The organism is Legionella feeleii (assembly GCF_001467625.1).
Taxonomy (GTDB): domain Bacteria; phylum Pseudomonadota; class Gammaproteobacteria; order Legionellales; family Legionellaceae; genus Tatlockia; species Tatlockia feeleii.
In genome coordinates, this window is record NZ_LNYB01000049.1 from 1 (window position 1) to 57,671 (window position 57,671).

The following is a 57,671-nucleotide window of genomic DNA, read 5'->3' on the forward strand; positions in this document are numbered from 1 at the left end:
GAAGACTATAGGGCTCTCTTGCCCTTTAACCTAAACCCTCTAAATTAATTTTCTCTTTCAATGCAACCCGTATTTGCCCGAACGAATACGTAGAATCATATCTATTGGAGCGAGAAACTAAAAAAGACTGTTGTACAACGCCAGAGCCGGCGATACCGTCATTATAGTTGGGGTTATCTTGAGGACGATGAAAAGCATTATGCGCGTATAAATAAGCCTCTTCTGCACTGGGGAAAACCATGAAGCCGTCCTCGGGGATTTTGGCAAATGATTGTTCTATTTCTGTTGCGAGAGGGGTGTGCCATTCTCTTTCTTTCGTTTGCACCAATACTGGGGAGCCAAGGATAAACAGGCGCTGTACAGGAGGAATTGAGTTACGCCAGTGGCGGCAGACAGCTCCTGCCAAAACCTTTGCTCGCGTATCGAAGAAAGAGCTCAGATGATCAACTACCTCAGCAGGAGCTGTAGCAGCGGTTAATTTACCCATATGTACACCCTTATTTAAATCATTGATAATCAAGAACGCAAAAGCATAAAGTTGTTCATTAAGTTGACAGTCAGAGGTTACCATAAACGCTTAGGCTGGTCCAAGGATTATACAGTATGATTGTAATTTATCTCTTTGTCGGTATGTTTACAGGCTTACTAGCCATGTTGTTTGGCTTTGGTGGTGGCTTTGTGGTTGTCCCTATCTTATTTTGGCTCTTACCTTTACACGGTGTGGCGATAGACTTGGCTATGCATGTTGCGATTGGTACTTCACTCATGCTGATGTTAATCAACATGGTGTATACCACAGCGTTGCACTTTCGTAGCCAAAATTTAGATATTCCCTTACTCAAGCAAATGCTGCCTTTGTTAATTTTGGGTGCCATTATCGGTGCATCAACTGCAAGTATGATCGATTCGCAATGGTTAAGATATATTTTTATGACTTTAATAGGATTGGTTTTATTACGCACAATTAAACAGGAATTTTTTAAAAAGGGTTCATCTGTAGCAAGAAAACCAAGTAAAACCACGTTAAGACTATTAAGTCTCATAACGGGTACGATTGCCTCACTGTTGGGAATTGGTGGCAGTGTAATTATTGTGCCTTTTTTCAGGTATTACCGTGTCCCGATGAATAAGGTATCCGGGTTAGCGAATGCTCTTGCTATTCCAAGTGGCGTGGTGGGGAGTATTATTTTCGCATTGGCAGGCTCTCAAGAAACCCATCTTCCACCCTATAGTACAGGCTATATCTATTGGCCTGCAGTACTCGGTATTTTTATTGGTAGTACCCTGGGAGTAAGGGTAGGAGGCTATTTAAGTAAAATTATGCCTGATATCTTGTATGGAAAAATTTATGCGTTGTTATTGTTAATAGTATTTATTAGCATGGCCCTTCACTAGGGACCAGCTATATTTCTACTATCTCGGCACTTGTGCCATGATCTTCTGTGCTTCGCTGCTCACATACTTATGGGTATGCTCCGCTGCGATGCTCGAATATCAAGGTATAAGCACTCTAGCTAGCGAAAGGTATAATTATTTTGTTTCTTTCGCTCTGTTGATTGTTCCCAACTTGCGAGCATGGTATAAAATTCTCTCTGTTTGTCACGCTCTAATCTACAAAGGGGGTTTAAAAATGTCACAAAAATTTGGTGAGATAACGAAAGGAATTAGTACGCAGTTGGCTAAAATGCGTAAGGAAATGCCAGAAGTGATGGCAGGCTTTTCTTCGTTGGCACAGGCTGCGACAAAAGATGGGGTTTTGGATAAAAAGACTAAAGAATTAATTGCAATGGCTTTGGCGGTTGCTAATCGTTGCCCAGGATGCATAGGTTTTCATTCCCAGGCGCTAGTGAAATTGCAAACGACTCGCGAAGAGTTGATGGAAACTTTAGGCATGGCTGTTTATATGGGAGGGGGGCCCTCATTAATGTACGCTGCTGAAGCGCTGGAGGCGTTTGAAGAGTTTAGCAATTAGGTATATCAACCAGCTTTCAGTGTTTGAAGGCTGGTATTTAAAGCAAGCATTTCGAAAGTATGGGCAATTCTTCTTTAACTCCGTTGTAAAAATCTATAAGCAATAAGGCGGCTCCCAATAGCGCAAGGGCGATCCCGGTAGCAAGAATGAACTGGTTGGCTGGCAGGCTTAACGGCAAGAGTACGGCGAGCATGACCAAACCATATCCTGCCCCTTTTTCCCAAGAGAATTGGTAACTCGTTTCAACCGGGGTTGGGATTACTACGTTGCTCGCTTTAGATGGGTTAAAAAAAGTTAATTCTTTCCTTGTTTCAATGAGTCCGCTTAATTCCTTACCGAGATGAGGCGTTTTCGGTTTATATTCAAAGCCCGTAGCAGCAAAAGAGGCTAGATTAGCCAAAGCATATATCCAACAGGCTTTTACTGAAAAAGGCTGCTGTGCGCCCTTTATAAATTGAACGTTAAGATCGTATTGTGAAGCATATTTAGTAATATCTTTTTGGGCGGTGACCCCCTCGCCTGAACTATTGGTTCGGGAGTCCGTAGCAACAATTCTTATAAATGCCCCGCTCTTATCTGTTTCAGCGAATAAGGCATGCCAATGAGCTGCTTCAAGAGTAGAATAATGGCGCATATGACAAATTTTTATATTTGGAGTGCCTCTATACTTCTCGAATTTTTTTATAAATTTGTCATTTTGGTACACGCCTAATTCAGCGAGCGATTCATCAAACGAATCAACACTAAAGATAATTTGGGACGCTGGGTTGTGGAGCGGCGCCAGGGCTTTAACAAGTTTGGTAAAGAGATCTCCCAGGGCTGCTGGTACAGGGAATTTCTCAGTAAAGCCCAGTGGTTGTTGTTCTTGCATCATATGCGATAGAATGCCCATGGTTCCCCCACTTTTTAACTATTATTTAAACGCGAACTCCTTTTTTTCAAAAACTCAAATGAACCACAGTTTTAATGGGCTAAGAGCTCACTCATATGTTGCATTTGATTATCATGGGCAGTTTGAGCAGGGCAAGGATAATTCTTGGTAACTCCTAACCAGGCTACTTGCGAAACAGTCATTTTATCTTTATCACTTTGTTGACTTGAGATTTCACGATACGTTTGCAGAATAATGCCATTGAGGGTAATGGCGTTTAAAGTTGTTCCTGGAGGAAGACAAAACAATGCTCTACCATGGCTTTTCGCTGCTTCGTTCGCTTGAATTAAGGTTTCAGCAATGCTTTCATTGGCAATGATTAGCACATTTCGTGCAGATCTCGCCCATGCCTGGGCTTGCGGATCAGCCTTCATTTCCATTTGCGGGATATTATTAGAGATATTCATGTAATGGTCCATTGTGTCTGCCTGGAGGCAGCAGGAGCAGACAAAAAAGAAGAGGCAAACTAAAAGACGCATGATTATTTCCCTGACAGAGGTTTAGGCCATTGTATCCAGTAAGTAATAATGTTGTGGATTAGATTTACAAACAAAAGGGCCACATTCGATGAATGTACTGATTCCGTTAGCAAGAATCAAGAGCAGGAAAAAGCCCATTAGTAGATAAAGCCAGCGACTGGGAGGCGCGTTGTTTTCTTCTAAAAATTCTTGTTCAAATAATTGAGCAATAGCAATTACAGCGATAATGACAACGAAACCAATCGCAGACCAGGTGTAGAGATACAAGCCAAGTAAGGGAGATCCATAACCTAAATCACCCGGTGCAACATGGAGAAACACTTGACGTAAGGCAATACCAAGTCCCAGAAGCGATGCTAGGGTCATTAACCCATAATGCGAAATTTTAATACCGGTTGTGAGATTCATACACAAGCAAAGACCGATACCTATAAAGCAAGCTCGTTGTAAGAGGCAAAGCGGGCAGGGTAAGTCATGGTTGTATAGTTGATCATAAAAGGCAAACAATAAAACTGCGCAGACCAGAATAAGGCCAAAACAATTACCCCATCGATGAATCTTGTTTTGAGTAATCATAGATGCACCAGGTGGCTGTGATAGTTAAACCAAAACGTAGTCAATAACAAACAAACCAGGAATTGCAATTTTACAAAGCGATTGGGTTTAAAAACAATTTGTAACCCAACAGCAAAATAGCAAAGATACAATAAAGTCATCATGATGGTTAGAGGAGTGAGTTAATATCTATTCTTAGTATACCCAAGGTGAGTAGACAAACCCTAGTCCTAATTAAGATCATCTGGCTAGACTGGCTAGCCAGAGGAAAAAAAGGCCATTCATTTAATCAGCATATCTCATTTACTAATATAAATAGTTTTCATATAAGCGAGTAAACTATCTTTGTTCACCGGTGCTTGTGTTAGCCCTATGTATTTGTCGGGACGAATTAACAATGCTGTTGTTTGTTGGATGGCAAACTGTTGGTGTACTTCTTGATTGTCATCGATTAAGACAGAGTCCAGGTGGAGTGCCTCATTAGAATCTGATAGCACCACATGAACCTGGATGATTTCTTTAAACTGCTGATTGATTAGAGCTGCGGTTTCAAGTAGAGCGGGAAATTGACTCTTAGTTTGCCCGGCGAACAAGAATAAATGATGCATCGTTCCTTGAATCATTTGATGCAATTGTTTTTTTTCTTTACTGTGAATATCGGTGAATGAGAAATTTGGAGCAAATTCACCAATTTTAAATTTCGTGGGAATGCCCAAGGTCTTTACAATGGGGCTATTGGCATAAGAAATGGATAATTCAGCCATATCCCTTGTAAAATAACGCTTAACGAACTTGAAAGAGGTAATAAAACGAACGAGTGTATTACGCGAATAGATAAGGAATGGATTCCTGATAGTAATCAGCTTGGTCAGAAAGTCTGTTTTTTTCAATACTTCTTTGCCGATGGGGTAACGTTCCTTGTGATAACTATCCAATAAACTGTCTTGTGCCAAGCCTTTTTTTACCAAGGCCAATTTCCAAATCAAATTATAAATATCTTGTATTCCTGTATTGAGACCCTGGCCCCCCATCGGGCTATGAATATGCGCGGCATCCCCTGCAAAAAATACCCTGCCATGCCGGTATTGCTGGATTTGTCGGTGATGAATACCGAATTGTGTAATCCAGAGCGGGTTAGATAAGGTGGCACTCTCACTACAACGTTGTATAAAGGCTTGTTCTATATCCTGCATAGTAGGGGTGTCATTTATTGTGGAACCCTCGGGAGCAACCAGGACGAGTCGATAACGTTTATCCCCCATTGGAAATGCTGCCATAGGTCCGTGGTGGGTGACAAAGAGAGCCATTTTGTTTTCTGGTAAATTCCAATCAATAAGAAGATCGGCAAGCCACCAAACTTCTTTATAAGTTGAACCCAGAAAATCGGCATTAACCAAATGCCTTAGCGTACTATGAGAGCCGTCACAGGCAATAATCCAGGCAGCATTAACCTGTTCGTTGCTTCCATCAGCCTGCTTTAAAGTGGCGATGGTATGATTGCTAACGGGTTCAATTCCAGTTAACTCGGTTTGCCATTCCACTTTTAAGCCTTTTGCCATAAGTTCCGCGTATAATATTTGCTCTGTTTTATCCTGGGGCAGGTCGATAAGATAATGGCGATCGCCTTCTACAAGAGAGAAATTTACATCGACCAGCAATCTTCCATGTGCTTTAAGTAAAACCCCGTCGACTTTTAGGCCTTGGGCTAAAAACTCTTCAATAAAACCACAGTCCTCCAGAACGTCCAGGGTGCGGATATGAATCGCCAGCGCTTTGGATTTATCACTGAGTCCCGCTTTTTTATCGATAATTCGGCAACGTATACCATGCCGGGTTAATTCATTAGCACAAAATAAACCCACAGGTCCTGCACCAACCACCAATACATCCAAGATATCCTCAGCCATGATGATGCACTCCATTCATCTTAAGTCAACACGCGTGAAATCAGTAAGTTACATAATAGAGGGATTAGAACTTAAGTAAAACTTTTTTATTCATTTCTCTCATGGGCGATAAAATGAAAAATAATACGTGGGTTAGTAAGGTCGTAGGATACCTGCTTTACAGTTTCACTAAATTGGTTTTTACTAAATTCGCCAATCGTATTGCGCCAGAAATTTAATCCCCTCTCATTTTGCGGAATGACCGCTACTTCCCAGTTTCCTGAAAATTGCTGCCATATTCGTTTGGCGATCTGCTGGCCTACCCCCTGACGTTGAAATTTTGCGATGACAAAAAATTCACCTACGTTCCAGTCAACAGTCGGCGTTGTGCCCACTTTATTAATCAATACAAAACCGGCGAGTTCTTTATCTACGCGAATGAGGAAGGGATAGCGTTCTTTTTCGGTAAAGTATTTCTTGCAATCATAACATTCATAAAGACCATTCTCAGGGCAATCCCAGCCTGGCAAGAACCCACAATATCGCGACATATCGTAGACGTAAAATCGTGCCAGATTCTGTAGCCTTGGGTAATCATTTAAATCGGCGGCAACAAGATGAATTTTTGCTTCAGGTGTTTTTAGCATGGCCAAGCCTTTTTTATAAATATCTGCTTATCGTAATCCCATAAATTGACACAATTTGTTTGTTAGTGGCAACACCATTTCATCCCATGCATGATGGAATACACTTCATTATCACCAACGACTAAGTGATCCAGCAGGCGAGCATCGACTAATTCCAGGGCATGGCATAGACGTTTAGTTACTTCTCTATCCTGCGGACTGGCATCGGATAAACCAGATGGGTGATTGTGGGCCAGGATTAAGGCCGCAGCATTGAGTTTAAGTATGCGTTCAACAATAGGGCGGGGATGAATAGTCGCTGTGTTGATTGTGCCTGAAAATAATTCTTCATAAGCAAGGACTCGATGCTGATTATCTAAAAACAAGGCGACAAAGATTTCATTTTTTTTATCGCGCAATTGCCGTTTCAAATAAGCGTAGGTTTGATAAGAGTCAGTCAGCGAAATGTTTTTTTGTAAGCTGATAAAATCGCTGCGCCGACAGATCTCCTGAATTGCCTGCAATTGCAGATAACGTACCAGCCCCAGCCCTTGGATTTGTTTGAAGCTATGGTGATCGGCGTTGAGTATAGCGCGTAAATCGCCGAGTTGGTGCATTAAGTCAAACGCGAGTTGCAAGCAGCTTTTTTTATTGTTGCCCGAACTGATAAAAACAGCCAGTAATTCGGCATCCGAGAGGCTTTTAACCCCTTGAGTTAATAGTTTTTCACGCAAGCGCAATTGCTGTGCTGGTCGAGAGCCAGTCATTATTGTTATTCCTTTATGGCGAGGTTTGTGGTTTGATCGCAGATATTCTGATTAAAAAATAAAAGCCATGCAAGATTTTGCCAATAAAAAAATTGTTCTTGGGATCTGCGGAGGTATTGCGGCTTATAAGTCGGCCTATCTTGTGCGTGAATTGAGTCGTTTGGGAGCGGAGATTCGTGTCGTTATGACAGAATCCGCGCAGCAATTTATAACACCGCTAACCTTACAAGCCTTGAGTGGTCATGATGTCCGGGTTGATTTATTTGATCAGCAAGCAGAACGCGCCATGGGGCATATTGAGTTAGCGCGCTGGGCTGATTACCTGTTAATCGCCCCCGCTTCTGCCAATTGTCTGGCGAAGATGGCAAACGGCCTTGCTGATGATTTATTAACTACGCTGTATTTGGTTGCAGAAACACCGGTTATTGTTTGTCCAGCCATGAATAAAAGTATGTGGTTACACCCTGCTACGCAAGCTAATTGCGAACTATTGTCTCAACGGGGTGTTATTTTGGTAGGTCCTGAGGAAGGTTCACAGGCCTGTGGCGAACATGGATTTGGGCGTTTGAGCGAAATAGATAATATTATCAATGCATTACGCTTACATCAGGTGAGTCAGCTATTACAAGGTAAACACGTGTTGATTACAGCGGGCCCCACGCGTGAGGCAATTGATCCCGTGCGTTATGTCAGTAACCATAGTTCTGGGAAAATGGGTTATGCCCTTGCACAAGCCGCCTGTTTAGCGGGTGCGCAGGTTACTTTAATCTCCGGACCTACTTCTTTAGTGCCGCCTCCTGGCGTGTTGTGTGATTGCGTTGATTCTGCACAAGCGATGTATGAGTCAGTGATGCACCACTTGCAGACCGGTATGATTTTTATTGCGACGGCTGCTGTAGCGGATTATGGTCTGCAGACACCGGCGCAAGAGAAAATTAAAAGGCAGGATAAAAAAGAACTAACCCTTCACCTCAAGGCGAATCCGGATATTCTTGCGGCAGTTGCAGCAAGTGGTAAGGCATCCTATGTGGTAGGCTTTGCCGCTGAAACGACAGAGGTAGTCAAGCACGCGAAAGACAAATTGTGTGCTAAAAAACTTGATATGATCATTGCGAATCAGGTCGGTGGCGGTTTAGGGTTTGATAGTGATTCCAATCAGGTAACCGTGTTGACTGCAAAAGGACAAACCGAATTGCCGTTGACCCATAAAACCAGACTTGCAGGGCAAATTATTGCAATTCTGGCAGCAAATCTTCAAAATGCTGGCATTAAAAATTAGGGGAATACCATGGAACAAGCCATTCAATTAAAAATTCTCGATCCTCGTGTAGGTAACAGTATCCCGCTGCCCAGCTATGCAACGATGGGTTCGGCAGGGTTAGATTTGCGTGTTTGTATTGATGAGCCCCTGCAGATTGGGCCACAAGAAACGGTTTTGCTGCCCACAGGGCTTGCTATATATATTGCTGATCCCAATTTGGCTGCTGTTATTTTACCGCGTTCAGGCTTGGGGCATAAGCACGGGATTGTTTTGGGTAATTTGGTTGGTTTGATTGATTCTGATTATCAAGGGGAGCTAAAAATTTCCTGTTGGAATCGTAATCAGGAACATTTTACCGTGAATCCAGGAGAGCGTATTGCCCAGCTGGTTTTTTTACCCGTGGTGCGTGCTGGTTTTACTGTGGTTGATTCGTTTACAGAAAGTAGTCGTGGCCAAGGCGGCTTTGGTAGTTCCGGGAGACATTAATGGCTTATAGTCAAAGGCAGGTTGAACGTTCTGTTTTCAGAGCCTACGATATTCGTGGTGTGATTGGTAAGCAACTGGATGAGAATGCTTTTTACAGTATTGGACGTGCAATTAGCTGCCGTTTGCATGCTTTGCAGCGTAGTAAAATTTTTGTTGCCCGCGATGGTCGTTTAACGAGTGCCAATTTAGCGAATGCGTTAAAAGAAGGCCTTCTGGCTAGTGGTATTACGGTAGTCGATTTAGGTGCCGTAGCTACACCAGTCATGTATTACGCAACCTGTACTCATGAGGGTATAGATTGCGGCCTGATGGTAACAGGCAGCCATAATCCATCCGATTACAATGGTATAAAAATGGTATTGGCTGGTAAAACGCTAGTGCAGTCAGATATTGATCAACTTTACGAGTTGGTGACAGCCGGTACGCGTCAGGATGGTGTTGGTAAAGCCGAGTCGTTCGATATCATGAACGATTATACAAACCGTATTATTAGCGATATTAAACTGCAACGCCGTTTAAAAGTAGTGGTCGATTGTGGTAATGGCATTGCCGGCCCCATTATTCCCCAGGTCATCACCGCGTTAGGTTGTGACGTCATTCCCTTGTATTGTGAAGTAGATGGTCGTTTTCCTAACCATCATCCCGATCCAACCATAGAAGCAAATCTGGTTGATCTAAAAGCAATGGTTGCACACCATCAGGCAGATATCGGTTTAGCTTTTGATGGTGATGCGGATCGTTTGGGAGTCATTAGCAATTTGGGTGAAGTCATTTGGCCAGACCGTTTGTTAATGCTCTATGCGCGTGATGTTTTAAGCCGCAATAAAGAGGCAACCATCGTTTATGATGTGAAGTGCTCAAGTCATCTGGCTGAAGTCGTTCGAGCAGCGGGTGGTATTGCCAGGATGTGCCCTACAGGGCACTCCATCGTAAAGGCCGTGATGAAAGAAGAGCAAGCCGCCTTGGCTGGTGAAATGAGTGGACACATTTTCTTTAAAGATCGCTGGTATGGTTTTGATGATGCACTTTATAGCGCTTGCCGTTTATTAGAAATTATCAGTGCAAGCCCGCAAACAGTGAGCGAGCAATTTGATGCTGTTCCTAATAGCGTTAACACCCCTGAAATCAAGATTCCCATCGCTGAAGAAGAGAAATTTACTTTCATGCAACGTTTCAGTGAGCAGGCTAAATTTCCTGAAGCTCAGGTAATTACTATAGATGGTTTACGGGTTGAATTTGCCCATGGTTGGGGGTTATTACGGGCTTCTAATACAACCCCTTGCCTGGTAGCGCGTTTTGAAGCGAAAGATAAGGCTAGTCTTGAGCAAATTCAGAGTCTATTCAAGACTCAGTTGCAGCTAGTGAATAAAAACCTGGTTGTGTCATTCTAATTATCTCGTCTGGCACTGTAGTACATTTATCTACAGTGCTTATAAAAGAATTATCTCTGTCACCTGGATCTTCTTAAGGTTGCCTTAATTTTTCTCCGTTATTGTCATCGCAAATTAATAATAATGGAGTAAGAAATGCCTTTTAACATAGAGTTAGCCAAACCCTCGAGGGGCGTGTCAATTAAAGTTCAAGCGGTGAAAAATACGATAAATGTATATTTTGCGGGTCCCTACGACATTGCCGACACAGTGAGAGATAATTGGCTCGATTTACAAGCACATTTCATCACAACAATGCCTGGTTATATTGCTGAACCGGTAAGAGGTCCAGACGCTCCCCACATCAAGAAAGATCATACCCACGAAAAAGAGACAGAAGTTATGCATTGTCACAGCGAGTTTGCTTCTGAAATTACACCAGATCGTTTTTCTGCATACATCAATAACATGTTTGCCCAGCAGCAAGAAGGGAGCAATGTGATTGAAAAATATCAATTTTTTGTGGATAAAAAGGAAGTTGAGGAAATCGTCCAAAAATTTGCTATTTATTATAGTGGATATAAAAATAGCAGCACAGAAGAGCTCTATGAAGAGGCAACAACGCTAAGTCCAGAAGAACAATCTGCTTATAATAAGGCTGTAGAAGACGAAAGAGAAGCAAGGGAGCAAATGGAAGCAGCAGAAAGACTCTTTAGTCACTTACTTATCGCTACAGTGCTTGCTGATCGCCATCCCTTGTATAGAAGGCCTGAACCTCAAGAAGGTTTACCCACAGAGGAGTCAGAAGACAAGTTTGACTGTATTGTTATGTAGTTTTCCTGCACGATAAACAGCATCAGAGGCAAAGTCTTTTGATGCTGTTGTCGGGGGAATTTAGTTGTCTCGTAAACATGGATCTTAATAAAACAGGGAGAAAGGAATGTCGTTTAATGCCGTCGAATAAAATTTCTAAGGCGACTTACGCACGGCAAACAGCATTACAGCTAAGGCTTCCTGATGCTGCCGTCTGGCGATGACCTTTTCCTGCTGAATGATCTGCAAGTCGAGCTGAGTACATAATTGGCTAATATAATCAACATGATGGCTGAAACGAGCACTGGTTTGTAACTGCCAGGGTTTATCTTCGGAGATTTCGACGGTAAAGATAAAATGGCCTTCGGGCTTGAGTCGGCTGGCGATGGCAGTAAATAATTCATCAAGCTTTCCAAAATAAGGCAGTACATCGGCTGCAACGGCCAAGTCATAATGATGTTTATTCTTTTTCAAAAAGGTCTCTAATTCCGTTTCCACCAGCTTATCGTAAATTCCTTTTTCCCGTGCCTGGGTTAGCATTTTTGCCGCAATATCAACACCCGTTAAATGCTCACTAATTTCGCGCAACACGACCCCTGTTAAACCAGTCCCGCAGCCTAAATCAATCACCTCATTTAATTTATAAAGATTTAAATGATGAAGTAGTTGAGCGATTTGTTGGGGGAGAGAATAGTTTAATTGACCCTGCAAATGCTGATCATAGTACAAGGCGTAATTATTAAATAAATTAGAAGCATATTCCGGGCAGGTTGGTGGGTTTAATTCATCAGTAGCAAGTGCATGAAGCATATGCTGGCTGGCTTTATCGTCTGGATTGGCAGCAACCGCCCTTTCCAGCAAAGTACGGGCATGTTCTTTATCCTCAAGTCGAATATAGATAGCGGCTAAATTATTAAGTGCGGCAAAATGGTCCGGCTTTAATTCTAAAATTTTTTCAAAATGACTGGTTGCTTCACTCAGATGTCCAAGCGCCATTTGTGCAACGCCGGAATTATACAAGTACTCAATATTGTCAGATTCTTCTTTAAGTAACACATCGTAATGCATGAGCGCATTTTCAAAACGATCATGGTGCATAAAAGTTGCTGCTAAATTATTGCGGGCATCCAGATGATTATTATCAATAGCTAACGCATTGGTGAAATAACTTACTGCTAGTTGACCCTGCTCACGTTTGAGTGCGATCACACCCAGGTTAGTTAAGGCTTGAACATGGTGTTTGTCTTGTTCGAGCACGTTCTCAAAAGCCTGTTCTGCTTCTTCCAGTAAATTGGCTTCCAGATACAGTACACCCAGATAAAATTGTGCTTCCAGATGGTCGGGGTGTAGTGCTAAAACATTCTTGAATTGCGTTTTTGCAGCCGCTAATTCATTGTTTTGAAGTAATAGTAAGCCCAAATTAAAATGGGCAGCAGTAAAATCAGGCTCAGCATGGACTGCCAGACGATAATGATGAAGTGCCTTCGTGTATTCATTTTGCAAAGCATAGACGGTAGCCAAATTATGCTGTGCCTGAGCGTAGTCAGGAGCCAGTTGGATTGCCTTCTGGTAATAAAGAATAGCGTTATCCAGTTGATGCGAATTTTTATAAGCATTGGCCAGATTATTGTATAGACTGGCATCCTCAGGTTGCAGGCTCAAGGCTTGCTGTAAAAAATCAATAGCGGTATCCATATCTCCCAGTTGCGCATAGGCAAGGCCAAGAAAACGCAAGGCCTGTCCATGTTTGGGGGTAAGTTGCAGCAGTTTTTCATAAAGCGAAATAGCCTGCGGAAGTTTACCTTCCCGTTGTAATTGATAAGCTTCCAGAAATAAGGTGTCGTTATTCTCGTCCATAGTCTTGTCACATCAAAATTGAGAGTGGAGTTGTTTCAGAGCTTGAGCACGGTGGCTAATCGTATTTTTAATAGTAGTAGGCAATTGCGCTACTGTGCATTGATGGGTAGGTATGTAAAAAACAGGATCATAGCCGAAGCCCTGTTCGCCCGCAGGCGCATTGGCAATCCTGCCAAGTAATTTTCCAGTGGCAATAAGGGGAGTGGGGTCATTAGTGTGTTGCACCAAGGCAATCGCACAATAGAAATAAGCTTCTCGCTCGGTTGTTGCTCCAAGTTTGGTTAATAATAAAGCAATATTGTCCGCATCACTAGCATCAATACCAGCATAACGTGCTGAATAAATTCCCGGCTCGCCGTTTAAGATGGGCACCACCAAACCGGAATCATCTGCCAGAGCGGGTTTATTGCTTAAACGACTGGCATGTCTTGCTTTTAAAATGGCATTTTCGACAAAGCTTAAGCCTGTTTCTTCGGGGCTCTCTATTCCTAAAGTGGATTGGGAAATGCAATGCCAGGGAGCAAGTATAGCCTCTAATTCGGCAATTTTACCTTTATTGCTAGTGGCCAGAATAATTTCTTTCATAGTAACCAAGCGTATTCAAACAGAGGATTAAATGCTACCGATAGAAAGGGGGTTATGCTAGAATTCTTTTCATTTATTTTAGTTCCCCTATAGTTGAGGAGAAATGATATGGTAGGGACACATACCCGTACTGCCTTCCAAACCGAGCTTAAAGCACAAAAAAATGCTGCGACTTGGCAGTCCCAACAGATGAGTATTGCAGAAAGACGCAAAAAATCTCAGATTGCTGTTCATGGTCGGAATTTCATCCAGAGTGTTGAGGAATTAAAGGCTATTGTTAGCGAGACTTATGGTGAGTTGTTTTTTGAACATGGCTTCTGGGATGACCTGGTAGATAAAGCGACAGCCGCTTTAAAAACGCCTAACGAGCAGACACTAGGTCTGTTTGCTGCCAAAGTAACTTATTTAACAGAAACGCTGCAGCAATATCCAGTATCAAATGCAATTAGAGGCGCTATCAATACGATGGGAGGCGCTTTTACGACCCTAGTTGGTGCTCTCATTGCAGTCACAGGTTTATGTATGATGGCTAGTGCTGGATGCTTTGCTGGCTTTATTCTGAGTCTGGGTTTAATGGTTGCAGGTGGGATCACTACCGCAGTAGGAATCACCGAAATGAACCAAAATGCTAGATTTTCCATTGGTAGCCAAATAAGGGAGATCAGCGTTTTTGCTGGAATAGTAGTTCCAGAACTCGCGCAGAAAGCGAAATCTGCTCAGGAATCGACGCTTGCTTTTGTGTTTGTTCAACAACCGCCAGTGTATATGCCACCTACCTATGGAGCGTTTTATCAACCAACACCGCTGTATCCTCAGCCTACAGCGCCTTATCAGCCAACTTCTCAATTTCCTCCTTCCTATGTCACTGAGTCTTCTTTCAGTTAGTAAGTTGGATTGTTGGTATTGAAATAAAAATTAGTTTATCGACTGGATTGCCTGCATGGCAATCCAGCTGGTAATTGAGATCTCTCGTTTTCGTATAAACTACCTGTCTTGACCTCGGTCCAATGGTTTGGCTCTTTGTAAAAACTGAAGTTACTCCTTGGGTTTTAACGCCTTCAGCAACAACTTTCGGGCCTGGTTCATGGCCAATCTGCTACTAGTTAATTTTTCAGTGCTAGGGTATCGAGGCTTGTCTGCAACAATCTTAAGGCAGCTGTTGACCTGGCGATCTTTGCTGTAATTTATTAAAAACAATGATAATTTATTGGGGAAATTGGTTTATTAAGGAGGAAATAATGTTGGGATTTTTTAAGGATGTAAAGTCATCTATCACGTTGAAGAACTTCTGTATTATTTATAATGGCCTTACAGGTTTAGCAGTTTTGTATTCATTGTGGAATGACCCTGAAGCCGATCTTTCTGAGTATGCAATCGATATTTCTATCCACGCCCTGACTGCCGTAACGTTAATGTGTAAACAAGTTCCCGAGACTGTCAAAACAGTTGTTGTAGCGTTAAATACCTACAGAGGATTCGATGCTTTATTTAAGACAATCACTGCGCTTCCCTCTACGATTCCAGGCGCAGCAAATGCTGCAGATGTTCTGAACCATTGGTTTAACTTAAAAGAACTTGAAGAGCCAGAACAAAACAGGCGAGAAACTCAACACAGTATGTAATTTACTAAAACCAGGGTTCAGGCCATAAGCCAGCGGCCTGACCTACACGAAAAAAAATCATGAAGACTAAATTGCATGGTATTCAGCCCATTCGCTAATTGTTTAGGGCACCAAATTTTTTCAGACTGGAATCATAACATCCTTAGGTCGCCTATGGGTATTTCTACTTTATTTGAAGAAAAACCACCAAATATTCCGAACGTGAATAAGTTAGTATTATTTCCATGTGAGAATTGTTGTTGGTTTATGAGAGGAGGGCAACGTATTTTCTGCTGGCCATCCTACAATCATCGGAGCTATTGCTGTCATCCCTTCTGGAATTCCTAATTCGGCTTTCCATTCAGGCAAATTCAAGGCCGAAACGGCAAAGCCAATGACGCATGAAGCAAGGCCAAATGCAAGCGCTGAAAGCATTAAATTTTCCGCAGCTAACCAGCAGTCTGCTGCAATAAAGGGCCCTTCAAAAGTCCCATATATAACGATTAAAGTACTTGCATTATAAAATATGCTGAATTCTTTTTGTGTTGCCACATCAAGGATATGTTTTGTTTGTTGTGATTTGCTATTCTTCGCTTCGTCAGCCAATAAAGCTTTCGCGCTCGCTGACAAACGATCCAAGATATCCTTATTCTGAATCACTGCAAATGCCCTTGGCTCTTCATGAAGCGCGGTAGGTGCATGTACAGCAGCATCCAGTAATTTATGGATAATGCTGGAGTCAACTTTTTTGGGGAGATAATTACGAACAGCGTGTCGTTTATAGATGGCATCCATTATATCTATTGAAATTTTATCTTTAATTGATTCCGAGCTTGCCATAATTACTCCTGGATAATTATTTTTTCCTGTTAAGGGCAGTTCTTTCCTAATAGCTAGAATTATAGGTCTTATTTTTCACTTTATATTTAATAAAAATAATACGTTTTGTCATCGGATTGTCAATCGCTCTTATTTTATTTTAACAATAGCAGGAATTGATTGAGCGTAAGAAAGTGAATAGTTCAAGGCTCCTCTTGATTCGGCATGGATCCGATACAATAGTTGTCCTGGTTCTACATAGGTTCCTATTTTTGCAAAAAACTCAATTCCAGCCGCTGGATCAAAAGGCGCTCCAGCTAATTTTGCCACTTTGGCGAGGTTTCTGTTATCAATTTCGGATACCACCCCGGCCTGTACGGCAACAATATCCTGTGTGAGGGGGGCTGTTGGTGGTTCTTTAAATCCTCCTTGGGCGTTACAAATTGCTAAAAATTTTTTTAGCGCAGAGCCGTTTTCTAATAGCTGTTTTGCTAATTGTTCCCCTTGACTATAAGGCATTCCTTTTCCGAATGCCAAGATAGTTGCAGCCAGTGTAATCGCCTTGTTTTTCAAATCAGTTGGCGCCTCTGTTTTATTTTCTAAAATAGCCAGGATATCTTTTGCTTCTAATGCTGGACCAATTCCTAGCCCCAGGGGTTGGCTTCCATCTGTCTTTACTGGAAAAATATGAAGCCCTATGGCTTTACCTACAATGGAAAAATAGTCTTTAAGTTGTAAAAACGCCGCTTCCGAACGGATTTTTGCTGTGGGGCCAACAGGTATATCAATAAGAACGTGAGTGGCTCCGATAGCTGCTTTTTTTGAAAGCACCGATGCAATCATCTGTCCTTCTGGATCAAGATCTAACATGCGTTCAACTTTGATAATAATATCGTCTGCAGGACTTAAACCCAGGGAACCGCCCCAGACCATACACCCGCCTTCCTGAGCCACTACTTCTTTTATTTTCTTTGCGGTTAAATTTACAGCGGTCATGGTTTCAACCGTATCGGCGGTACCAGCCGGGGAAGTAATTGCGCGTGAAGAGGACTTGGGTATGATGAGTCCTGCTGCGGCTACAATTGCAACCACGATAGGCGTTGTTCTATTACCAGGAATTCCGCCAACACTATGTTTATCCACAACGACAGGAGAATCCCACTTCAATTGTTCCCCTGTTTTCACCATTGCCTGCGTTAAATAAATGATCTCTTTAATACTTAAATTATTGCGGGCGCAGGATGTGATGAAACTGGCTAAATGAATATTCGAATATTTCCCGGAAACAACATCATTAACGATGGCTTCCAATTCAAATGCGGACAGCTCATTGCCGTAGATTTTAGAACGCACAAAACTTAATGAGGTAACAGGCGTGAGATGTGATAAGTCGATATCATCGCCTTCCTTGACGCCTAACCGTTGCCAAGCACTTTCTGACAAACTGGCCTCACAGCTTTTTAGTATATCGGATTGGACAATATGCACCATTGCAACTAGTGAGGTATTGTTAAAGGAAACCACCACTTGAGTTAAGGCATCAAATCCTTCTGATTTACAAATAAAGCAATCCACATGGAGAAAAACAATAAATTCTTGCAGTGAGTCAATTCCTAACCTCACTAATTTGAGCCTGGTCGAGTGATTATCCAACAATGGTTTCCTTGGTTAGATTAATGGACGATCTTTGAAGGTTTATAAATTACACAATCCCATTGCTTAAAAATAGCTGTTAATAGCTAAATATTAATGCTAAGGTCATCGCCACATCAATTTTCTTTGCATCATTACCACTAAATAGTGGTATTAACTATAAACATATCTGAAAATTCAATAAAAGCACTCTATGTATACACTATAATTTAATAATTCAAAAACAAAGGGTTGGCAAATGCAGCTTACTTTCCTAGGTGCTACAGGGACCGTGACTGGTTCAAAGTATTTACTTGAGCTAGAGAATAAAAAAGTACTTGTTGATTGTGGTTTGTTTCAAGGATTAAAAGATCTTCGGTTAAGAAACTGGAGTCCTTTACCTTTGCATCCTTCTTCTTTAGATGCTGTGGTTATTACGCACGCCCACATTGATCACAGTGGCTACTTACCGCTACTCGTAAAAAACGGATTTACAGGGCCTATCTATGCTACAAAAGCTACGAGGGAGTTATGTGCTATTTTGTTGCCTGATAGCGGGTATTTACAAGAAGAAGATGCCAAGCGCGCGAATAAATATGGTTATAGCAAACATCATCCCGCACGGCCCTTATACACACAAGAAGATGCGCTCGAGTGTTTAAAGCAATTTGTAATAGTCGATTATAATAAACCTTATCCTTTGTTAGATGATTGCTATTTCAGTTGGCATCGCGCAGGCCATATTCTCGGTTCCTCGTTCATTCAAGTAGAAAATCAAGATACCAAAGTATTATTCAGCGGGGATATTGGCCGTTTACATGATCCGATTATGAGGCCGGCTGAAATCATCACGGCAGCTAATTATTTAATTCTTGAGTCGACTTATGGCGATCGTTTGCACGATAAAACTAATCCAGCAGAAGGTATCGCAGAGATTGTAAACACAACCATAAAACGGGGAGGGTCGGTTCTCATTCCCGCCTTTGCGGTAGGGCGAGCCCAAAATATATTGTATTATTTATACCAGCTTAAAAAGGAAAAAAAGATTCCGGATTTGCCGATTTTTCTTGATAGTCCAATGGCAATCGATGCAACTGAGATATTGCTTGATAATCGGGATGAGCATCAACTTACGCGAGAGGAATGCCTTAATGTTTGTCGTGTTGCAACTTATGTAAGAACAGTCGAAGAATCCATCGCATTGAACCATCACGCCATGCCTAAAATTATTATTTCAGCCAGTGGTATGATGACCGGCGGGCGTGTACTTCATCATTTAAAAGCCATTGCTCCTGATTATCGAAATACAATCTTAATGACTGGCTTTCAAGCGGCAGGAACTCGCGGGGAGAAGCTATTACATCATGCTCAAACAATCAAAGTCCATGGGCAGATGATTCCGGTCAATGCTCAAATAGCCATACTTAATAATGCTTCAGCACATGCTGATTATCAGGAAATTTTAACGTGGTTAAGGCATTTTAAAAAATCACCTCAAAAAATATTTTTAACCCATGGAGAGCCACAGGCGTCTATGGCGTTAAAACAGCATATTGAAGCTGAATTAGGCTGGCATTGTGAGATCCCAAATTACTTGGACAAAGTGGTGTTCACTGGATAAGAATAAGAGTATGAATGCGCAGTGCATCACCTAACTCGAAAGTAAACATGAAGGAATCTTATGGAAGAGCATTTTTTATATAGGATGTTTAACCCTGGTTCAATTGCAGTGATAGGGGCAAGTGATAAGCCCCTATCCGTTGGCGCTAAAGTTTTTACTAATTTACTTGCTGATTTTTCAGGGCCGATTTTTCCCGTCAATCCTAAATATAAGACAGTTCAAGGTAACCCTTGTTTTCCTTCCATAAAAGAAATTAATCATCCTGTTGATCTTGCTGTCATTGTAACCCCTGCTGCTGTAGTGCCTCAAATAATGATTGAATGTGGTGAAAAAAATGTACGCCATGCGATTATTCTTTCGGCGGGGTTTGGTGAAGCAAATGCAGAGGGCAAAGAGCTAGAACAAACGGTCATTGATTTAGCAAAACAATTTAAAATTCGTTTTGTTGGCCCTAACTGCCTGGGGGGCAGGCGCCCTTCAATTGGTTTAAATGCAACGTTTGAAAATAGTCCGGTTTTATCTGGAAACTTAGCGTTCATTTCTCAATCTGGGGCTCTGTGTGCGGCAATATTAGATTGGGCTTTTGAAGAACAGGTTGGATTTTCTACCGTTGTTTCACTAGGAAATTGTGCAGATATTGGTTTTGGTGAATTATTAGATTATTTAGCCCTTGATCAGAAGACAGATTGTATTTTGCTCTACATTGAGGGAATTAAGAATGCCCGCAAGTTTATGAGCGGGCTTCGTGCTGCTTCACGACTAAAGCCAGTCATTGCTATCAAAGCCGGTCGACATTCTCAGGGGGCTCGTGCTGCAATTTCTCATACAGGCGCAATGATAGGTGCAGACGATGTCTTTGATGCTGCTTTACGCCGAGCAGGGGTAGTGCGGGTAAACAGCATAAAAGAACTATTTTCAGCAGCAGAGGTTTTTTCAAATTCTTGCCGTGCCAAGGGTAACCAATTAACGATTATTACTAATGGTGGCGGTGCTGGAGTCATGGCAGCTGATCGGGCTGCCGATCTTAATATTCCTTTATCCGAATTAACTGATGAGACGATTTCCTATCTTGATTCCATCCTTCCTAGCCATTGGTCTCACCGAAATCCGATTGATATTTTAGGTGATGCTACCCCGGAGCGCTATCAGCAGGTTATCAAGGCCTGTCTAAAAGATGAAAATTGTGATGGGTTATTAATAATTCTTGTTCCCGTCGCTATGTCAGAGCCGCTTAGAGTAGCAGAACAAGTCAGTGAAATAATTCGCCAAAGCGAGAAACCTATTTTAACGTGCTGGATGGGTAAGACCCAGGTTGGAGAAGCAAATAATCTCTTTGCAAAACATAAAATTCCTTCTTTCAATACTCCTGAAGTGGCTGTAGATGCATTTTCTTATTTGGCGAACTATTATCATAACCAACAATTATTATTACAGGTGCCTGAGCCTCTTTCTTACCAGAGTCAACCTGATATCAGTGGTGCCCAACTTATCATAGAAAGTGCGGTTGCCGAACATCGTAAAATACTCACTGCTACTGAATCCAAAGCAATCTTGCGCGCTTTTGGCATCCCAATTACGCAAACAATACTTGCCCATACAGCCACAGAAGCATTAGTCGCTGCAGAATCACTGGGATTTCCTGTTGTTATGAAAATTCACTCACCGGATATCACCCATAAGCAGGATGTTTCCGGGGTTCAACTTAATATCACCAATGCAGAAGCGGTACGAACTTTTTTTTATCAGTTAATTGAACGTGCTCAAAAAAAGATGCCTACTGCCAGAATAATTGGTGTAACTGTAGAACCGATGTATAAAACCTCTAATGATCGTGAACTAATGGTAGGTATTATAAAAGATCCTGTATTTGGACCAACGATTAATTTTGGAGCCGGGGGGAGTTTAATCGAGATTATGCAAGACCGGGCGATTGCGTTGCCTCCATTAAATAACTATCTAATTAAAAATTTGATTGCTCGTACACGGATTGCAAAACTGCTGGGAGAATTTCGCAATAAACCTGCTGTGAATATTACTGCTATTGAAGAGTTGTTATTACGTGTTTCTGAAATGGTTTGTGAGTTACCGCAAATTGAAGAAATGGACATTAATCCGTTAATTGTTAATGATAAGGAAGTTGTTGCGGTAGATGCCCGTATTGTTATTAATTTTGAAACATCTTTCATCCCCTATAGCCATCTTGCAATTCATCCCTATCCTTCTCATTTAATTTCACATTGGCAATTAGCTGATGGGACATCGGTTTTAATCAGACCTATCAGGCCTGAAGATGCCAAATTAGAACAAAATTTTATTCGCCATCTTTCTTCAGAAGCGAAATATTTTCGTTTCATGGGGGCGTTGCGAGAGTTAACGCCTGAAATGCTTAAGAGAACAGCACAAATTGATTATGATCGGGAAATGGCCATGGTGGCGGTTATTCAAAATAAAGGGCGAGAGTCTATTATCGGAATCGCTTATTATTATGTCTATCCTGATCTTACCTCCTGCGAATTTGCTTTGGTGACAGCAGATAAATGGCAAAATAAGGGGATCGGAAGTCACTTGATGACAAGTTTAATGTCTGTTGCTAAAACCAAAAATTTAAAGAACATGGAAGGCATCATTATGTCAGCCAATCAGCCTATGCTCGCTTTAGCAAAAAGTTTAGGTTTTTCAATAAAACCTGCAAAGGAAGATCCGGCACTGTTATTGGCTGGAAAAGTATTGTTTTGATTGATGAATAAAGCATATTACGGCCACTATCAAGAGAGATTGAAGGCAGCCTGTAGACAGGTTAAAGGTCAGGATCCCCCTGTTTGCTGCCATCGCCACATTAATTTATTTTTTATCATTTCGACCAAAGATAGATAACCCATTGTGGCCAGTGTCAGAAAGATAAAGAAAGAGATTGGAAGTGGGACAAATCCTAATGCAGATGCCAAAGGGCTATAGGGTAAAAGGATGCTAAAGGTTACTACTATTAAAACGGTAAGTGTCAAGGCAAGGCTTGGTTTACTTTTAAACGGTGATTTAATCGTACGGATGACAAAAATTACGAGTGTTTGAGTCGCTAACGATTCTACAAACCAACCTGTCTGGAATAACGATTCTGAGGCATTAAAATAACTTAGCATTATCCAAAAAGTAATAAAATCAAAAAGAGAACTAAGAGGTCCAATATAAAGCATAAATCGGCGTATAATATCGATATCCCAGTGTTTGGGTTTATTAATAAAGCTCTCGTCAACGTTATCAGTAGGGATAGAGATTTGTGAAATATCATACAGGAGGTTATTAAGAAGAATTTGTGTGGGTTTCATGGGTAAATAAGGCAGGAATGGGGAAGCGAATGCCATACTGAGCATGTTGCCAAAATTAGAGCTTGTTCCCATCATCAAATATTTCATAATATTCCCAAATGATTTTCTTCCCTCCATAATGCCCTTTAATAGAACTTTTAAATTATGTTCTAATAGGATGATATTGGCTGTTTCCCGAGCAACATCAACGGCGCCCGAAACAGAGATACCGACATCTGCACTATGTAGTGAGGGAGCATCGTTGATACCATCTCCCAGGTATCCTACAACATGCCCTTTTGCCCGGAGCACTTGAATAATGCGTTGTTTTTGATGGGGAGAAACCCGTGCAAAAATGTCAATTTCTTCTGCAATTTTTGCCAGGGCAAGATCAGACATTTCTTCTATTTGCTCGCCAGTGAGCATTTTCTTGGTTAAAAAGCCAACCTCATTGCAAATATGATGGGTAACCAGCTCATTATCGCCTGTCAATATTTTAATCTTTACACCTGCCTGTCTGAGTTCGGCAATAGTCTCTCTGGCGTCTTCCAGAGGAGGATCCAGGAAAGCTAAAAAACCAGCTAAAATCAAGTCCTCTTCATCCCTTACCCCATAGCTTTCTTTCTTTGCAAGGCTATAGGCAATTGCTATAACCCGATATCCTTCCCGGCTTAAAGTTTGAAAAAAATGCAAATATTGTTTTACTGTTTCCTCACTGAGGGCTTTCTCTTCTCCATCGAGCCTGTATTTCCTGCAAATTTTAATGATGCTTTCAGGAGCACCTTTCGTAATGATTTGGTGCACGCCATTTTTATCAACGACAATACTTGAACGTCTTCTTTCAAAATCAAAGGGTATTTCATCAATTTTTTCATAACCTTTTTGAGCGGGATGTTCATGATGTAAAATAGCTGCATCCAAAGGATTGATCCCTGATTTATTAAGTAGCGCATTGTCCAAAGGATTTTTTATCGTTGTACTAAACAAGCTGCTTAGGTAGGCTAGCAATAAGACGTATTCTGATTTGTTTCCAAAAATATCCACATATTTCTCTAGAGTCATTTCTCCCTTTGTTAATGTTCCTGTCTTATCAGAACATAAGATATCAATACTGCCAAAATTCTGGATAGCTGCCAGATTTTTAACAATCACTTTTTGCTTTGCCATATTTAAGGCTCCTGCTGTTAAAGTGATCGTTGTAATCATGGGTAAAAATTCAGGTGTAAGTCCAACCGCTAAAGCAATCGAAAATAACAGTGCTTCAAGTGCTGGGCGATGTAAGTAAATATTGATTAAGAAGACAAAAAGAATAAGAAAAATCACGGTTTTCATGATAAAAAAACCGAAGCGAAAAATTCCTTTTTCGAATTCGGTTTGAGAGGGCGTTGCAGATAATACTTGGGCAATTTGGCCGAATAATGTTTTTTTCCCTGTTGTTAGCACCAATGCAATGGCATTGCCGCTGGCTATGGAAGAACCTGCAAAGATTGCGTTGGTTGCCTCAACAGGATTTTGAGGCACGATCGAAATCGTTGTTGATTCCTTTTCCACAGGTAATGATTCTCCCGTAAGGGCTGCCTGTTGTACGTGCAAATCTTTGGAATGAAGTAACAAACAATCGGCGGGAACTATATCACCGGCGGCTAAACAGATAACGTCCCCGGGAACTAATTCACCACAAGGTAAATGACATTCGCTGCCATTTCGTAATACCGTGGTTTTTACTGCGACATGCTGTTGCAATTTTTCTGCTGCTATCAGGGAACGATGAGTTTGAAAAAAATCGAGGCAAATACTAATACTGACTACGATAAGAATGATAGCGGCGTTAATTGGGCTACCTGTAAAAAATGAGATCAATGCAGCAATGATCAATATAATGACTAAGGGATTCGTTGAATGGGAAAGGGCTACTAAAATATGTGAGCGGTGTTGGGTAGCAATTTGATTTGCTCCATACTTTTTAAGGCGTTTTTTAGCTTCAACGGACGTTAACCCTTGTAAAGAGCTTTGCAAGTCTTGTAACGCCTGAGAAGGTTGGAGCACTAATATCCTTTTTAAGTCCTTTTGCATGATTGGATCCCAAGAAATAGAGCCACTAGATGTTATCTATTAGACTTCTCCCCTATAGCTAGTTTCTGAAGAAGTCTATTCTTCATCTGCAAGTTTGGCTTTCACTGTAATGCTTGATTTAAGTGAATTAGCAATAAAACAAAGACTGTGCGTTACCTCAAAAAGTTTCTCCATTGCTTTTTTGTCAGGTATATTTTCTTTTTTAAAAGACACGACGGGGGAGAGAACAATGTGTGAAACGGTATGATTAATTTCATCAATGGTGCAAGTAGCCCGATCAGAATAGCTATCGACAGTATATCCTTCCTTTGCACAAAGAGATAAAAAAGTAAGGAGAAAACAACTTGAGAGAGAAGCAGTCAGTAACTCTTCCGGGCAATGAAATTGGGGATTACGCATAAAATGGGGCGATGAATTGACTTCCAGTTTGGGTCCGCCATAAAAAAATACGGTATGTTTACGACTGTAGGTTTGATAGTTAAAATCCTCCGCTCCACGTTCCCATAAAAGTCGAATATTATATTCAGGCATCATTAATTCCTTGCGTTAAAATCGTTTAAACACCTAATCTCAATAGCTGCATGCCGACAAAGTATATTAACCATTTTTATTTATCATATAGTTTGGCAGATCAATCGTAATCTTTTTTCCTGTCGCTAATCTTAACGCATTAAGGATGGCAATAATATCAATTAGTTCTTGTAGGATAGCCCCTGCGACTGGTGTAATAAAACCTGCTGCTGCGAATACCATTCCTATAATGCTCAGCACCATTCCACCAATAGCACTTTGTGCGGCAATCCGTCGGGTATTTAAACTTAAATGAATCAGTTCGTCGACTTTGCTTAATGTATTCTCCATGATAATCGCTCCCGCTGCTTCGGAAGTAACAGCACTATGTTGGCCAAAGGCCACGCCAACAGTGGCAGCGGTGAGGGCTGGAGCATCATTAATGCCGTCCCCCATAAAAACCGTCGGTGCATTCTTTCTTTCCTGTCGCACAATAGCAAGTTTTTGCTCAGGGCTTTGGGATGCATAGATTTCAGTCAGGTTCAGCAGGTTAGCCAAGTAGTCTACTTCCGATTGGCGATCTCCGGAAACGAGCATTACTTTTTTAAATTGATGGGCTGGGCCTAAATGACTGATGAAGGGTTTGCTATCGAGCCGGGGAGCGTCACGAAAATGAAGCGAAGCGGCATACCGATCATCAACCAGTATTATGCATTCTAATCCAGATAAAACGGGCGGAAGGTTATCACCGGAGGCACCAGACTCCAGAAGTTTTTTTCTACTTGTAATAGTCACGGTATGCCCATTGAGCCGTCCTGTTAATCCTTGTCCTGGTTTCTCGGAGACATCGGTTGCGTTAAGAAGCATGATAGCTTGCTCATTGGCTGCATTGAGAATAGCGGTTGAGAGGGGATGCTTGGAATACTGTTCCAGGCTAGCGGCATATTGTAATACTTCCTCTTTTTTATAATTGCCAGCAGTAATAATTTCGGTGAGCGAGGGTTTGCCATAGGTCAGGGTACCTGTTTTATCAAAAATAGCCGTTTTGCAGAGGGGTAATTGTTCTAAAATAACCGGATCTTTGATGATGATCGCTTGTTTAGCGGCTTTTGAAATAGCACTGACTATCACGATGGGGAGCGCAATTAATAAGGGGCAAGGGGTCGCAATAACCAGCACAGAAAGAAACCGTAACGCATCGCCACTGATGTACCAGGCAATGAATGCAAATAAAAGGGCGAAGGGAGCGAAAACAGCGCCTACTTGATCGCCTAATCGTCTGATTGCAGGGCGTTTTTGTTCTGCCTCTTCCAATACTTTGACGATTGCTGCATAGCGTGAGTCAGATGGCAATTTGGTGGTTTGTACAGTGAGGGCACAATCTCCATTAATGGCACCGGATAAAACATAAGTACCTGGCGTTTTGGATATTAAATAAGGTTCTCCAGTTAAATAGGATTCGTCCATAGTACCTTGTCCATTGATGACTATGCCATCAACAGGACAGGTTTCGTGAGGGAAAATAACGATTTTATCGTCAATGTGGATGGAGGATAGGGGGATGTCCTCAAGGTGACTATTGGTTTGTCGATGTGCAATGGAAGGCATGCGTTCAACTAATGCTAATAGTGCCGATGCTGCTTTGCGTCTGGCATAGGTTTCTAAAGTTTGGCCACTGGCAAGCATAAGAATGATAAACGTTGCAGCCAAATATTCATGTAAAATAACACTCGTTACCAAGGCAATTGCGGCGAGTGAATCAGCACCCAAATTACCCTGGAATAACTTAAATAGAATCTGAAGAAATAAAGGTATGCCGCCCAGGAGAATAATAAATAACAAAGGGATTTCTGCCGACGAGAGGTCTAAAGCACGTAGAAAAAAATACAAGCAGATTGCGAATAAGGAAAGAAAGGCAATGTAGGGTTGCCATTTAAAAATGGATTGAGTAGTAGAAAGATGAGTTTTAATAATTCACTCCTAAGCACCAATATAAGTAATTATAATTACAATTCCCTAATGCGTTTATAAGCTTCTGGAATAATAAAGAGAGGGAGTGCGCAAAGAACAATGACTCCCCAATTGAGTAGCGATAAGGGAACTGTGTGAAAAATAGGTTGTAATACAGGCAGATACACCGCTGCGATCTGGAGTGCTATCATTGCTATAATCGCTGTGAGTAATAGTTTATTAGAAAACCAGCCAATTTCTGACATGGGTTTTTGAAAGCTGCGAAAATTTAAGGTAAGAACATTCGCCATGACAACAATGGCTGTAAAAGCCATTGTGTTAGCTATTTCATAGGATTCATTCAAATAAAAATGATAGAGGAAAGAAGCCGTTAAGCTAAGGTAAGAACCAAACAGTCCTAATAAAAGCAGGGCTTTTTTATCAAAAATGGGTTGATTAATCTGGCGAGGGGGTTGTTTCATACTATTCTTTTCTGCTTGCTCCAAGCTAAGTGAGATAGCGGTAGCGCTATCAGTAACAAGATTAATCCACAGAATCTGAATGGGCATAAGAATCAAGGGACCACCAATCACTATATTAATCAGAATGGCTAATAACTCACCCGTATTTGAAGCGGCTAAATAAAGAATAAACTTGCGGATGTTAGCATACTGCCTTCTCCCTTCTTCTATGGCGGCGATAATTGAAGCAAAGTTATCATCTGACAAAACCATATCAGCGGCACTTCTGGCTACATCGGTTCCTCTTGTCCCCATGGCGATACCAATATCCGCTTGTTTGAGGGAAGGGGCATCATTGACGCCATCTCCTGTCATTGCTGTGAGATTGCCTCGGGATTGGAGCAATTTAACAATGCGAAATTTATCTTGTGGAACAGTTCGGGCGAACAAGATTTTTTGCTCTAATAATTGACATAAAGCGAGATCAGTTAATTCGCTAATCTCCTCACTGGTTACAATTTTTTCAATATCCAAGCCGAGCTGGGTTGCCAGGGCATGGGCTGTAATAGGAGAGTCGCCTGTAATCATAATGACTCTAATGCCTGCTTGCTCTGCTTGGGTGAGGGCAAGAGGGGCTTCTGAGCGAGGTGGATCAAACAAACCAATGACGCCCAGGAATGTGAGGTTGGTTTCCGCATCCTGCACAGTAATTTCGGGTTCTTTGGGTATTATTTTTCTAGCGATGGCGAGTGTTCTTAAGCCTTGCTTCGCAAAAGCGATATACGCATTTTCAATGTGATCCCGATATTCTTTAGTGAGCTCTTTTTCTTCCTTGCCCATCAAAAAATGGGTAGAACGGTTCAAGATGGCCTCTGGAGCACCTTTTACATGAACGATGAGATAGGCTTCCGTTTCTTCAACAGTAGACATGCGTTTTCGATTTGAATCAAAAGCAAATTCTCTAATAACAGGATGATGAGAAAGTTCTAATCCAGCCTTGATGGTGGCAGCAATCAAGGCTGCTTCATCAGGAGAGCCGATTGCTTGCCATTGCTGGTCAATTTTTTTAATGCAAGCATGGTTGCATTTTTGGCATGTTGTTAATAAGGCTATAAGTTCAGGATAGGATTCAGGCTCGATGACCAGCCCTTCTCTCTGGAAATTGCCATGTGGCTCATACCCTGTTCCGGTAACTGAAAATACGCCATCGGCTGTCCAAATTTTTTGAACCGTCATTTCATTACGGGTCAGTGTCCCTGTTTTATCAGTGCAGATAACCGAGACTGCACCTAATGTTTCTGCAGCTTGAAGGCGGCGTAACAAGACTTTCTTATGAGCCATTCTTTTTGCGCCTAATGCCAGGGCAATTGTGACAACAGCGGGAAGACCCTCGGGAATAGCGGAAACAGCTAATGATATCCCTGTCATAAGCATCGTTATAATATTTTTACCACCAAGTACGCCGGCAATGATTACCAGAGAAGAAATAAGAAGTGCTATAAGTCCAAATTGCTTGCCGAGCGTTTCCAGTTGATGTTGAAGTTTTGTTTTCGTTTCTTTAATGGTTCCCGTTAGTTGCGCAATACGTCCGAATTCGGTATTCATGCCAATCTCAACAACCAGGCCTTCACCATGCCCACTGACAATATGGGTTCCCATAAAGGCAATATTGCGTCTATCAGTGAGTATTGTTTTTTCTGCTAAGGCTTCTGTTAGCTTTGCAACAGGTGCCGATTCGCCAGTTAGTTCAGCTTCATTGACTAATAAATCAACTGCATGAGTGACCCGAATGTCTGCGGGAACAATATTGCCTTCCTGTAAAAGGACGCAATCGCCGGGAAGGAGTTTTTTGACATCAATGAGTTCTTTTTCGCCATTGCGGATAATGTAACACGAAGGGGATAGTAACGATTTCAGTTTTTGTATCGTTGTTTCTGCTCGCCATTCCTGAAAAAAGCCCAGAAGCCCATTAAAAATAACAATAGCAAGAATAGCCAGGGCATCCCAAAGATCACCAAGAAAAAAAGAGATAGCCATTGCGAAAAGCAAAACAAAAATCAGGAGATTAACGAATTGTCTTGCCAGCATGGAGTACCATGGCACAGTTTCGAAATCTTTCAGTTCGTTTGTGCCATAGTTCTTGGGTTGTTCAGCTAAAACTCTTTTTACTTCCGCTACGCTTAATGCGTGCCATGACTGCATGATGGGATCCTTCCTTTTCAAACAACCCTAAGCCATTTTATGAAAATTGAAGCCTGTCTATTTTAGCCGAGCTTATTTAATTCCGCATAGAGACTTAACAAACCCAAGATGAGGCTGAAACAAGCAATAAAAAATCCCAAAAGCCTTGAAATCAAAAAAGAAAATTTATCGGCTCGTTGAATGAGTAGGGATACCATAAAGCCATTGAGCCCATCGGTTGCCATCATCCCCAACATAAAAAACAGGCCAAGCAGGGCTGCAAAATACCAATGATTTGAAGAAGACATTGAAATGGAAAATAAGGCGACCTGGCTAAAGGTATCAAAGGAAAAAGCAAAAAGAGCGCCAATTAAAGTAATCCAGAACGCATTATATCGTTTCAGGGTGAGGGCGAAAAAGCCTCCTATACTGGTTGTGGTTGGCGGGTGTAATTTTTTTTTGTGGAGTAAACTGCTATAAAGCGTGATTAATCCAAAAACCAATAAGAAAAAGATGGATATGTAGCTTCCTAACGGCTCAAGCCATGTTGGGAATTGGGCTCGAATCATGCCGTTACTGATAATCACACTGAGAATAATGACCACTAACCCGTGTCCCAACGAAAATAGAAAACCCACACGCTTTGACAGTTGATTATTTGCTCTAAGCGTTCTGGTGATGGAGTCAATGGTTGCTATATGGTCCAAATCCAGACCATGGCGCAATCCTAATCCAAATACAAAAAGGATAATTAGTAGAGTGGAGTTAGTTATTGTATTAATGGTTTTGATCCTTTTTAGAGACAAGTTATTTTTTAAGATCTAAGCTGTTATGTCTATACCTGATAATTAATTTTAATATGCATGAACTAACACTCTCTCGCGCTATTCTTGAAATCGTTAAGGAGCGAGCCGCCGAAATCCATTGCCAGTCGGTAAAGAAAATTTATCTGGAGGTTGGAGAATTAAGCGGCATTGATCAGGAATCTTTACGGTTTAGTTTTAGTGTGGTGGCCAGAGGCGGCATCGCCGAAAATGCGAGTCTGGAGATCATCGACATCAAGGGACAGGCCATCTGTGACTTTTGCCAGGAAACTGTTATGCTTAAAAATTATTATGATGGCTGCAAGATTTGTGGGCAATATTCGTTAAGAATAATCCAGGGTGAAGAGCTGCGTGTTAAATCGATGGAGGTCGAATAATGTGTGGACTTTGCGGTTGTTCAGGTTCAGAAAGAGACCATCATGAGCATCATGAAGATGCCAATTTATTACATACCCATCACCATGATGCAGGCGAGCTTGTTGCAATTGAGCAAGAAATACTGGCAAAAAACCATGAGTTCGTCGAAATCAATCGCCGTACTTTTTTAAACAATAAAATTACTGCTATCAATTTGATGTCAAGTCCTGGCTCAGGTAAAACAACCTTACTTGCCAAAGCGATTGCCGACTTAAAGCATCGCCTGGATATAGCCGTGGTCGTCGGTGATCAACAAACAAATTATGATGCTGAAAAAATTAAGGCAAGTGGTGGGGAAGCGATTCAAATCAATACAGGCAAAGTCTGTCATTTAGATGCGCATATGGTTGGTCATGCTGTTGAAAACCTTTCGTTAAAAAATTACTCCCTTCTTGTTATTGAAAATGTAGGCAATCTGGTCTGTCCTGCTTTATTTGATTTGGGTGAGGCCTATAAAGTAGTGATTCTTTCTGTAACAGAAGGGGATAATAAGCCGTTAAAATACCCGGAAATGTTCCGTAAAGCAGATTTATTATTACTCACTAAAACGGATTTATTGCCTTATGTTGATTTTGATATCAATCGCTGTATTGCAGATGTAAAAAAAATTAATCCAAAGGTGAATGTGTTGCCTGTTTCTGCAACAACGGGAGAGGGTTTAGATAAATGGTATGAATGGCTGGAAGCAATACAAGTGAATAATGGCTGAGATAGAAAGATTACGGATTTTAATTAAAGGCCAGGTTCAGGGAGTCGGCTTTCGTCCTCATGTATACCGCGTTGCTCAGCACTTAAATCTAACTGGATGGGTGCAAAATAATACGATAGGTGTCCTGATTGAAGTGCAGGGAATGTCTGTTTCTTCTTTTCTTTCCCACCTGTTAACGTCGTTACCGCCGTTAGCCAGGATTCACGATATTGAAACAAGCAATCTTGCTTTAATCGCTAATGAAAACCATTTTCTTATCCTTGAAAGTCAAAAAACCGGTGCTTCACGCGGCATTATATCGCCTGATATGAGTCCTTGTCCTGATTGCCTGAGAGAGCTTTTTAATCCTGATAGCCGCTATTATTACTATCCCTTTCTGAACTGTACACAATGTGGTCCACGGTTTTCGATTACTAAGGAATTACCTTATGATCGTTGCCAGACATCGATGGGTGAATTTACTTTATGCCCGTCTTGCAAGCGTGATTATAGTTCGCCTGAGAATCGCCGCTATCATGCTCAACCTACGGCTTGTAAAGACTGTGGTCCAGCACTTTCCGTTTCCATTCAAGCCATTGCCCAAGCGCTATTGGAAGGAAAAATTATTGCTCTCAAAGGAGTGGGTGGCTATCAACTACTTTGTGATGCAAGAAATAATGAGACTATTCAACGATTACGTCAAAAAAAATACCGTGAAGCAAAACCATTGGCGTTAATGGTGCTAAATTGCATGAGTGCTGAGAAATTTGTAACGGTCAGTGATAAAGAGAAAGAGAGTCTCAGCAGCCAGGCGCGACCTATCGTATTATTAAAAAAGAAGCAGGAAATTCTTCCGGAAATTATTGCCCCAGGTTTATCTGATCTGGGTGTGATGTTGCCTTCTTCCCCCTTGCATTATTTATTGTTCCACGCTCTGGCAGGTTATCCGGAGGGTTTGCAATGGCTGGATGAGCCTCATTCATTGGTATTGATTGCAACAAGTGCCAATATGGCAGGGAATCCTTTAATGATCGAGGATGAAAAGGCGCATAATGAGTTAATAGCGATTGCTGATTTAGTGATTTCTTATAATCGCCAGGTGGTTACTCGTGTCGATGATTCAGTCATGCGTTTTATCAATAACCAGCCTCGTTTTATACGCCGTGCGCGAGGATTTTCACCTATCAGTGTTCAATTGCCTTTTTCCATACCTTCAACCCTGGCTTTAGGGGGGCATCTTAAGAATACGTTTTGTATAACGCGGGGGAATGAAGCGTTTATTTCTCAACATATAGGAAGTTTAACGAATAAAGAAACGATTGATTTTTTTCATGAGTCACTCTCTCACTGGATGCGATTTCTTGACGTGACAGTGGAACGGATTGCCTGTGATTTGCATCCTGATTTTTATACAACAAGCTTTGCTAATCACTATGATTTGCCAGTCATTTCTGTACAGCATCATCAGGCTCATTTGGCAGCGGTTGCCGCAGAGTATCATATTTTGGATCCCGCCTTGGGTATCGTGTTAGACGGATACGGGTATGGATGGGATGGTAAGGCTTGGGGAGGGGAATTATTTCTTCTCGAAAATAGACAAATTCAAAGATTAGGGCATTTTTATCCCCTGCCTCAACCCGGTGGAGAGCGAGCGATTCACGAGCCTTGGCGGATGGCTGCTGCAATTTTACATGGTTTGCAAAAAGAGGATGAGATAATTCGCCGATTTTCCGACAAGCCGCATGTTTCCGAGTTGATTCATTGGCTAAAAAGCAGTAATTCTTTGCCGACTACCAGTAGTTGTGGTCGTCTTTTTGATGCAGCAAGTGCTCTATTAGGCATCAACACGATTTCTCAATACGAAGGGCAAGCGCCTATGCAGCTTGAAAGCTTGGTCACTAATCCTGAAGTGTTTGAAGGGGGGTGGACTGTCGCCAACAATCAAATCAATTTTTTACCCACATTCAGCCAGTTACTTGATAGGGATCCCAGGGGTGGTGCCAATGTTTTTCATGGTACTTTAATTGCGGGTTTGGTGGATTGGATTATGATTGAGGTAAGAAAAACTTCGATCAGGCAGATCTTATTAAGTGGTGGATGTTTTTTAAACCAGGTGCTTGCAGAAGGGTTGATAAAACAATTGGAAGGTAGAGGGCTGAAAGTCTATTTACCGCAACAAGTGCCTGTCAATGATGGTGGCATTTCGTTGGGACAGGCATGGCTGGCTGGTAATTACAAGGAGACAGAATTCCTATGTGTTTAGCGCTTCCTGCTCAAGTCATTCGATTGCTGGACGCTCAAAGAGCGCTAGTGAATTTAGGCGGCATTGAAAAAGAAATTTCGATCGCCCTATTAGAACAAGTCAAAGAGGGTGATTACGTTATTCTTCATGTGGGATATGCTCTGACAAGGCTGGATGAAGAAGAAGCCAAAAAAACACTGATGTTATTTGCTGAAATGCAGGAAGCCCAATGAAATACATTACTGATTTTCGTAATGCCGAGTTTGCGAAAATAATAACCAAAGAGATTTTTAATAAGGCATCGTCTGGGCGGCAGTATCGCTTGATGGAGTTTTGTGGTGGGCATACTCATACCATACATCGTTATGGTCTCCCAAGTCTTTTACCCAATAATGTAGAAATGATTCACGGCCCTGGATGCCCTGTGTGCGTTTTACCTATAAACCGCATTGATAAGGCAATTGCTCTGGCTACTTTATCAAACGTTATTTTTTGTAGTTATGGTGATATGTTGCGTGTGCCAGGTTCCAATCAGCAAAGCCTATTGCAGGTAAAAGGAAAGGGAGCTGATGTCAGGATGGTTTATTCGGTGGATGACGCATTGCGCTTGGCGAAACTTAATCCGGAGAGAGACGTTGTTTTTTTTGCTATTGGCTTTGAAACAACAACGCCGCCTACAGCGTATGCGATTAAAGAGGCTGCAAGATTAAGTTTGTCTAATTTTTCAGTATTTTGTAATCATGTATTAACGCCTCCAGCCATGAATTCCCTTTTGCAATCATCGGGCGATGAGGAGAGTATTCATAATCTGGATGGATTTATAGGACCGGCCCATGTAAGCATTGTGACAGGTAGCCAGGCCTATGAACCAATAAGTAAAACCTATAAAAAGCCCATTGTTATTTCAGGATTTGAACCACTTGATGTTCTGCATTCCATTTTAATGTTGATTGAGCAAATTAACAAAGGGCACAGTGATGTTGAAATTCAATACACACGTGCAGTGACTCGAGAAGGAAATTTAAAGTCACAAGCTATCACAAGAGACGTGTTTGAATTGCGTTCCAATTTTGAGTGGCGCGGGTTGGGTAATATCCCGGAAAGTGCCTTGCAAATTAAAACCACTTGCGAGCGTTTTGATGCGGAAAAGCGTTTTTTGTTGCCCGATCTTCCTGGTGTTGAACATAAGCAATGTGATTGCGGGGCTATTTTACGCGGTATAAAAAAACCGAGTGATTGCAAATTATTTGCCAAGGTGTGTACACCCCAAAATCCTTTGGGTTCTTGTATGGTTTCCTCTGAAGGAGCCTGCGCTGCGGTTTATGCATACGGAAGGGGGCGTTAAAGATGGAAACTATCAGCCAAAGAAGGGTGGCAGGACCAAAATTAAATATTAAAAACGGTATTATTGATTTGAGCCATGGCAGTGGTGGACGAGCAATGGTGCAATTAATTAACGAGATTTTTTTGCCTGCCTTTAATAATCCCTGGCTCGGACAAAAAAATGATCAAGCCTGTTTTTCTGTGGAGTCCGGGCGAATGGTAATGAGCACCGATGCTCATGTTATTTCCCCTTTATTTTTCCCAGGGGGAAATATTGGCTCCTTATCGGTGCATGGAACGATAAACGATATTGCCATGGCCGGGGCGAAACCACTGTATTTGTCAGCAAGTTTTATTTTAGAAGAAGGCTTTCCACTGGCGGACTTAAAAAAAATTGTGACCTCAATGGCAGAGGCTGCCCTTGCTGCTAATGTGGCGATTATTGCCGGAGATACAAAAGTTGTAGAACGTGGTAAAGGGGACGGGGTATTTATTAGTACCACGGGATTGGGCGTAGTGCCTCAGGGAGTTTGTATTTCCGGCGATCAAGCAAGGCCAGGTGACAAGGTTATTCTCAGCGGTTATGTGGGTGATCATGGCATTGCTGTTCTATCTCAGCGCAATAATTTGGAGTTTTTAACAACAATCAAATCGGATACAGCCGCTTTGAATGGGTTGGTTAGCCACATGCTTGATGCGGTACCTTCACTTCATTGTCTTCGCGATCCTACGCGAGGTGGCGTGGCATCGACTTTAAATGAATGGGCGGAACAATCTGGGGTTGGCTTTGTTATCGATGAAGACCAAATTCCTATCCGTACGGAAGTGGCAAGTGCTTGCGAACTGCTGGGTTTAGATGCGTTATATGTGGCCAATGAGGGCAAGCTCTTGGCCATCTGTGCTGCAGAAGAGGCTGATAAGTTAATCGCAACCATGCGAAGCCATCCCTTAGGTCAAGAAGCAGCAATCATTGGAGACGTCGTAGAAGATCCCAGGCATTTTGTACAATTGCGTACAAAATTAGGAGGACTACGAATTATGGATTGGTTAAGTGGAGATCAGTTACCACGAATTTGCTAACTCGCTAAGGATGAGGCTGGTATGGAGAATGATCGGAACTATTTTTTGCCCCAGGAAAAGTTACAAGAATTAATTGATGCACTGCAGCGATTAGGTTTCTCTTGTGTGGGGCCTCAAGTCCGTGACGGAGCAATTGTCTATGATAGGCTCACAGAGGCAAACCAGTTGCCTTGGGGTATTCGAGCCCATCAGGCCCCAGGCGAGTATCGCCTTGAACGCCTCCCTGTACAACGGGCATTTTCATGGGCTAATGGCCCGCAAGCGATCAAGCCGTTATTATTTAAACCCAGTGAAACGGTTTGGCGTGTTGAACGGAGCACTACAGGAAAACTGGAATTTAAACCCTGTATCGCTAATGAATTGCCAATCGCTATTATTGGGGCTCGTTCTTGTGATTTAGCCGCAATGGCAATTCAGGATAAGGTTTTTTTATCTCAGGCCCATCAAGATGAGCGCTATCGAAGACGCCGTGAATCGCTATTTGTTATTGCTGTTAATTGTGGTTATTCCTCTGATAATTGCTTTTGTGTTTCGGCAGGGACTGGACCCGATGTCAGGAGTCCTTTCGATCTCTTAATGACAGAATTGGATTCGGGTTTCGTCATTCAAGGAGGCAGCGAGCGTGGACATCAGTTAATTTCCGGTCTAAATTTATCATTGGCAACAACACAACAAGGTAACGATGCCGGACAGGAAATTGCTAATGCTGATGCCATGCAAACGAAGCGTATCCCGTTGGATAACCAGCGAGGGTTGCGAGATTTATTATTCTCCAACTTAGGTCATCCACGTTGGGAGGAGGTTGCTGAACGCTGTTTATCTTGTGGCAATTGTACGTCTGTCTGTCCTACTTGTTTTTGCCATAGTGAAATAACAAATCCCAGTCTTGATGGACAAGGCAGTACCCTGGAGCGTGAATGGGATTCGTGTTTTACGGAAGGCCACAGTTACCTGGCCGGCCACCCAATTCGTGATGATACAAAAAAGCGTTATCGTCAATGGCTGACGCATAAAGTAGGTAGTTGGTTTGATCAGTTTGATACGAGTGGATGCGTAGGTTGTGGCCGTTGTATAACCTGGTGTCCAGTAGGCATTGATATTACCGAAGAATTAGCTGCGATTTCAGGTGAATCCAATGTGAGGGAAACGAAATAATGATCAGGGATTCCTATCTACCTCGAACTGCAAGAATTAAAGCACGGCATCAAGAGTCAGCCACGATTTTCACCCTCGATCTTCAATTTGTTGAAAAGTCACACCAGCAGGCTTTTTCTTTCTATCCCGGACAATTCAACATGCTCTACCTGTATGGTGTAGGTGAAGTCGCTATTTCAATTAGTTCCGATCCGGCAGAGAAAACTTATCTTGGGCATACTATTCGTGCGGTTGGACGAGTAACAAAAGCAATGCAGCAATTGAACAAGGGTGATTATGTTGGTGTTCGTGGTCCATTTGGCAATGGTTGGCCTGTAAAAGGGGCTGTAGGCAAAGATATTGTGATTGTGACAGGCGGTTTGGGATGCGCACCAACAGTCTCCGTTATTAACTACATTTTAGCCAGGCGGGAACAGTATGGGGCCCTAAAAATTTTTCAGGGTGTAAAACATAGTGAAGATTTTATTTTTCGCAAGCAATATAAAAAATGGCAAGCCATGCCGCAAACCGAAATTTATATTGCTGCCGATAAGGCTGGTCCAAAATGGCCGTGGAGTGTTGGTTACGTAACGGATATGATTACTTCACTTCAGTTAGATGCCAACAATACAATAGCCATGATGTGTGGTCCTGAAGGAATGATGCAGGCTGCTACCCTGGCATTGATTAATCAAGGTATTTCCGGGGAAGCGATTTATCTTAGTATGGAACGCAATATGGAATGTGGGATAGGTCACTGTGGACATTGTCAATATGGTGGTTTATTTGTTTGTAAGGACGGTCCTGTTTTTGCCTATGATTGTATAAAAGCCTTGTTTACAGAACCAGGATTTTGAAATGAGTAAACCGCGCTTGGCAGTCTATAAATTCACTTCTTGTGATGGTTGTCAGTTGGCGTTTTTAAACGCTGGAGAGGCCTTGCTCATGTTATCCGAATTGGTTGAGCTGACACATTTTGCTGAAGCCGGTCTTGTTGATTTTAAGGAAAAAATTGATATTGCGTTTGTCGAAGGAAGTATTTCAACACCTGAAGAAGCAGAGCGTATAAAAAAGATTCGTGGAAATTCCACGTTTCTTATTACGATTGGCGCCTGTGCTACAGCTGGAGGTATTCAGGCTTTACGCAATGCAGCAAATTATCAGGAATGGATGGCGAGTATATATGCGTCACCAAAAACCATTGAAGCGCTAAGTACCTCTACAGCGATTTCAAGCCATGTGAGGGTGGATTTGGAGTTATGGGGTTGTCCTGTTAATACCCATCAGGTAATGAATGCGGTGCGTTCGCTATTGTTTGGCGTTGTTCCACGAATTAAGAGGGATGCGGTCTGTTTGGAATGCAAGCGCAAAGGGCTGGTCTGTGTATTGGTTGCTAAAAAAGAACCCTGTATGGGCCCTGTTACTCAAACAGGTTGTGGCGCTCTTTGCCCTGGATATGGACGTGCCTGTTATGCGTGTTATGGCCCTTCGGAAAATCCCAATACGCATTCATTAGGCCTTCGGTTTGCCCAAAATGGAAGTCGCTTCGATACAATCGCCAAGCAATTTTTGCATATCAATAATCAAGCGGCCGCATTTAACCAGGCAGGTAATTATTTTAAAGGGATTAAGATTGTCAAAGAATAAAGAAAAATTAATTGAAGTACCTATTCTTGCTCGTGTGGAAGGAGAGGGCGCGCTTAAAATAAAAATTAAGAATAATACAATTCAATCGTTGCAGCTCAAAATTTATGAGCCGCCTCGGTTATTTGAGAAATTTTTAGAGCAACGGGATTATAGCGAGGTTTTAGATATTGTTGCTCGTATATGTGGTATTTGCCCGGTTGCTTACCAAATGAGCGCAACGCAGGCCATTGAAAATTGTTTTAACATGCGGCCTAGTCCGTGGGTGCGCGAGATGCGGCGTTTGTTTTATTGTGGGGAGTGGATAGAAAGCCATAGCTTACATATCCATCTTTTGGCTTTGCCTGATAGTTTGGGTTTTAAAGCAGTTACCGAGATGGCAAAAATTTACCCTCATGAAGTGCGTCGCGGTTTGCGTTTACAAGCATTGGGCAATGAATTGATGCGATTATTGGGGGGGCGATCGGTCCATCCGGTCGGTGCGAGGATTGGCGGTTTTTACAAGGCTCCTGATCCACTGCTTGTGCAAAGCCTATTACAAAAAATAAAGGCATCCCTTGTCGATTGTGAAGAACTTATTCGATGGATAAACACCTTGCCTTTTGGAAAAACCTTCCATGACTTCACTTGCGTTTCTTTATTTCATGAGCAGGAATATCCAATGAATGAGGGACGCATTGTTTCAGATAAAGGGTTGAATATTGCTATCGATGAGTTTGATAATTACTTTAAAGAACATCAAGTCCCCTATTCCAATGCGCTTCACTGTTTATTGGACGGTAAACCCTATTTGGTCGGCCCTTTGGCACGGTTAAATATCAATCATGAGCGGTTACCCGAACAAATAAAAGTTTTTCTAAAGCAATTAGACCTTCATTTTCCAAGTAAAAATATTCATCACAGCATTTTAGCGCGCGCAATTGAAATTTATTCTTGTCTATTGGAGGCTTCCCGTATTTTAGAAAATTATAGCTATCCTGATTCTTCTTATACGGACGTGAATATCGCTTCAGGTCGCGGCTATGGATGTACAGAGGCACCGCGCGGCTTATTGTGGCATTGTTTTGAAATTGATGAGCAAGGGTTGGTTAAATCTGCCCGGATTGTTCCTCCAACCAGCCAAAACCAGGCCTGTATTGAAGAGGATTTATACCGCTCCCTGCAGCAGTTTGGACTTGAAAAACCAAGTGATGAACTTAGGAGTTATAGTGAAAAACTCATTAGAAATTATGATCCCTGCATTTCCTGTTCAACTCATTTCTTAACTTTAGATGTGAATCGAGATGATTGAATTGCTGATTTTAGGTATTGGGTCACCTTTTGGAGATGACCGCTTAGGGTGGGAGGTTGTCCAGGGATTACAACAGAAGAAAACGCTTCAAGTCTATTCTGCCGAGCAACTACAGTTCATGTCTTGTGACAGGCCAGGCCTTAATTTGCTCGATTTGATGCAACAGGCAAAAACGGTTTTTTTGATTGATGCGGTTAGAACAGGGGCAAAGGTAGGTAGCCTTCTTTATCTTGAAAATGAAGAAATCAAGACGATTAATTCAATACAAACCACGCATGAATTTGGACTGGCAAATACAATAGAGATGGGAAAAACCCTTCATTTATTACCAAAGAATTTGGTTTTGTATGGTATAGAAGTTAACGAACTCAAATTTCAATTTGAGGTTACAGAGCCCATCAGGGCGGCTATTCATGCATTGATAATACGAATCGAGAGGGACATTTCCATTTATTTAAGACCTTCGTGACATTAAACGAGTTCACAAGGCCAGTGCCCAATTAAGCTTGACCCCAATATATCGAAAGAAATACGCTATGTCCCCGCAAAAAGCATAGGCCAAAAAAGTGTAATAATTAGCAGTGATAAAAAAAAGGACTTAATAATTCATTAAGCTGCAAATGATAATATATTGCGCTAACTGGTTTTTTTATAGTCTTTGCAATGCGGGAAAAAAGAAGTCATTTTAAGAGCAAACCACCTCATCGCTCAACTTATCAAACACAGCATAAATTTAATCCAAAACAACGGTTGCCTGTAGATAAAAAAAGAAATAAACCGCTGGAGCCTTTTGTTTTTTCTGCGTGTGGAAGAGATTTTAATCAATTATCATTCGCACAGCAGGTACTCTTTATTTTGGCGTTGTCAGCATTAATCTCCCCTGCAGGGGCAACACCCACAAAACAAAGTGGTGCACAAAAAGGAACCCAAAAAGCGTTAGTCCCCCGGACTCAAACATTTTTTGCTCAACCCTCTAACGCCAGCACCACTGGAGCCTTAAGCCTCTACAGGCCTGTTACCCAACCAGTGCCCGGTTTGCTATTAAAGCCAATCGATATGAGTCATACACTGACCATTCAGCCTGTGACGGGGATGATTAGAGATTGCAACCAAAAAACAAATGGGGTAAGTGCAGGTAAAATCTGTGTTATTAAAGATAAAAAATATCTCCTTAAAGTCTGTGAAGAAGGGGAAGGAGATAGGTATTCTAATATTCTCTTAGGGATGCATAACCTCTATTTTGTTCAAGAAAATATTGGCATAGATGTTCCAAGGATTAAACTGGTTCATGAGAAAAATGGCCGATATATCTCATCATCTGGTGACGTAATGAAGGCTGAAAAATACCTTGCCTCTGAGTTTATCGAGAATTTTACTGGTTTCAAAAGCATTATTACCCAGTGTACCCGGTCAGTCATCAAGTTAAATCATCGCAAAGGGAGCACTCCCGATGAGTTGCAAATCAAGAGGGCCATACGAGAAACAGTTGTCGAGCAAATAGGTGAGTCAGGTATAGCAAAGCTGGCTGTTGCTGGAACATTTGTACAAGATCTTGTAATGAATGAGGGTAATTGGGGGGTTGCAAACGGTAAACTAGTTGTTATAGATGCCGACCATTCACCTCAGTCTATAGAGGAGTACCTCACTGAAGCGATGAAAATGCCGGGAAATATTAATTTGGATTTTTCTATTCAAACCTTGGAACACATGGCGGCTACCTACAACCAAATGCTGTATAAAAGGCCAATCCTTTTTCATCCGAAGGTTGATTTTACTGTGAAAAATTATGAATTTTTAGTAAGCCGATTTTTAACGGCCTGTACTCAGGCGATAGATAAAATAAAAGCAACTCATCCGCATTTGCCTTCTGATAAGCCATTAAAATTGGTTAATAGGGTTTTGTCTAATACTTTGCGGGCCCAATTTTTAGACTATACCCAAGCTGAGCGCATTTCTCCCCCATCTCCTGCTCTGGGTCCCTAGGTGCGAGCTTCCAATGCTATCTATTGTTATCTGTTCTTTGTCTGCAAATTGTTAAAAGTAAATCTATAGTCTATAAACTAAGGGATATTTGAGAAAAGGTCTTTCCTTAACCAGTTGGCCTTTATTTTGCTCTTCGGTTATTGCGAAGGGCTTGGTTTCTGATGGACAGCTCAGCGGACTGGTTGTTATTACATGGAGGTATTATGAAATCACAGCATCTAACCTGGCTTGTAGTTTTCGACTCAACAATATGCAGAATATATGACTATTCAAAAAATAGTTTAGCGTTGGTTAAACAAATAGAACACACTGAAAATAAATTAAAAGATATCGAGCTTACCTCTGATAAGCCAGGTCGATACCAATCCTCCGGCGCGCATGGGGCATATAGCCAGGAATCCGATCCCAAAGCAATCCGAATTGAGCGATTTTCAAAAGAAATTGCCAAGATTCTTGAACATGGCCACGCTGTAAATGACTATGAGAAATTGATCCTGGTCTGCTCCCCTGCTATGCATGGCCTCTTATTAAAAGATATCAATAAACAAGTTGAAAACGTAATCATTCGTGTAATACCAAAAGATTTAGTTCATGTTCCTGAGGCTGATCTTTTAAATGATGTTAATAATGAATTAAAGCGAGATTAGTTGAGGCAGGAACATAACAGGAGGGATAATGGCCAATCTGGTAATTGATGAGAAATTAACTGATCTTTTGACCAAGGCAATTAATCCAATTGAAATCACCAAGACCTCTGGTTTCGATAAAATTATTGACAGCATTGGTGAGGCACGAATTGTTTTAATGGGTGAGGCCACTCATGGAACGGAGGAATTCTATCAAACTCGTATTGCTTTAAGTCAATTATTAATCGAACAAAAAGGGTTCAAGGCTATTGCCATAGAAGGTGATTGGCCAAGTGTTTACTCCATGCACCGTTATATTCTGGGGAGTAATGAATTCCGGAATGAACGAACCGCTTTGAAGCACTTTACCCGTTTCCCAACCTGGATGTGGGCTAATACAACAATACCTCCATTTTTACATTGGTTGAGACAATACAATGACAGTCTTGATGTCAAAGCCAAGGTTGGAATTTATGGATTGGATTTATACAGTTTACATGATTCGATGCAGGCTATTATAGAGTTTTTAGCATCACAACAGCCTGACTTGGCTGAGCAAGCTAGAAATCGTTACGCTTGTTTTGATCATACAGCCATGGATCCACAAATGTATGGTTATTTTGTCAATCAACATTTGAAACATTCATGTATCAAGGAAGTTAAAGATCAGTTATTGGAAATGCAACATCGAACATTTTCAAAATTAAACGCGGATAAATTATTGCTGAGTGAAGCAGAATTTTATGCCAATCAAAATGCACGCCTGGTAAAAAATGCTGAAGAGTATTATCGGGCTATGTTTGAGCCCAGGGCCATATCGTGGAATTTACGCGATAACCATATGGCCCAAACGTTAAGCAATGTTATTGCTCACATTGAATCAAAAAGCAATTTGCCAGCTAAAGTGATTGTTTGGGCGCATAATTCTCATGTTGGCGATGCCAGGGCAACCGAGATGAATGATCGGGGGGAAGTGAATTTAGGCCAAATTGTTCGAGAGCACTATGATACCAGTTCTTATCTTTTAGGATTTTCTACTTATACAGGGACTGTAACGGCCTCATCCGATTGGGATTATCCTGCTGAAATTAAAACAGTATTGCCAGCGCTTGAAGCAAGCTACGAAGCATTATTTCATAAGCTATCAACCCGTACTTTCTTTTTAAACTTACGTAACAAAAGCCACCTGATAGAACTACTGAAACACGCCAGATTACAAAGGGCTATTGGTGTTATCTATTTGCCGGAATCGGAACGGCTGAGTCATTATTATTTTTCCCGCTTACCTTATCAATTTGATAGCATTATTCACATTGATAAGACCAGTGCCTTAACTGCTTTATCAAAGGAAAATCAACTACGCCCTGATGATTTACCCGAAACTTATCCCACTGGTGAGTAGCTAAGGTTGTGGCATGCAGGCGAAAGGGTTTTTCCCTTGTCGAGAAAAAAATATCACACCGATGTCAACTCTATTTCCTGGCATGTAGTCATTTAATGATGCGACAATCAATGTTGCGGGCTATCAAGCAATAACAGGATCAGGATAAAAATTGATGGATAACACCTCTTTAAACCAGACACTTTCAACGATTCATACCTTTGAAGACTATGAAAAACACAAGCCGGATATAGCAGAAGACCTGGTTGCCACCGTTATTGATAGACACCAGTTACCGGAGGCATCACGAAGGCTATTTTCTGAAGGGACAAACATTGTCTTTTCCTATGGGGATAGTAAAGTGATTAAAATTTTTCCGCCGTTTCATCAGGGCCAATTTGAAAGTGAGCGATTGGTTTTAAAGCATTTGGATGGAAGACTTTCTATAAAAACCCCCACACTGGAGTACGAAGGAGAAGTCTTTGGGTGGCCTTATCTTATTCTCAGTAAACTTGAAGGAACACTTCTGGAAAGCCTTTGGGAAACCATGGCCCATAACAATAAAATGGTTATTCTTCGCGAGTTAGGAGAGCTCATTCGGGAAGTTCATGCCTTACCTGCGGATGGACTTGAAGCGATTGATTGCCATTGGCCACAATTTCTTGAAAAACAAATAGCGCAGTGCGAAGAACATCATCGGGCTAAAGGGCTTTCAACAGTTTTATTACAAGAGCTGCCTGCTTACCTTGATTCAGTCAAAGAGCTATTACCAGCGCTCAAAAAACCAGTTATTTTAACTGGGGAATATACCCCAATGAATTTTTTAGTTAAGCAAGTAGATGGTATTTGGCATATCAGTGGATTGATTGATTTTGGCGATGCGATGCTGGGGTTGCCTGAATATGATTTGCTTGGTCCAGGCGCTTTCCTTATACAAGGTGACAAGCAATTGCTCCGTACGTTTTTAACGGCTTATGGCTATTTACCCCATGAGTTGACGAAGACATTGAGCCATCAGTTGACTGCATTAATGTTGCTTCATCAATACAGTAATTTAAACATCCAGGTAAGAATTCCAAACTGGGAGGATAAAGCAAGGAGCTTGCAGGAGTTAGAAAATTTAGTGTGGGGTTTTTAAGTAATCACTGTCTCAAGCTATTTATACTGCCGGTTAAAAAATGGATGCTAATTCAGCAATAATGGTCAAACAACCAATTTTGGGTCGGAGTAACCTTGGTCCTGTAAATAAAGTGATCATTTGAATTGAGAACAGTATGAATTATGAACGTCAATTAAACAGGGTAATCGAGTTTATCGGGAAGCATCTTGACGAAAAACTCACTTTAAACCAGTTGAGTGATATTGCCTGCTTTTCAAAATATCATTTTCATCGCTTATTTACTGCTTATACGGGTTTATCGTTACAACAATATGTTCGTTGGCTGCGTTTGAAAAGGGCCGCCCACCAGTTAATTGTTAACAAAGATAAATCAATAATTGAAATTGCAATCAATGCGGGTTTTGAATCCCATGAATCTTTTACACGAGCATTTAAACAAGCTTGCCATCTTAATCCAAGTGAGTTTAGAGCCCAGTCAAGCTGGCAAGTGTGGGAGCAACAGCCGTATTGTTTGCCTAAACAAGGTGAAATGACAATGCATGTAAGTATCAAAAACATGGCGGCAAGGCGTTTGGCGGTGTTAGAACATCGTGGTGATCCGCAAAAAGTAGGGGATAGCGTTAATCGATTAATCAACTGGGCTAAAGCGCAAACGATTAACCTGAAACCCAAAGCAGGGGAAGCGTTTGGGTTTGCCTATGATGATCCGCAAACAACACCTGCTGCAGAGTTTCGTTTTGATCTTGGTATTACCGTACCTGAGCAATTGAAACTTGAAGGGGAGGTTATAGAAAAACGATTGCCAGCGGGTCGTTATGCAGTAGCTGTACACAAGGGTTCGCGCAATACTATTGGTGACACAGTGTATGGATTATATCGTGATTGGTTACCGGAATCCGGTGAAGAGCTGGGAAATTTGCCTTGTATTTTTTGTTATTATAATTTTGATCACGAGGTGGCTGAAACAGAATTAATGACAGAGTGCTGGTTGTTGTTAAAGTAATCGATAGTTTGGGTGCGGTGGGCGGAATACAGGTTTTCCTCAAATTAAACTGCGTAATCGTTTGGACAGCAACCACCCAATTAGAAACTGGTTTCTGCAAACAAATATGGTACTATGCGAAAATTTTTAACATCACGCAAAGGCGGGAGTGAATGTATGTTTGATTTTTTCAGTTTTAAAAATAACAATAACAGGGCGATAAAATCAGCAGCCCAAGGTGCTGTTATTGGATTAATAGCCGCTACAACCAAAGCGTTGGATTTAGAGGTTTGTTCCAAGGAGTTTGGCGGTTTATTAGTCGGTGTAATTGCCCTTGGTTTATTAATCGAGTACGCATTACCTTCTAATCCCCCAGTACATAAAGCACACAACCCAGGTACTGATGGAGAAAATAATGGGTTTTATTTGCTTGAAGACAGCTCAGCAGGTTTGAAAATCTAGAGTTGTGCAGCCTTGATTCCGCATTGGACATCAAGGCTTCTTTTTAAAAGGGGCACGTCCTCTAGAGCATCCTGCCATTAATAGGAAGGACTGAACCTAAACTTCAAACACAACGCTATTTTGACCATTGACCTGGTTATGAAGCGCTTTAACCAATTCACTGACAGTCGAAATTTTCTTACCGCATAATGCATTTGCTGCCCCGCTTTTGACAAAGCGTCTTATTGTACTCCCAAGCTCCCCCTGACGTAGAGTTGCTAGATGAGGCAGCAGATCGGTTTCTTCATTGTCCAGTGCCTTCTGTACAGCAGCAATGGCGGTTTCTTCTTGAGCGGGAGATAGGGCCTTATGGAAAAACGCAGACCAGCTAAATGATGAGGACTGCCGGCTATTGTTTTGTTTCGCATCACAATAGCTTGCTAATAACTGTCTTAAACGATGGTTACCTATCAGTGAAGCAAACGATTCCTGGTAAAACGAAGCAGGAAGCTCGCAGGCATTTTGCTTGTCTCTATTTAAAACAGCGAATAGTTGGCATTTGTATTTCTCATTCGCTTTTTCAACCGCGTTGATATTGTCATTGGCGTCATCGACAAAAATGATACGGTTCACCCATTCTGGCTTATGTTTTATAAATAAGTCATACATGTGGCCCTTTTCAGTCAGGTATTCATCGTTAGCCTTCTTGACTAGCCCCAGAACACTATTCGCTGCCTGGCTATGTGCTGTGATGCCAGCCATACTTTCAGGATTGTTCAAGGCTAGTGCAAAAGCAACCCCTGGTTGAGACTCAATCGCAAAATTAATGGCACTATATTGATCTTGCTCTAACAGTGTTTTTGTTAAACTATTATCAGGACGTTTAAAATGGCTTAGGAAGCCCTTCATTAACTCCTGATCCAAATGCCAAAAGATATCGCTGGGAGTAATAACTCCATGCACTTTAAATCCTTTGCTTTCCATATGGTTTGCAAGTGTTTGCCGTTCCATAACACCCTCTGCATTAATGGTCATGGAGGTGAACAAATAAATATCACGAACGCCTGCCTCAAGGAGGGCATCGAGTAAATCATCATTATAAGTTGTGTTTGGAGCAGCACCGAAAAGTACGGTGTTATCTACGTCCAATAATGCAATATCGCGCTTATTAGTAGAACCAGGCATTGATTACTCCCCAAAATAACAGTGGCATCATGGTGATGGACGTCTTTTGTGGGCAATTGTAAGGCAGTCAGTATAAAGTGTGGATGGGTAAAATTACCCATAGGGTTGATTCCCGCTAACCGAATCCTATAAAAAAGAGGCACCCCTGTTGCGGTATTGGAGTGTCTGGATTGCTGGACTAGCGGGCCTGCAGCAAATCGTTAATATTGTGAGGGAGTTGATTGAACGTGCTTAAGAGCTGGCGAGGTTAATGCCGAGCTTTATCCATGCTGTTAACCGGCATTTAGAATAAAGCTCGCGATGGCTATCTAAAAAATAAATCTTACTTAAATAATGAGAACCTTGGTTCCAGGATTCGTTTTTACCCAGTTCGCCACATATTCAATATAGTTATTTTTACCCACAGCAATGCATCCACGCGTTGCGCCTGGTAAGTGGCTTAACCAACCAAACAAACTGGCTGACTGGGTTGGTCCATGGATACCGACATCCCTGCCTGTATAGCCTGCAGCCCTTTGCTTGGCAGTCGGATAGAGAATTGGAATAAAGACTTTAAATTGATTGGATTTTCTTGGATAAGCTAACCCATATAAACCAATAGGGGTTTTATTATCACCCGCTCGTTTTTTACCCACACCTTTGTATCCGAGAGCGACATCAAAGCTCTTAACGACAGAGCCGTGTTTACAGATCGTTAAAAGTCGCTTTGCAGTGTGGACATTGATCCCGTTTGGTAAAGGGCAAGTTGCAGTACCTGCGAATAAAGCGGCAGGAAAAAAAATAGCGAGTATTAAAGGAATTGCTTTTACTTTCATATTAATAGACAAATATTATTGCAATTGGGCAATATTATTCCACAATATTGCCATTATGCATAGGGGTTGACAGGCTAAATTGGCTCTGCTAGGTGGTAATCATCTGTGCTAATCAGTATTGCATCTGTTTTAATCGTAGATAAATCAATATTATCTTGGCTTATAATTCCCCAGGTCAGATTTTTCCAATACAAAAATCTGGATAACTATTTATATCCGGAAGAAAAAATAAAACTGGTTGATCCCAACTACAAATAAGTGGTGGTGATGTGCTAAAAGATTGATAGTTTATTCTTTGCCAGCCTTCGTTGGATTGCTTTCTGATAGCGCCGCGATTATTTCAACCGCCCTGGTTGCCGCATCATAAAAGGGCTGTAAAACGACATCAACTCCCCGTGCTTTTAATGATTTTATTTCCGAAGTATGGTGTGTCGTTACTGCGATATAACTAGAGATTTTGGCTTGTCTTATGGTTTCAGTCAAAATGATTCTTGGATCTTGATAGGTTACCCCAAGCAAGTGTTGTGGAATCGTGCAAATAATCCATTTTGCTTGATTTAAAGGCAAGGAAGCCAGAAATTCAATATCACAGGCGTCCCCATAGATTGCGTCATAGCCTTGAAACTCCCATTCCCTGATTTCGTCGGGATTAAAATCAACAGCCAGGACATTTAATTTTTTCGCAATTAATAATTTTGCTATCGCTTTACCAAACCGTCCTAACCCAAAAATGACAATGTCATAGTTATTTTTATGGATTGAAGGAGGAATTTCTATATTTTCCCGGTAGGGATTGCTGCGTTCAAAAAAGGACAGGCCTGGTTCCAACCAACGATAAAGAGTTTGCGAATAAGTAATCATATAAACCGAAAGGGCAATGGTAATTAATCCCACCAGAGTGACTAACCCTAACGAGTCTGTTGAAACATGACCTAACGATACTCCCATGACCATAAACACCAACGAAAATTCACTGATTTGCGCGACAGTCAATCCGGCTAAAAAAGCGGTGCGTTTGCGATACCCCATCGCACCCATAATTGCCAGCATGATGAGTGGATTTCCAACCAGGACAAATAAAGAGAACAGGATTGCTGGCGCGGCCTGATGGCCAAGCTGGTTAAAACTCAGTTGTGAGCCCAATGCGATAAAGAAAAAAAGTAATAGGAAGTCACGCAAGGGAGATAGTCTTGCGGCAATTGTGTCCCTGATCGGCGTCGAGGCCAATGAGATCCCTGCAATCAGTCCCCCCAGTTCTTTGCTAAAGCCAAAGTAACTACCCAAAGCGGCCATAAGTGCTGCCCAGGCTATGGCAAAAATAATTAATAACTCGGGGGAGTGGGCCATGCGGTTGACCAAAGGATTGGCCAGATAGCGGAGGAATAGACCAACAAAGACAAAAAGTGTTATACCGTATAAAAAGACTTTGACGATATGTGTTGTCAGGCCAACCCCGCTGCCAATAGCAAGGGTGGATAAGGTTATCATGGCTAAGACAACCACCAGATCTTGCACAATAAGACATCCCAGCGCGATACGGCCATGAAGGGAATCCACTTCATGTTTATCTGAAAGCAGTTTGACAATGATGATGGTACTGGAAAATGTCAGCGCAACAGAGACATAGAGCGCTGTTACTGAATCCATGCCGAGACCTTTGGCGATAAAAAAACCAATCAGGGACGTAAACACGATTTGTCCAAGCCCTGTAGCCAGGGAAACCAGGCCTAAGGTTTTTATCAGGTGGAGATCCAGTTTCAGGCCGACAAGAAAAAGCAATACAGCAATGCCTAATTCAGCCAATAATTCGATAGGGTCATGGGACTGTATAATCCCAAGAAAGGCAGGCCCCACCAGTATCCCTACTATGATGAACCCAACAATCGTTGGCTGTCGAAGCAGCAGACAGAAAAAACCTATGGTGGTTGCCAATATCAGGAGTGAAGTCAGCTCATAGAAAGGGGAGAGGTGTATTAATGACGAATCGATCATAGGACTCTACCACCATAAGGGACTTTAACTGGAGGTACAAAACCAGGTGGTTTTAATGCCAATTAAAGAGTGAACGCGTTAACTTAAAATAGCGCAATAATAACCGTGGCTGCAATACATCAAACCGGGCATTAGTCTTTCTAATTCCAAATTGGAATCTTGCCTGGAAAACAATTCGCTTTAAATTAAGCGGTCATTTTGCTCAGATATTAACCATTTTAACCAATATTAAATGAGGTGCGAGATGGCGTTTTCTCCAAAAGAGCGTGCTGTGTTACTGCGTTTTATTCACTTAAATAATCTGCAAGTTAAATCATCCACTGGATGGACAAATTATTCAAAATTTAGAAGAAATAAAAATGCCTTGGTATTAGATGTTAATGATACGGCATCATTAAGCGCGGTTCTGAAGTTCATTACTGCTTTAAATAAAAAGAAAGATCCTGCACAACGGATCCTGGTAAGGCCTGCGGCTGGAGGGCGAGGAAAAAAATACAGTGAATCCTATTCAGTACACGGTGTAGAGGATGCCGACATTGTTATTCGTTTGGTAGGAAAAGAATTTACGGAAATTAAAGCCGTTGACAGGGAGCATCAAGTCGTCACGATTGGCGCCAGTATGCAAGTGGGTGAAATCAATGAACAGCTCTATGAGCGATATAACCTGACTTTACCTACTTCTTCGTTAAATCCCTATATTTCGTTTATTGGTTTGGCAGCCAACAGTGGCATTGGCACCGGAAAAGACCAACCGGGTGTATCAGGTCTTATCAAATCCATGACCCTTTGTCTGCCTAATGGGGAAATTGTGACGATTGATGCCAGTCATCCTGATTTTGAGACAATTTGCTCGGGCCACCAGGGATTGTTCGGTTTTGTTTTAAGTGCCGAAATTCAATGTACTGAAGCCAAAAAATTAGAATGCAGCAGAGAAGTTATGAGTGTCGCTCAATTAATCGAAGAGATTAAAGACGGGTTACTGGAACGTGATCCTTATACCAGTGTTTATCTTATGCCTACCTACCAACCGGATGAGTTGACTAATCGAACCTTTAAAAATGTCTGTGTATACCGTTGGCGTCCCGTAGAGAAGACCGATTTGGATCGGAATGCCCGTACTCCCTTAACCCATGTGAAGCAAGAAATGGAAACCAGGATTTTCGACTCCCTGCATGTGAGCGAATTTCTGTGCCGATATCCTTCCTGGATCCCATTTTTTGCGCAATATGTGGTGCTTCCCCTGGTGATCGGAAGCACCGGTGAAACCTCTGTTTCACGTTGGTATGACTCCGTTCATCATCAAACCGGCTATCCGCGTAATGTCGAGGATACTGGTTTGTTATTTGAAGTAAGCGCCGACCATCATGAGATAGTCGTTGCACTGGAAAAGGTATTTACGACCTTACAGGAATACAACAAGAAAGGTTATTACCCCATTGTATCCGGGATGTATTTACGCTACCTGCAAGGGACGAACGGGGGCGTATCGATTACCCGGCATCAGGCAGGGAAGCATGTTTGTTCTTTGGATATGGTATCTGACATTAACATACCTGGGCATGAGGCGTTTCAGAAAGAAATCACCGCATTTTTCCTGGAGGTACTTAAAGCGCGTGCTCATTTAGGAAAGTTCTTGCCCAGTGACTATCAATTAGATTGTGCCGATTATACTGATGCATTAATAAGATGGTTCAAGAAAAATAATTTAAATCTTGAAGAGAGCATGTTGCTTACCGCACATTATTGCAAGCTTTTACAGCTTCCGGAAATGATGCCTGTCCAGCCTGAATTTTCAATGACCCAGGCTACTTTTTTCCAGCCAGCAAGAAATTTTGTTGAGCTAAAAGGCAGATTTGACGATGGGGCTCGATATACCGCTGCCATGTAATTTAGAGCAAACAAGCTAATCTATGGGGGGCGATTGCAGGGCCTCCCCAATATCGTTCTTCAATAGCTCAACGCTGCCTCTTTTTTGGAAATATAATAACCAATTTGGTGTTAATATGGCCTTAATAATCATGATATATACTGCACGCATTTTTTTAGATATAGTGATTATTATGCAATCTAAGACGACTATTTATGAACAAATCAAGCAAGACAAAAAATCTTATCCCGGGATTACTTTGTCTTATCAAGGTGCCCAGTATGGAGAAGGTAACTTTGATGAAAAAGGATACATTGATTTTAATTCAGAGTTAAGCCCACTCGAAGCGTTTACTGAACGCTTCAAAAATATTGGCGCGTTAGTCATTCGATTTCATTTAGGACAGGGGCAACGTGCTGGATTATTACAGCAAGTTGCAAAATTTGATTACTCGAGCAACCCTGTAGAACGACCTGCACATGGCAATGATGAGGTTGATATGTTCTTCGATGGGTCTGACGCCATGAGCCCAAAAGCGGTTGGCCAATCCTTAGAGTTTACAAGTCATTTATCATTAGGCCGTTCAAAATTATTAAACGAAAGGGCACAGCCTCTGGTTCATGTGAATAGACAAACGACCTATGGCGAGCAAGGGCTATGGGATATTATTCACGCTCCCGTATGGAATGTTGGCCGAAATATGCGCTATGAACTGACCAAACAAGGGTTCACTTATCTAGCTTGCCCTTCTTCTCTTAGTCCCAGTGAGCGAGAAGCGATCGACAAAGCGTTACGGGAATCAGGGAAACCGGTTGCAGAAGTATTTTCCGAATTTAGTTTGACGCCTGAAGTTGCGCAGATAAGCAAGCTCGGCTTTTATATGGATGACAGGCAGGAATATACCCGGGAATCTAACGGACTGGCCATTTCTACCCCTGAACATGAAAATTTTGCTCCCTTAGGTTGGATTATCCATGCCGAAACAGGGGAGGTATTGCCACAAGAAATAACAGAAGACATCATTCGCGTGACAGCCATTTCAGAAGGGGGGTTTTATGAAAAACGCCCGGCACAGCAAAAAATTTTACAAGCAGGTAACCTGGTTAATAGCAGTGGTTTAGGTTTGTTTATTCAAAACCAGGCTTTTAATGCGATGTATGTCATTTTTGATTACTTACAAAAATACAATTTTGATCCACGACCATTGCTCAGCACTTCCTTGGCCGTCGCTTACAGTCGGATGCAAAAAGCCATACAAGACGATCCCTCCTGTGTGGATGATTTTCTGGTAGGTGCTTTGCAGGATGAAATGGTGCAACCGTTGCGTGTGAGTCAGCCGCGAAGCAAGCGAACAGTCTTACCTATCAGGTTTACGAATAATTTTGCGGTGACTTATAACAATTTAAAGGCAATTGCCTATGCTTTTGATATGAAAGACAGTACAGACCAGCCTATCTTTCGAGCCTTTGATGATAGTGTGATTATCCAGAGCCATCGTGATTTCATTGATGCTGAAGTCAATGGTTATTTAGTTAGCCCTTCTTTTAATACTGGCAGCCATGTCGCAACCGTGTTGTCTACTGCGATGTTAGTTGCAGAAGAAATGATTGTAGAACAATTATTGCCTGAAGCCTTTTCTCAAAAAGGAAAGAGTGATTTATATGATCTTTTATCGAGCGTTTTGGATCAGGATTCTGCGCAAAGAATAATCGAGGAATTAGCTGTTGTCACAGAAAACTTCCCTAAAGACCGTGATGAGCGAGTTATTACTGGCACTCAGTTTGATTATTGCGGACCTGTGTTACAGATTTTACGCAAAGAACTGGGTTTGGATAAACTACCGGCGTTAATTTGTCATCTTGCAAAACCTGGCGTTAGCACCGAAGAAGCCATGTCTTATTTAACGACCCAAGAAGCGGAGCAATTAACGCATGGGTTAAGAATTTTGTACGGAATTGGTTTAAAACTACAGGAATACCCCTTAACCACCGCTCAATCAGAAGGGTCAAAGGGAATCAATGCAGGGCTTCAACCTTTAATTGCCCACTTGGATCCGCAATTGGCAAAATCGTTGCGAATTCCTATGGATACGATTGTGAGGGCTGAAGTAAAGCCTGTTGATAAAGAAAAAGTAAGAACCAGAATATCAACGCAAGCTATTAGCAAATGTCCTTTCTTTGCCCGCAAACCGTCCCGTTCTGAAGAAGAGATGGGAGTTCAAAGAACCATCACTTCTGAACCACCAGTTCAGGAAGAGGAAATCAGGACTGAGCCAACCTATCAACCTTCATTTTTTACCAAGTTATGGAATCATAAGAAAGAAATTGGAGTTGTTGTGGTTGGGGCAGTTGGCTTTGCAGCTGGCCTTATCATTAAATCCCAATATTAATCACTAAAACAAGATAATAAGGTTCTCTATAACCTTATTATCTTGCTTCTCTTATGGATCAGCTTTAGAAACAATTCTCACAGTATATTCAGTGGAAATTATTTTTGCAGAAAAATTGTAACCCATCATTTTTCGTGGTGCAGGCCACACTTTATTATAATACCATGATTTGATTATTACTTTCCTGTTTAATCAACGAAGGATTTCCATGGTGATGAGTAAAAAGCCCCATCCCAAGCCGCGGCGTACTCAAATTTTGGCTGCGCGTGCTTTTGCGTCAATTGAACATTTTCTTCATATTGAAGCTGTGAGCGGTGTCCTCCTGTTTATTTCGGCCACAATAGCGCTAATATGGGCTAATTCCCAGTGGGCTGATAGCTATGCAAATATATGGCATACATCACTTTCTATTAGTTTAGGACGCTTTGAATTTTCTAAGTCACTTCATTTTTGGATCAACGATATTCTTATGACCTTTTTCTTTCTTGTTGTGGGTATGGAAATTCGTAGTGAGCTGCATGAGGGGGCCTTAAGCAAAATCAAGCAAGCAATCCTGCCTGTTATTGCGGCCTTCGGTGGGGTTATTATTCCAGCAATAATTTTTCTTGCTTTTAATTTTGCACCAATACAACAAAATGGTTGGGCTGTTCCCACGGCAACTGATATTGCATTTGCAGTGGGAATACTAGCCTTATTAGGCCGCTCTATTCCTGGCGAAATTAGAGTATTCTTGCTTTCTTTAGCTATTATTGACGATATTATTGCTGTTCTCATTATTGCTTTATTTTATTCCGAAGGTCTCAATTATTTGGGATTTCTAACAGCAGGAATAGGTATCTTATTGGTATTGGGTTTTCAGCGCATTGGTATTGGTTCAGCATGGAGCTATCTTATTCCAGGAAGCTTTGTTTGGTTTGGAATCCTTATGAGTGGGGCCCATCCTACCTTAGCAGGAGTAATTCTTGGTCTAATGACTCCTGTGAGATCCAAGCCTATGTCTGAGCATCCTTTAGATTTATTATTACGTATTACTGGCGAGCTTACAGGACGAGATATAAAGTCAGAACAAGGGCATAGTCAAAGGCGACTACTTCAGAAGCTTCAAGTGGCTAAAAGAGAGTTATTACCTCCAGTAGTTCGAGTTGAGCAAGCACTACATCCATGGATTGCTTATATCGTCATGCCACTATTTGCATTAGCAAATGCGGGTATAAATCTCAGTAGTAGTACTTATTCTGCCTCAGAGTTATATATTATAACGGGCATTGTTGTCGCACTGGTTTGTGGAAAACCTATTGGGATTGTTGGAATAAGCTGGGCTTGCATAAAGTTAAAATGGTGTCATTTACCAGATGGCATCACATGGAAAGGTCTTTGGTTGGTAGGACTCCTTGCCGGAATTGGATTTACTATGTCAATGTTTATTGCCATGTTAGCTTTTAAGGATATGAGGTTTTTAAATGCTGCAAAATTGGGAGTACTTCTGGGATCCGTTACTGCAGCTCTATTAGGGGTTATATGGGGTATAATTTATGTGAAACAAATGACCAGGATTAATAGGAAAGTTCACTAGTCTATATTATTAACAAAATGATGCTCATATAGACTTAAAAGTTTTTTACGGTCTTCGGCAAGTGGAAGACTTTCATTTGCAGCTTCCTTAAGTGAAAATGCATGGGCGCTTATAATAGCTCTCTGTCGCGGATTTATGAGTGCTTTATGGATGGAAATAATCATTTCCATCATATGAAAAGTTGCGTTCCTATCTTTACATACATAAGGTTGTACTCTGACAAATATTAGATCACAAAATTCCTCAAAGGTAATCGGTTTTGTTATTAACCGTAATTTATTTTCACTATCGGCGCGATAAGGTGACGGCTCGTCCTCTTTCGATAATTTTTGTACACTTGATTGAAGCCAATCCAGGCAGGTTATGGCTGTAAACGGATCATTAATACCTGGTGATAAGGCGCGGGCAATAATTTCAACCAGTTCATCTACCAGAAAAAGAATATCCTGCTCTTGATTGCGTTTAAGGCCTAACGCGAACGCTTCAGTACATTGTTTTTTAATCTGTTCATCCACGTTTTTAGATGAGTAAATAACGAGTAGGGTTACGTCTTCAGTAATATAAGCACCAGGACGTACTTCTAATTGAATAATGAAATCATTTTTTGTGGCAATATCAATTAGTGAATTTCCCTCCAGGATACGAATGTACCCCTGAGTAGTGGATGATACAATCGTCTTCTTTAGTGAAGACAAGTCTGGTGATTTTTGCGCGTATTCTTTGCCTATATTGATGGGAAATTGAGAACTGATTTGACGATTTAATTCCTCTCCAACCTGGGCAATCACATTCGACATATTTATGCTTTCGGGGATGTGATGAATAAAGCCAATCAAAACCACCAGGCTGCTTATAGTGAGCACGATAGCAATTAGCAAAGAGATTTGAGGAATAAAAACTTGCCCATTAATCTGTGAAATCCCTTCTTTATTCGAG

51 protein-coding genes (1 of these 51 running past the window's edge) are annotated in these 57,671 nt (G+C 41.6%); 30 read left to right on the forward strand and 21 right to left on the reverse strand.

The window, feature by feature from the left end:
- Positions 1 to 25: 25 nt before the first annotated feature.
- On the reverse strand, positions 26 to 487 hold the full coding sequence (locus tag Lfee_RS06520) for an F-box protein (RefSeq protein ID WP_146751391.1): 462 nt from the start codon (positions 485 to 487) through the stop codon (positions 26 to 28).
- Between the two features lie 116 nt (positions 488 to 603).
- Between Lfee_RS06520 and Lfee_RS06525 the strand changes: the two genes are divergently transcribed.
- On the forward strand, positions 604 to 1,395 hold the full coding sequence (locus tag Lfee_RS06525; RefSeq protein WP_058445085.1) for a sulfite exporter TauE/SafE family protein: 792 nt from the start codon (positions 604 to 606) through the stop codon (positions 1,393 to 1,395).
- Between the two features lie 235 nt (positions 1,396 to 1,630).
- Entirely contained in the window at positions 1,631 to 1,972 is a 342-nt protein-coding gene (locus Lfee_RS06530) for a carboxymuconolactone decarboxylase family protein (RefSeq protein ID WP_058445087.1), read from the forward strand.
- Between the two features lie 37 nt (positions 1,973 to 2,009).
- On the opposite strand, the gene Lfee_RS06535 is transcribed toward Lfee_RS06530, so the two are convergent.
- The 7 genes from Lfee_RS06535 to radC all read right to left on the reverse strand — a co-directional run bounded on the left by Lfee_RS06535 (position 2,010) and on the right by radC (position 7,216).
- On the reverse strand, positions 2,010 to 2,864 hold the full coding sequence (locus tag Lfee_RS06535) for a hypothetical protein (RefSeq protein ID WP_058445089.1): 855 nt from the start codon (positions 2,862 to 2,864) through the stop codon (positions 2,010 to 2,012).
- A 71-nt stretch (positions 2,865 to 2,935) separates the two neighbouring features.
- Positions 2,936 to 3,382: a hypothetical protein gene (locus Lfee_RS06540; RefSeq protein WP_058445091.1), complete on the reverse strand. Its 447-nt coding sequence runs from the start codon at positions 3,380 to 3,382 to the stop codon at positions 2,936 to 2,938.
- 21 nt (positions 3,383 to 3,403) lie between these two features.
- Complete coding sequence (locus Lfee_RS06545) at positions 3,404 to 3,958, reverse strand: disulfide bond formation protein B (RefSeq protein ID WP_058445093.1); 555 nt, start codon at positions 3,956 to 3,958, stop codon at positions 3,404 to 3,406.
- Positions 3,955 to 4,101 carry a DUF5993 family protein gene (locus tag Lfee_RS17875; RefSeq protein ID WP_220270620.1) on the reverse strand — a complete coding sequence of 49 codons (147 nt, stop codon included), beginning with the start codon at positions 4,099 to 4,101 and terminating at the stop codon, positions 3,955 to 3,957. Before Lfee_RS17875 ends, Lfee_RS06545 begins: the two co-directional genes overlap by 4 nt.
- A gap of 135 nt (positions 4,102 to 4,236) precedes the next feature.
- Positions 4,237 to 5,844, reverse strand: coding sequence for an FAD-dependent monooxygenase (locus tag Lfee_RS06550; protein ID WP_058445095.1), 1,608 nt, complete (start codon positions 5,842 to 5,844; stop codon positions 4,237 to 4,239).
- An 86-nt stretch (positions 5,845 to 5,930) separates the two neighbouring features.
- The gene (locus Lfee_RS06555) at positions 5,931 to 6,470 is read right to left on the reverse strand and encodes a GNAT family N-acetyltransferase (RefSeq protein WP_058445098.1); all 540 of its coding nucleotides are present in this window, start codon (positions 6,468 to 6,470) and stop codon (positions 5,931 to 5,933) included.
- A gap of 62 nt (positions 6,471 to 6,532) precedes the next feature.
- Complete coding sequence (gene radC / locus Lfee_RS06560) at positions 6,533 to 7,216, reverse strand: RadC family protein (RefSeq protein WP_058445100.1); 684 nt, start codon at positions 7,214 to 7,216, stop codon at positions 6,533 to 6,535.
- 67 nt (positions 7,217 to 7,283) lie between these two features.
- Between radC and coaBC the strand changes: the two genes are divergently transcribed.
- From coaBC to Lfee_RS06580, 4 genes are all read left to right on the forward strand, one after another.
- Positions 7,284 to 8,495, forward strand: coding sequence for a bifunctional phosphopantothenoylcysteine decarboxylase/phosphopantothenate--cysteine ligase CoaBC (coaBC, locus tag Lfee_RS06565; protein ID WP_058445102.1), 1,212 nt, complete (start codon positions 7,284 to 7,286; stop codon positions 8,493 to 8,495).
- A 9-nt stretch (positions 8,496 to 8,504) separates the two neighbouring features.
- On the forward strand, positions 8,505 to 8,963 hold the full coding sequence (dut, locus tag Lfee_RS06570) for a dUTP diphosphatase (RefSeq protein ID WP_058445104.1): 459 nt from the start codon (positions 8,505 to 8,507) through the stop codon (positions 8,961 to 8,963).
- The gene (locus tag Lfee_RS06575; protein WP_058445106.1) at positions 8,963 to 10,354 is read left to right on the forward strand and encodes a phosphomannomutase/phosphoglucomutase; all 1,392 of its coding nucleotides are present in this window, start codon (positions 8,963 to 8,965) and stop codon (positions 10,352 to 10,354) included. Before dut ends, Lfee_RS06575 begins: the two co-directional genes overlap by 1 nt.
- Before the next feature lie 135 nt (positions 10,355 to 10,489).
- Positions 10,490 to 11,167: a hypothetical protein gene (locus Lfee_RS06580; protein WP_058445107.1), complete on the forward strand. Its 678-nt coding sequence runs from the start codon at positions 10,490 to 10,492 to the stop codon at positions 11,165 to 11,167.
- A gap of 135 nt (positions 11,168 to 11,302) precedes the next feature.
- Here Lfee_RS06580 and Lfee_RS06585 read toward each other — a convergent pair whose 3' ends face one another.
- On the reverse strand, positions 11,303 to 13,003 hold the full coding sequence (locus Lfee_RS06585; protein ID WP_058445109.1) for a tetratricopeptide repeat protein: 1,701 nt from the start codon (positions 13,001 to 13,003) through the stop codon (positions 11,303 to 11,305).
- A gap of 12 nt (positions 13,004 to 13,015) precedes the next feature.
- Entirely contained in the window at positions 13,016 to 13,588 is a 573-nt protein-coding gene (gene rdgB, locus Lfee_RS06590; protein WP_058445111.1) for an RdgB/HAM1 family non-canonical purine NTP pyrophosphatase, read from the reverse strand.
- Positions 13,589 to 13,696: 108 nt separating this feature from the next.
- On the opposite strand from rdgB, the gene Lfee_RS06595 reads away from it, so the two are divergent.
- Together Lfee_RS06595 and Lfee_RS06600 are read left to right on the forward strand one after the other, a co-directional pair.
- Positions 13,697 to 14,473 (forward strand): hypothetical protein, encoded by a 777-nt coding sequence (locus Lfee_RS06595; RefSeq protein ID WP_058445113.1) that lies wholly within the window; start codon positions 13,697 to 13,699, stop codon positions 14,471 to 14,473.
- A gap of 353 nt (positions 14,474 to 14,826) precedes the next feature.
- The gene (locus tag Lfee_RS06600) at positions 14,827 to 15,210 is read left to right on the forward strand and encodes a hypothetical protein (protein ID WP_058445115.1); all 384 of its coding nucleotides are present in this window, start codon (positions 14,827 to 14,829) and stop codon (positions 15,208 to 15,210) included.
- A gap of 216 nt (positions 15,211 to 15,426) precedes the next feature.
- Here Lfee_RS06600 and Lfee_RS06605 read toward each other — a convergent pair whose 3' ends face one another.
- Together Lfee_RS06605 and Lfee_RS06610 are read right to left on the reverse strand one after the other, a co-directional pair.
- Positions 15,427 to 16,029, reverse strand: coding sequence for a nitroreductase family protein (locus Lfee_RS06605; RefSeq protein ID WP_058445117.1), 603 nt, complete (start codon positions 16,027 to 16,029; stop codon positions 15,427 to 15,429).
- Between the two features lie 129 nt (positions 16,030 to 16,158).
- Positions 16,159 to 17,661 (reverse strand): thymidine phosphorylase family protein, encoded by a 1,503-nt coding sequence (locus tag Lfee_RS06610; RefSeq protein ID WP_058445119.1) that lies wholly within the window; start codon positions 17,659 to 17,661, stop codon positions 16,159 to 16,161.
- A gap of 238 nt (positions 17,662 to 17,899) precedes the next feature.
- Between Lfee_RS06610 and Lfee_RS06615 the strand changes: the two genes are divergently transcribed.
- Both Lfee_RS06615 and Lfee_RS06620 read left to right on the forward strand, forming a co-directional pair.
- Entirely contained in the window at positions 17,900 to 19,261 is a 1,362-nt protein-coding gene (locus Lfee_RS06615) for an MBL fold metallo-hydrolase RNA specificity domain-containing protein (protein ID WP_058445121.1), read from the forward strand.
- Between the two features lie 60 nt (positions 19,262 to 19,321).
- Complete coding sequence (locus Lfee_RS06620) at positions 19,322 to 21,997, forward strand: bifunctional acetate--CoA ligase family protein/GNAT family N-acetyltransferase (RefSeq protein WP_058445123.1); 2,676 nt, start codon at positions 19,322 to 19,324, stop codon at positions 21,995 to 21,997.
- A 68-nt stretch (positions 21,998 to 22,065) separates the two neighbouring features.
- Here Lfee_RS06620 and mgtA read toward each other — a convergent pair whose 3' ends face one another.
- The 5 genes from mgtA to Lfee_RS06645 form a co-directional block, all read right to left on the reverse strand.
- Positions 22,066 to 24,636: a magnesium-translocating P-type ATPase gene (gene mgtA / locus Lfee_RS06625; protein WP_058445125.1), complete on the reverse strand. Its 2,571-nt coding sequence runs from the start codon at positions 24,634 to 24,636 to the stop codon at positions 22,066 to 22,068.
- Between the two features lie 75 nt (positions 24,637 to 24,711).
- The gene (locus Lfee_RS06630) at positions 24,712 to 25,167 is read right to left on the reverse strand and encodes an OsmC family protein (RefSeq protein ID WP_058445127.1); all 456 of its coding nucleotides are present in this window, start codon (positions 25,165 to 25,167) and stop codon (positions 24,712 to 24,714) included.
- Between the two features lie 66 nt (positions 25,168 to 25,233).
- Positions 25,234 to 27,036 carry a heavy metal translocating P-type ATPase gene (locus Lfee_RS06635; protein ID WP_238584881.1) on the reverse strand — a complete coding sequence of 601 codons (1,803 nt, stop codon included), beginning with the start codon at positions 27,034 to 27,036 and terminating at the stop codon, positions 25,234 to 25,236.
- A 116-nt stretch (positions 27,037 to 27,152) separates the two neighbouring features.
- Positions 27,153 to 29,759 (reverse strand): cation-translocating P-type ATPase, encoded by a 2,607-nt coding sequence (locus tag Lfee_RS06640; RefSeq protein WP_058445132.1) that lies wholly within the window; start codon positions 29,757 to 29,759, stop codon positions 27,153 to 27,155.
- Positions 29,760 to 29,821: 62 nt separating this feature from the next.
- Positions 29,822 to 30,544, reverse strand: coding sequence for a HoxN/HupN/NixA family nickel/cobalt transporter (locus Lfee_RS06645; RefSeq protein ID WP_256593762.1), 723 nt, complete (start codon positions 30,542 to 30,544; stop codon positions 29,822 to 29,824).
- 53 nt (positions 30,545 to 30,597) lie between these two features.
- Between Lfee_RS06645 and hypA the strand changes: the two genes are divergently transcribed.
- From hypA to Lfee_RS06730, 17 genes are all read left to right on the forward strand, one after another.
- Positions 30,598 to 30,939, forward strand: a complete 342-nt coding sequence (gene hypA, locus Lfee_RS06650; protein ID WP_058445134.1) for a hydrogenase maturation nickel metallochaperone HypA — start codon at positions 30,598 to 30,600, stop codon at positions 30,937 to 30,939.
- On the forward strand, positions 30,939 to 31,688 hold the full coding sequence (gene hypB, locus Lfee_RS06655; RefSeq protein ID WP_058445136.1) for a hydrogenase nickel incorporation protein HypB: 750 nt from the start codon (positions 30,939 to 30,941) through the stop codon (positions 31,686 to 31,688). Before hypA ends, hypB begins: the two co-directional genes overlap by 1 nt.
- A complete protein-coding gene (gene hypF, locus Lfee_RS06660) occupies positions 31,681 to 33,930 on the forward strand; it encodes a carbamoyltransferase HypF (RefSeq protein WP_112854671.1) in 2,250 nt (749 codons plus the stop codon). The genes hypB and hypF overlap by 8 nt, the downstream gene beginning before the upstream one ends.
- Positions 33,921 to 34,142, forward strand: a complete 222-nt coding sequence (locus Lfee_RS06665) for a HypC/HybG/HupF family hydrogenase formation chaperone (protein WP_058445138.1) — start codon at positions 33,921 to 33,923, stop codon at positions 34,140 to 34,142. Before hypF ends, Lfee_RS06665 begins: the two co-directional genes overlap by 10 nt.
- Complete coding sequence (gene hypD / locus Lfee_RS06670; protein ID WP_058445140.1) at positions 34,139 to 35,254, forward strand: hydrogenase formation protein HypD; 1,116 nt, start codon at positions 34,139 to 34,141, stop codon at positions 35,252 to 35,254. Before Lfee_RS06665 ends, hypD begins: the two co-directional genes overlap by 4 nt.
- 2 nt (positions 35,255 to 35,256) lie before the next feature.
- Positions 35,257 to 36,312 carry a hydrogenase expression/formation protein HypE gene (gene hypE / locus Lfee_RS06675; protein ID WP_058445142.1) on the forward strand — a complete coding sequence of 352 codons (1,056 nt, stop codon included), beginning with the start codon at positions 35,257 to 35,259 and terminating at the stop codon, positions 36,310 to 36,312.
- Positions 36,313 to 36,333: 21 nt separating this feature from the next.
- Positions 36,334 to 37,467 carry a 4Fe-4S dicluster domain-containing protein gene (locus Lfee_RS06680; RefSeq protein ID WP_058445144.1) on the forward strand — a complete coding sequence of 378 codons (1,134 nt, stop codon included), beginning with the start codon at positions 36,334 to 36,336 and terminating at the stop codon, positions 37,465 to 37,467.
- Positions 37,467 to 38,303, forward strand: a complete 837-nt coding sequence (locus Lfee_RS06685) for an FAD/NAD(P)-binding protein (RefSeq protein ID WP_058445145.1) — start codon at positions 37,467 to 37,469, stop codon at positions 38,301 to 38,303. Before Lfee_RS06680 ends, Lfee_RS06685 begins: the two co-directional genes overlap by 1 nt.
- Before the next feature lies 1 nt (position 38,304).
- Entirely contained in the window at positions 38,305 to 39,093 is a 789-nt protein-coding gene (locus Lfee_RS06690; protein ID WP_058445147.1) for an NADH-quinone oxidoreductase subunit B family protein, read from the forward strand.
- The gene (locus Lfee_RS06695; protein ID WP_058445149.1) at positions 39,080 to 40,381 is read left to right on the forward strand and encodes a Ni/Fe hydrogenase subunit alpha; all 1,302 of its coding nucleotides are present in this window, start codon (positions 39,080 to 39,082) and stop codon (positions 40,379 to 40,381) included. The genes Lfee_RS06690 and Lfee_RS06695 overlap by 14 nt, the downstream gene beginning before the upstream one ends.
- On the forward strand, positions 40,374 to 40,850 hold the full coding sequence (locus tag Lfee_RS06700) for a hydrogenase maturation protease (RefSeq protein WP_058445151.1): 477 nt from the start codon (positions 40,374 to 40,376) through the stop codon (positions 40,848 to 40,850). The genes Lfee_RS06695 and Lfee_RS06700 overlap by 8 nt, the downstream gene beginning before the upstream one ends.
- A 194-nt stretch (positions 40,851 to 41,044) precedes the next feature.
- Entirely contained in the window at positions 41,045 to 42,364 is a 1,320-nt protein-coding gene (locus Lfee_RS06705; RefSeq protein ID WP_058445153.1) for a dihydroorotase, read from the forward strand.
- 203 nt (positions 42,365 to 42,567) lie between these two features.
- Positions 42,568 to 43,011: a host attachment protein gene (locus Lfee_RS06710; RefSeq protein WP_058445155.1), complete on the forward strand. Its 444-nt coding sequence runs from the start codon at positions 42,568 to 42,570 to the stop codon at positions 43,009 to 43,011.
- 28 nt (positions 43,012 to 43,039) lie between these two features.
- Positions 43,040 to 44,392 (forward strand): erythromycin esterase family protein, encoded by a 1,353-nt coding sequence (locus Lfee_RS06715; RefSeq protein ID WP_058445157.1) that lies wholly within the window; start codon positions 43,040 to 43,042, stop codon positions 44,390 to 44,392.
- A gap of 154 nt (positions 44,393 to 44,546) precedes the next feature.
- Positions 44,547 to 45,509, forward strand: coding sequence for a phosphotransferase family protein (locus Lfee_RS06720; RefSeq protein WP_058445158.1), 963 nt, complete (start codon positions 44,547 to 44,549; stop codon positions 45,507 to 45,509).
- Between the two features lie 136 nt (positions 45,510 to 45,645).
- The gene (locus Lfee_RS06725) at positions 45,646 to 46,494 is read left to right on the forward strand and encodes an AraC family transcriptional regulator (RefSeq protein WP_058445160.1); all 849 of its coding nucleotides are present in this window, start codon (positions 45,646 to 45,648) and stop codon (positions 46,492 to 46,494) included.
- Between the two features lie 156 nt (positions 46,495 to 46,650).
- Positions 46,651 to 46,935, forward strand: a complete 285-nt coding sequence (locus Lfee_RS06730; protein WP_058445161.1) for a hypothetical protein — start codon at positions 46,651 to 46,653, stop codon at positions 46,933 to 46,935.
- A gap of 96 nt (positions 46,936 to 47,031) precedes the next feature.
- On the opposite strand, the gene Lfee_RS06735 is transcribed toward Lfee_RS06730, so the two are convergent.
- From Lfee_RS06735 to Lfee_RS06745, 3 genes are all read right to left on the reverse strand, one after another.
- Positions 47,032 to 48,099, reverse strand: a complete 1,068-nt coding sequence (locus tag Lfee_RS06735; protein ID WP_058445163.1) for a hypothetical protein — start codon at positions 48,097 to 48,099, stop codon at positions 47,032 to 47,034.
- A 326-nt stretch (positions 48,100 to 48,425) separates the two neighbouring features.
- Positions 48,426 to 48,914, reverse strand: a complete 489-nt coding sequence (locus tag Lfee_RS06740) for a L,D-transpeptidase family protein (protein ID WP_058445165.1) — start codon at positions 48,912 to 48,914, stop codon at positions 48,426 to 48,428.
- 288 nt (positions 48,915 to 49,202) lie between these two features.
- A complete protein-coding gene (locus Lfee_RS06745; protein ID WP_058445168.1) occupies positions 49,203 to 50,906 on the reverse strand; it encodes a cation:proton antiporter in 1,704 nt (567 codons plus the stop codon).
- A 244-nt stretch (positions 50,907 to 51,150) separates the two neighbouring features.
- Here Lfee_RS06745 and Lfee_RS06750 point away from each other — a divergent pair, with 244 nt between their 5' ends.
- The 3 genes from Lfee_RS06750 (at position 51,151) to nhaA (ending at position 56,735) form a co-directional block, all read left to right on the forward strand.
- On the forward strand, positions 51,151 to 52,794 hold the full coding sequence (locus Lfee_RS06750; RefSeq protein ID WP_058445170.1) for an FAD-binding protein: 1,644 nt from the start codon (positions 51,151 to 51,153) through the stop codon (positions 52,792 to 52,794).
- A gap of 115 nt (positions 52,795 to 52,909) precedes the next feature.
- Entirely contained in the window at positions 52,910 to 55,162 is a 2,253-nt protein-coding gene (gene ceg17 / locus Lfee_RS06755; protein WP_269147455.1) for a Dot/Icm T4SS effector Ceg17, read from the forward strand.
- A gap of 214 nt (positions 55,163 to 55,376) precedes the next feature.
- On the forward strand, positions 55,377 to 56,735 hold the full coding sequence (nhaA, locus tag Lfee_RS06760; protein ID WP_058445220.1) for a Na+/H+ antiporter NhaA: 1,359 nt from the start codon (positions 55,377 to 55,379) through the stop codon (positions 56,733 to 56,735).
- On the opposite strand, the gene Lfee_RS06765 is transcribed toward nhaA, so the two are convergent.
- A protein-coding gene (locus Lfee_RS06765; RefSeq protein WP_058445172.1) for a DUF2254 domain-containing protein crosses the window boundary here: on the reverse strand, positions 56,732 to 57,671 show its 3' portion. Its footprint extends 389 nt past the window's final position; the window shows 940 of its 1,329 coding nt (coding positions 390–1,329); the start codon falls outside the window, past its right edge — the gene reads right to left on this strand; its stop codon occupies positions 56,732 to 56,734. The two genes, nhaA and Lfee_RS06765, sit on opposite strands and share 4 nt — an antisense overlap.

Coding starts and splice junctions, on each gene's coding strand:
- Lfee_RS06690 (WP_058445147.1), top strand. CDS start 38,305: ATGAGTAAACCGCGCTTGGCAGTCTATAAATTCACTTCTTGTGATGGT.
- Lfee_RS06530 (WP_058445087.1), top strand. CDS start 1,631: ATGTCACAAAAATTTGGTGAGATAACGAAAGGAATTAGTACGCAGTTG.
- mgtA (WP_058445125.1), bottom strand. CDS start 24,636: ATGCAAAAGGACTTAAAAAGGATATTAGTGCTCCAACCTTCTCAGGCG.
- hypE (WP_058445142.1), top strand. CDS start 35,257: ATGGAAACTATCAGCCAAAGAAGGGTGGCAGGACCAAAATTAAATATT.
- Lfee_RS06730 (WP_058445161.1), top strand. CDS start 46,651: ATGTTTGATTTTTTCAGTTTTAAAAATAACAATAACAGGGCGATAAAA.
- coaBC (WP_058445102.1), top strand. CDS start 7,284: ATGCAAGATTTTGCCAATAAAAAAATTGTTCTTGGGATCTGCGGAGGT.
- Lfee_RS06585 (WP_058445109.1), bottom strand. CDS start 13,003: ATGGACGAGAATAACGACACCTTATTTCTGGAAGCTTATCAATTACAA.
- Lfee_RS06620 (WP_058445123.1), top strand. CDS start 19,322: ATGGAAGAGCATTTTTTATATAGGATGTTTAACCCTGGTTCAATTGCA.
- Lfee_RS06630 (WP_058445127.1), bottom strand. CDS start 25,167: ATGCCTGAATATAATATTCGACTTTTATGGGAACGTGGAGCGGAGGAT.
- nhaA (WP_058445220.1), top strand. CDS start 55,377: ATGAGTAAAAAGCCCCATCCCAAGCCGCGGCGTACTCAAATTTTGGCT.
- Lfee_RS06640 (WP_058445132.1), bottom strand. CDS start 29,759: ATGCAGTCATGGCACGCATTAAGCGTAGCGGAAGTAAAAAGAGTTTTA.
- Lfee_RS06605 (WP_058445117.1), bottom strand. CDS start 16,029: ATGGCAAGCTCGGAATCAATTAAAGATAAAATTTCAATAGATATAATG.
- Lfee_RS06540 (WP_058445091.1), bottom strand. CDS start 3,382: ATGCGTCTTTTAGTTTGCCTCTTCTTTTTTGTCTGCTCCTGCTGCCTC.
- Lfee_RS17875 (WP_220270620.1), bottom strand. CDS start 4,101: ATGATGACTTTATTGTATCTTTGCTATTTTGCTGTTGGGTTACAAATT.
- Lfee_RS06550 (WP_058445095.1), bottom strand. CDS start 5,844: ATGGCTGAGGATATCTTGGATGTATTGGTGGTTGGTGCAGGACCTGTG.
- hypA (WP_058445134.1), top strand. CDS start 30,598: ATGCATGAACTAACACTCTCTCGCGCTATTCTTGAAATCGTTAAGGAG.
- Lfee_RS06740 (WP_058445165.1), bottom strand. CDS start 48,914: ATGAAAGTAAAAGCAATTCCTTTAATACTCGCTATTTTTTTTCCTGCC.
- Lfee_RS06615 (WP_058445121.1), top strand. CDS start 17,900: ATGCAGCTTACTTTCCTAGGTGCTACAGGGACCGTGACTGGTTCAAAG.
- Lfee_RS06735 (WP_058445163.1), bottom strand. CDS start 48,099: ATGCCTGGTTCTACTAATAAGCGCGATATTGCATTATTGGACGTAGAT.
- Lfee_RS06745 (WP_058445168.1), bottom strand. CDS start 50,906: ATGATCGATTCGTCATTAATACACCTCTCCCCTTTCTATGAGCTGACT.
- hypF (WP_112854671.1), top strand. CDS start 31,681: ATGGCTGAGATAGAAAGATTACGGATTTTAATTAAAGGCCAGGTTCAG.
- Lfee_RS06705 (WP_058445153.1), top strand. CDS start 41,045: ATGCGGGAAAAAAGAAGTCATTTTAAGAGCAAACCACCTCATCGCTCA.
- radC (WP_058445100.1), bottom strand. CDS start 7,216: ATGACTGGCTCTCGACCAGCACAGCAATTGCGCTTGCGTGAAAAACTA.
- Lfee_RS06525 (WP_058445085.1), top strand. CDS start 604: ATGATTGTAATTTATCTCTTTGTCGGTATGTTTACAGGCTTACTAGCC.
- hypB (WP_058445136.1), top strand. CDS start 30,939: ATGTGTGGACTTTGCGGTTGTTCAGGTTCAGAAAGAGACCATCATGAG.
- Lfee_RS06545 (WP_058445093.1), bottom strand. CDS start 3,958: ATGATTACTCAAAACAAGATTCATCGATGGGGTAATTGTTTTGGCCTT.
- Lfee_RS06595 (WP_058445113.1), top strand. CDS start 13,697: ATGGTAGGGACACATACCCGTACTGCCTTCCAAACCGAGCTTAAAGCA.
- Lfee_RS06700 (WP_058445151.1), top strand. CDS start 40,374: ATGATTGAATTGCTGATTTTAGGTATTGGGTCACCTTTTGGAGATGAC.
- Lfee_RS06720 (WP_058445158.1), top strand. CDS start 44,547: ATGGATAACACCTCTTTAAACCAGACACTTTCAACGATTCATACCTTT.
- Lfee_RS06575 (WP_058445106.1), top strand. CDS start 8,963: ATGGCTTATAGTCAAAGGCAGGTTGAACGTTCTGTTTTCAGAGCCTAC.
- ceg17 (WP_269147455.1), top strand. CDS start 52,910: ATGGCCTTAATAATCATGATATATACTGCACGCATTTTTTTAGATATA.
- Lfee_RS06710 (WP_058445155.1), top strand. CDS start 42,568: ATGAAATCACAGCATCTAACCTGGCTTGTAGTTTTCGACTCAACAATA.
- Lfee_RS06520 (WP_146751391.1), bottom strand. CDS start 487: ATGGGTAAATTAACCGCTGCTACAGCTCCTGCTGAGGTAGTTGATCAT.
- Lfee_RS06535 (WP_058445089.1), bottom strand. CDS start 2,864: ATGGGCATTCTATCGCATATGATGCAAGAACAACAACCACTGGGCTTT.
- Lfee_RS06600 (WP_058445115.1), top strand. CDS start 14,827: ATGTTGGGATTTTTTAAGGATGTAAAGTCATCTATCACGTTGAAGAAC.
- rdgB (WP_058445111.1), bottom strand. CDS start 13,588: ATGAAAGAAATTATTCTGGCCACTAGCAATAAAGGTAAAATTGCCGAA.
- Lfee_RS06750 (WP_058445170.1), top strand. CDS start 51,151: ATGGCGTTTTCTCCAAAAGAGCGTGCTGTGTTACTGCGTTTTATTCAC.
- hypD (WP_058445140.1), top strand. CDS start 34,139: ATGAAATACATTACTGATTTTCGTAATGCCGAGTTTGCGAAAATAATA.
- Lfee_RS06555 (WP_058445098.1), bottom strand. CDS start 6,470: ATGCTAAAAACACCTGAAGCAAAAATTCATCTTGTTGCCGCCGATTTA.
- Lfee_RS06665 (WP_058445138.1), top strand. CDS start 33,921: ATGTGTTTAGCGCTTCCTGCTCAAGTCATTCGATTGCTGGACGCTCAA.
- Lfee_RS06580 (WP_058445107.1), top strand. CDS start 10,490: ATGCCTTTTAACATAGAGTTAGCCAAACCCTCGAGGGGCGTGTCAATT.
- dut (WP_058445104.1), top strand. CDS start 8,505: ATGGAACAAGCCATTCAATTAAAAATTCTCGATCCTCGTGTAGGTAAC.
- Lfee_RS06715 (WP_058445157.1), top strand. CDS start 43,040: ATGGCCAATCTGGTAATTGATGAGAAATTAACTGATCTTTTGACCAAG.
- Lfee_RS06725 (WP_058445160.1), top strand. CDS start 45,646: ATGAATTATGAACGTCAATTAAACAGGGTAATCGAGTTTATCGGGAAG.
- Lfee_RS06680 (WP_058445144.1), top strand. CDS start 36,334: ATGGAGAATGATCGGAACTATTTTTTGCCCCAGGAAAAGTTACAAGAA.
- Lfee_RS06685 (WP_058445145.1), top strand. CDS start 37,467: ATGATCAGGGATTCCTATCTACCTCGAACTGCAAGAATTAAAGCACGG.